Below are 55,306 nucleotides of genomic sequence, written 5' to 3' on the forward strand. Positions count from 1 at the left end.
CGGATCTCCGGCGGTGTCGTCGTCGGCGACGGCTCCGACGTCGGTGGCGGCGCCTCGATCATGGGCACGCTCTCGGGTGGCGGCAAGGCCGTCATCTCCATCGGCCAGCGCTGCCTGCTCGGTGCCAACTCCGGCCTCGGCATCTCCCTGGGCGACGACGCCGTCGTCGAGGCCGGGTGCTACGTGACGTACGGAACCAAGGTCACGCTCCCCGACGGCACCGTGACGAAGGCCGGCGAGCTCTCCGGCGCCTCCAACATCCTCTTCCGCCGCAACTCGGTCAGCGGCGCCATCGAGGCAGTTCCGTGGAAGGGCGAGGGCATCGAGCTCAACGCCGCCCTCCACGCCAACTGACTCTCACCGAAGAGCAGAGTGCCGAGTTGAAGAAGCTTCTCACCGCCCTGGTGGTGCTCAGCGTGATCGCCGGCGGCATCTACTGGGTCGTCCAGGCCGCGACGGACAAGCTGGACTCGATCCTGCCCGACCTGCAGCAGTGCACGGCGGTCGCGGGTGAGTACGAGGCGCGCTTCGACCCCGAGCAGATGGGCAACGCCGCCGTGATCACGGCGCTCGGGCTCAAGCGCGGTCTGCCCGCGCGGGCGGCCACGATCGCGATCGCGACCGCGATCCAGGAGTCGAAGCTCTACAACATCAGCCACGGTGACCGGGACTCGCTCGGCCTCTTCCAGCAGCGCCCGTCGATGGGCTGGGGCACCGAGGAGCAGGTCCAGGACCCGGTCTACGCCACCAACAAGTTCTACGACGCGCTGGTGAAGATCGAGGGCTACGAGGACATGGTGGTCACCGAGGCGGCGCAGGAGGTGCAGCGCTCGGCCTACCCCGAGGCGTACGCCGACCACGAGGGCGAGGGCCGCGCGATCGCCTCCGCGATCAGCGGCTACTCCCCCGCCGCGCTGACCTGCCGGATCGACGAGCCCGAGGCCGGATCCGGCAAGCCCCAGGCGACCAAGACCGAGGTCAACCAGCTGCTCGGCCAGATGGTCGGCCGCGCCCGCGTCGACGGCACCACCGTGGTGATCCCCGTCGACGCCGGCGAGACCGGCCAGCGCAACGGCTGGGCCGTCGCCCACTACGTACTCGCCCGGGCCAGCGAGTTCGGCGCCACCTCCATCGCCTACGACGGCCGCACCTGGTCCGCCGGCAAGGACGAGGAGTGGGCCGACACCCCCGAGGTCAACGGCGACCGGATCGTCGTCACCCTCGCCTGACCCCGCCAGCCGAGGCGTCACCCCGGTCGGCCGAGATGGCACTCGGGTGCCAACTCGGCCCGCACGAGCGACCTCTCGGCCGACGTAAGTGACGCCTCGGCTTCAGTCGGCTACGTCGACGTGCACGTGGTCGCGGTGCTCGAGGATGGCCTGGTCGCCGCCGCGGGGCGGGACCTCGTAGTCGCGCCAGCCGGCGCCGGAGCGGAACTTGGTCCAGATGCGGTCGTCGTAGATGACGGTCTCGATGTCGAGACGGTCGGCGTTGGCGACGAGATACTGCGCCAGGGACCAGCCCCTGATGTTGTTGCGGGCGTTGATGGGGCGGAAGAAGTAGTCGACCGCGCGGCCCTCGTAGTGGGCCGAGCCGACCATGTGTCCGGTGGTCACGCCGCCGGGCTGGAAGCCGCCTTCGGGGAGGGCGCCGTAGACATTGCGTACGTCCTCGCGAAGCGCCTCCGCACGCGAGGTGAGTCCGGCGCCGCTGAGCCTGTCCGGGACCTCCTCGGCGCCGCCCTTGACGACGCAGGAGAACGCCTCAGGCGTGTTGCCGGTCAGTGCCGAGGCCAAGGCCCGCGCCTCGGGCTCGGCGTCGCGGTAGCCGTCACGCGAGCCGTCGCTGATCTGCTGGGCGACGCCCGGGACGGACTGCTGGCGGTAGTCGGCGACTCCGGAGAGCCGGTCGTAGAGGCCGGCCGCCTTCGCCGGATCCCGCTCGAGCGAGTGATCGGCGAGCTCGACCGCCAGCACGACGGAGGCCGCGCGGGCGGGGAGGCCGCGGCGTACGGCCTGGGCGGCGATCGCCGAGGCACGTTCGGCCTGCTCGGAGGAGAGGTCGTAGGTCTCGCCCTCGGAGGTGACGGTGCACGCCTCGCGGGCGAGGACCGGGATGCCTCCGACCCCGACGCCGAGGAGCCGCAGGCCCGCGAAGACCAGGGCGACGGCGATCACGACGCCGAGGACGATGAGGTGCTTGCGCACCGGCCGCAGCTGCTTGCGGGCTTCCCGCGCCGACTTCCGCAGGGCCTCGCGCGCCGGCTCGGGGAGTCTCGGCCCGTGAGGGCCCGGCGCAGGAGGGCGCGGACCCGGGGGCGGGATGGTCGGCGGGCCCGTCGGGGTCCCCGGCTGTGCGCTCACTCCACCAATCTTCACGTATGGGGCAAACCCCGCCCGGCTACGCCGAGAGGCGGGCGACGGCCGCGTCGACGCGCTCGTCGGTGGCGGTGAAGGCGATGCGTACGTGCTGGCTGCCGGCGCGGCCGTAGAAGGTGCCGGGTGCGGCGAGGATGCCGCGCTCGGCGAGCCATTCGACGGTGGCCCAGCAGTCCTCGTCACGGGTCGACCACAGGTAGAGGGATGCCTCGGAGTGGTCGATGCGGAAGCCGGCCGACTCCAGCGCCGTCTTGAGCTTGGCGCGCCGGGCGGCGTAGCGGGCGTGCTGCTCCTTGGCGTGCTGGTCATCGCCCAGCGCGGTCACCATGGCGACCTGCTGCGGGCCGGGCATCTGCAGGCCGAGGTTCTTGCGGACCGCGAGGACCTCACCGAGGACCGAGGCGTCACCGGCGACGAAGGCGCAGCGGTAGCCCGCGAGGTTGGAGCGCTTGGAGAGCGAGTGGACGGCGAGGATGCCCTCGTAGGAGCCGCCACAGACGTCCGGGTGGAGCACCGAGATCGGCTCGGCGTCCCAGGCGCACTCGATGTAGCACTCGTCGGAGATCAGCAGCGTGCCGCGCTCGCGCGCCCATTCGACCGTCTTGCGCAGGTGCTCGACGGGAAGCACCCGGCCGCTCGGGTTGGAGGGCGAGTTGATCCACAGGATCTTCGGCGCCTTCGGGCCCAACGCGACCAGCGAGTCGGTGGCCACGGTGTCGGCGCCGACGAGAGCCGCGGAGACCTCGTAGGTCGGGTAGGCGAGCTCCGGGTAGGCGACCAGGTCACCCTGCCCGACGCCGAGATGCAGCGGCAGCGATCCGATCAGCTCCTTGGAGCCGATCACCGGCAGCACGTTGTCCAGCCCGAGGCCGTCGACCCCGTGGTTGCGCGCAAGCCAGTCGATGGCAGCCTGACGCACCGCGGGCGTGCCGATCGTGGTCGGGTAGCCCGGGGAGTCGGCGGCCGCACGGAGCGCGTTCTGCACCACCGCCGGGGTCGAGTCGACCGGGGTCCCGACCGAGAGGTCGACCAGCCCGTCAGGGTGCGCGGACGCCTTCTCCTTGAAGGGAGCGAGCTTGTCCCACGGGAAGTCAGGCAGCCGCTGCGAGACTGGGATCGAGGCCGGCATCAGTCCTGGTTCTGCGGAGGCAGCGCGGCGACGAACGGGTGGTCCTTGTCGATCTCACCCATGCGAGCAGCGCCACCGGGCGAACCGAGGTCGTCGAAGAACTTGACGTTGGCGTCGTAGTACTCCTTCCACTCCTCCGGGGTGTCGTCCTCGTAGAAGATCGCCTCGGGCGGGCACACCGGCTCGCAGGCGCCGCAGTCGACACACTCGTCGGGGTGGATGTAGAGCATCCGCTTGCCTTCGTAGATGCAGTCCACCGGACATTCGTCGACGCAAGCCTTGTCCTTCACGTCAACACAGGGCTGGGCGATGACGTACGTCATTCGGGGCTCCTCCAAGCGGGGTATCACGAAAGTCAGAGGGGCACGACTGGCCCTTCAGGGAACAGCCTAGTATCCCCACGTGCCTGCTCATCTCCTGGGACCACATGTCGTCGGCAAGCGGATCGTCATCCGCCGCCTCGTGCCCGGCGAGACCGGCCCCACCGGCGGCCCCGCGTTCACCGACATCCTCGGAGTCTGTACGTCCTGGGCCGACGGCATCGCGGTCATCGAGCGCGAGTCCGGGGAGCAGGTGAGCGTGCCCGTCGCCGAGATCGTCTCCGGCAAACCGGTGCCGCCGCGGCCGAACGTACGCCTGCGGATCGGGGTGCGCGAGGCCGAGCTGCTCAGCGCCGCGATCTTCCCCGGCACCACCTCCGAGCCGTTGGGCGAGTGGGTACTCTTCGACCACGAGGTCTCGGTCCGCCGGCGGCCCAACTCGGCGCTGGCGATCGGCGACCCCGGCATCGGGCTGGATGAGGCCATCGACCGGGTCGAGAGCTACTACCGGAGTCGCCACAAGCGCCCGCGGGTGAAGATCGAGGTCGGCTCGGCGGCCGAGGAGGCCGTGGTCGCGCGCGGCTGGGTCGAGGACGTGACCGTCGGCTTCCAGCTCGCCGGGCTCGCCGCCACCCGCCGCCTCCTGCCTCCGCCCGTCGAGGACGCCCGCGTCGAGGTCCAGGCGAACGACGCGCAGGTGCTGATCACCCTCGGCGACACCGCCCGGATCATGGGCACGATGGAACGCGACTGGCTGGCCATCCACGACCTCGAGGTCGCCGAGCCGCACCGTCGCCAGGGCCTCGCCACGAAGGCCCTCGCCACCCTGCTCGAGTGGGGCGCCGAACGCGGCGCCCGCGCCGCCTGGCTACACGTGGAGACCAACAACGATCCCGGCCTAGCGCTCTACGAGGGCCTCGGCTTCACCGAGCACCACCGCTGCCGCTACTACGCCTCGCCCACTCCGTAGAGAATCAGCCCGCCAGCAGGTCCCACAGGTTGCCGAAGGGGTCCCGGAAGACCTGAAGGGTGCCGTAGGGCTCCTCGCGCACCGGCCCGACCAACTCGATCCCGGCGGCGACCAGCTTCTCGTACGCGATCCTGAAGTCGTCCACCCGCAGGAAGAACGTCACCCGGCCGCCGGTCTGGTCACCGACCCTCTCGGTCTGTGCCGAGCCGTCGGCCCGGGCGAGCAGGAAGCCGGTGCCGCCGCCAGGCGGGCGTACGACCACCCACCGCTTCGGGCGGCCGTCGTTCGTGGTCGACGGGGCGTCCTCGGTGACCTCGAAGCCGAGGACGCCGCGAAAGAACTCCATCGCCACGTCGTAGTCGGGAACGACGAACGTCACCAGATCCAGATGCATCTGTCCTCCTCAGCGGGTCGCGCCTGGGTTGACCAACCTGGTTGACCAACCTACCGTGGATGTATGGATGCAGCACATGTCGTGAAGGTGCAGGAGGCGAAGACACACCTGTCGAGCCTGCTCACCGAGGTCGAGGCGGGCGGCCAGGTCATCATCGCCCGAGGCGACCATGCCGTTGCGCGCCTGGTGCCGATCGAACGGCCGACCAGGCGGATACTCGGCGGCCTACGCGTGAGCGTCCCCGATGAGTTCTTCGAACCGCTCCCCGACGACGAGATCGCCGCCTGGGAGGGGTCTCTCGATGAGGACCTATGAGCGGGTGCTTCTCGACACCCATGCATACATCTGGCTGGTGAGTGACCCCGACCGGCTCAGCACCACTGCCTACGAAGCCGTCATCGACATCGACACCGAGGTGTTCGTCTCGGCGGCGAGCCTCTGGGAGATCTCGACCAAGGCTCGACTCAGCAAACTCCCCGGCGGAGGGACCCTGGCAGCCACCTTCGAGGACCGCACACGCCTTCATGTCCTCGAGCGGCTGCCGATGGACTTCAACCACTCACGCCTCGCCGGAGAGCTCGACTGGCACCACCGCGACCCGTTCGACCGAATGCTCGCAGCCCAGAGCATGCTCGAGAACCTTCCCCTGGTGACCAAGGACAGCAGACTGCAGGCATACGACTCCATTCACACCATCTGGTGACCACGTCGCCCGGGACGTGGTCCCCCGACGACGGTCAGCAGGTCTTCAGGTTCGGCGAAGCGGGGCCTTCGTGGGTGAGCGCGTCGAGGGTGAGGGCGATGGCGGAGGTGCTCATCGGGATGAGCAGGTGGTCGGAGAGGTCGAGGGCGCAGGCGTCCTGGATGCGTACGTTGGTGGTGTTCGGGCCCTCGGCGAGGAAGCCGGAGGTGTGGGGCACGACCACCTCGTCGGTGGCGGTGACGACCTGGGTGTAGGAGATGTCGCCCGGGGTCTCGTCGCCGGCGTTCAGGTCGGCGAGGAACTGCGAGCCGGCGGCCTGCTGGGCACAGGACTGGCACAGACCGGTGGCTCCGATCGCGCTGCCGTCCATGACGATGGTCGTGCCGTGGTTGGAGGGGGCGAGGCCGACGAGGTCCTCGACGTGGGCGGCGCCACCGAGGTTCTTGATGTAGTAGCGCGGCATCATGCCGCCCTGGGAGTGACCGACGAGGGACACCTTGTCGGCGTCGGTGACCTCGCGTACGCGCTCGATGAACTCACCCAGGTGAGCGGCCGAGTCCCGGACGTCGCCGGTCGCGCGGTTGCCGTAGTCGAACGAGTAGACGCAGAACCCGGCGCGCTTCATGGCCAGCGAGATCGGGTCCAGCAGCGAGCGGCGGTCGCCGAAGGTGCCGTGCACCAGGATCACCGGCGTCGGGCGCGCTGCCGACGGCGCGCACGCCCAGTCGTTGGACCCGGCGGGGTCGCCGTAGGGCGATCCCGGAAGCGGGATCCCGGTCCGGCTCGACCCCGCCGCAGCGGGGGCAGAGACCGGTGCCAGGACGAGTGCGACAGCAGCGAGAAGACTCAGCAGAAACGGGCGCATGACCGCTTCAACGAGCAGTTGTGATCCGCGTCACGGTCAACAACGCCGAGTCGGCGCGTCATGACGCGCCGACTCGGCGATGGTTTTGGTCAGAACCGGCCGACTCGGGTCAGTTGGGGTCGGCGGGCGGCGGCGGCTTCTCCGACTCGTCGGTGCACTCGACCTCGTCCTGCGGGATGTAGGTGGTCTTGAAGGTCTGGGTGTCGACCTTCGTGCCCGATCCGGCGTTGTAGAAGTCGCGCCAGACGTTGATCGAGAAGCCCTGGGCGCCGACGGTGTTCTCGCAGTTGCCGTCGGTGATCTTCTGCTTGCCGGGCGGCTTGAAGTCGTAGCGCTCGCCGGTGCGGGTCTTGATGTCCCAGATCTTGGTGGACCACATCTCGACGGTCACCGAACCCTGGCCGCTGGCGCTGGCCGGGTTGACCCAGGAGCGGATGAGGACGCCGTACTTGGTGTTGTTCTTGAACTTCAGGTCCAGCGAGGGCCAGGCGACGGTCGCCTCACGGCCGATCGGGTAGCGGTCGATGTAGAGCGAGTGCGCCTTGTGCTCGACGTCCTGGAGACCGGCGAAGAACATCGCGTTGAACGTGGTCGTCGCCATCTGCGAGACACCGCCGCCGTAGTCCTCGCGGAAGATCCCGTTCTGGATCATCCAGCCCTTGGTGAAGCCGTTGGCGGCCGTACGCTCCCCGACGATGCCGTTGAGGGAGAAGGTGTCCCCCGGCGCGAGCACGGTGCCGTTGACCAGCTCGGCCGCGCGGCCGATGTTGACGTTGCGGTATTCGGCGTAGGGGAAGTTGGTGGTGAAGGTCGAGACCTTCTCCTTCACGCCCCAGGCCTTGGCCTCTTCGGTGGTGACCTTCGGCTTGGCGACCTTCGACTTCACCTCGACGGTGCGCTCGCCCTTGGGCGCGGTGACGACGTCGAGGAAGACCGCCTCCAGGTCCTTCTGGTTGAAGGTGACACCCGGCTTGGCAGGGATGACCTTCGGAGCGCCGTTGACCATCTTGATGGTCGCGTCGACCGGCTTGGCGGCGTCGTCGGCGAGGGCCTTCTTGAGCACCTTCTTGAGCTTGCTGGGCGCGACCGACGCCTGCAGCTCGCCGTCCTTTGGGTCGAACCGGATCGCGTCGCCGAACTCCTTCGGCGACAGCTCCACCGGGGTCTTCTCGAACTTCAGCGTGATCGGGCCGGAGACCGCCGGCGTGGCGACCTTGTCGACCGCCTCCTGGACGTCGGCCTCGTCGACGTCGGGGGTGAGCTCCGCGAGAGGTACGTCGGCCTTGCGGTCGCCCTCGACGAGGAGCTGACCAGAGAGCGCGGTCCGGAGGGCCTCGTCGCTGACGCCCTCGCCGGCGACCGGCTGGGTGGTCTTGACCTTGCCCTTCTTGATGACGACGTCGCCGTCCTTGAAGGGGGTGCCGGCGCGCTTGTTCACCTTGGCCGCGACCTTAGTTATCAGCTTGTCGTCGGCCTTGATGACGGGCTCGATCGCGCCACCGCCGGTGAAGTGCTTCCACAGCTTGACCGGGCTCCAGCTGCGTGCGGCGTTGGCCTTCGCGATCGTCGCCTCGGCGTCGAAGCTCAGGCCCGCGTCGGCCGGGTTGACCTCGGTCGTGCTGTCGCCGGCGGTCACGTTGATCGGCTGGCTGTGGGCCGGGGCGAACTTCTGGTCCAGCAGCGGCATCGCCTCGTTGGCCGTCATGCCGCCGATGTCCACGCCCGCGACGGTGGCGCCCTCGGGGATCTTCTCCCCGGCGACGGCGTACGCAGCGGTCCAGCCGGCGAAGGCCAGGATGGCGATGCCGCCCGCGATCGCGGCGGCGACCTTGGTGCCGGTGCCGAGCGGCTTGCTCTCGGCCGCGACCGGCTGCGCGTAGTCGGGCTGCTCGAAGGCGGAGTGGTCGTAGCCGGACTGGTCGAAGCCGGAGTGGTCGGCGGGGACCGGCTCGTGCACGACGAACGGCCCGACGCCCATGACGGTCTCCTCGAGCGGCTCGTCGTCGAAGTCGGGGGCGTTCTGCGCCTGGTTGTCGAGCGCGATCTCGGTGGCCGCGTCGCTGGCCAGGTCGGGGGCGGCGTCGACCGCGTCCGGCTCCGGGGCGAACTTCCGGTTCTTCGAGACGAACAGGAAGTTTTCTTCCTCCGGCAGCTCGGCACGCTTCGGCAGCTCCGAGCGCAGCATCGTGCTGCGCAGCAGGGTCTCCTCGGCCGGATCCTCGTCGAAGTCGCCGGCGGGGACCACTCGGGTCGCGCCGTCGGGCTCGTCATCGGCGTCGTTCGGAACCGGCTTGGCACCCGTGGACTCAGCCACACGGGCGTCGATCTCGATCTGAGGGATCATGATCGTCTCGATGGCAGCATCGTCCGCGCCAGCTTGGCTGGCGTTGGACCCGGCCGCGTCAGTTTGCTTCGCGGGCTCGGGGGCCTTGGAGGCCTCGGGCTCATTGGACATGCGGGAGAGCCTAGGACCTATACCCCCCTAGGCCGAACCCGTAGCCCATCTTGGGACGTTCGTCACTTCCCGGGGAGGCCCTGATCCGCCCGGGAAGCAACCCTCGACACGGTCGCGGTGGCCACCACGATCATCAGCACGGCCCAGAAGATCATCAGGTATCCCGCCACGTCGCCCGCGACGGCGTACCCGCCCGTCGGCCTCGGCGTCGCGGCCAGCGCGACCACGATCGCCCAGGCCGCGGCGTACGCGATCCTCGAGGCCCCGCGCGGCAGCACGAGCAGCATCGCCGAGGACGCGGCCACAGCGAGCAGCAGACCCCACCACCAGGGGTGGACGGCGACCGCCGCGACCCCGACGAGGAGACCGAGGACAAGACCGGCGAGTATGCCGCCGAGCAGCCTCACAACCCGGCGAAGAGGTCGGTCAGGGTGCTGCCGTCGACGGTCTCGTCGACGTGTCCCTTGGCGATCCGGAAGTGCTCATGGGACCACGCTGTCGTGCCGAGGCTGTTGGTCATCGCGAACATGCCCTGCTCCATGTCCATCTGGGTGGGGTAGGCGCGCATCGCGGCGACCTTCTGGTCGGCGAAGGCGGTGCCGTCGATCGCGGCGGCGATGTCGACGTCGGGGGTGGCCATCGGCAGCGGCCCCTCGGGGTCCATCCCGCCGAGCGCGTCCTCGTCGCCGGCCGCGCGGGCCGCCCGCAGCCCCTCGCGGATCCAGCTCTCCGCGATCGCGGTCCAGAAGATCCGGTCGATCTCGTGGGCCTCGCCGAGCTCCTTCTTGTAGGTCGGCACGGCGGCGAGATGGGCGGCGTACGTCGCGACCCGGTGGGCCTGGATGTGGTCGGGGTGGCCGTAGTTGCCGAACTCGTCGTAGGTGACCAGCACCTGCGGACGCATCTCGCGGATGATCGTGACGAGGTGGTCGGCGGCCTCGTTGAGGTCGGCGTACCAGAAGGCGTTCTCGCGGGCGTCGGGGTCGGGGAGCGCGTGGGTGCGGTCCTCGCTCCAGGTCATCCCGGAGTCGCGGTAGTTGCCGAATCCGCCCAGCCAGCGGTGGTCGACCTGGCTGCCGTCGGGCGCCTTCAGGGCCGCCATCGCGTCCTCGATCTCGCCCCGGCGGTGTTCGCCCAGGCCGTCGTCCTGGTCGGCGGCGAGGTGGGACAGCTCGGGCACCAGGATCTCGCCCATCTCCCCTGCCGTGCAGGTCACCAGGGTGACGCGGGCGCCCTCGGCGAGGTATCTCGCCATAGTCGCGCCCGTCGCGATCGTCTCGTCGTCGGGGTGGGCGTGCACGAGCAGCAGGCTCTTCTGAGAATTCACGAACTCGATCCTAGGTCGGGGCGCTTTATCCGCTTGGGGTTGTCGGGGAGCTCGACGGGTTCGGGGGCGATCGAGTCGTCCGGTGCGTCCTCGGGGATGTCGAGCCAGCCGTCGTACTCGTCCACCAGCAGCTCCAGAACCATCTCCGGGGCGTCCGTCTCCAGGGACCAGGGGTGGTCCTCGTCGTCGTCCTCGCCCTGGTGGCGCTCCCGGCTGACCCGGGCCGTCCAGCCTTCGCGCTCCAGCGTCGAGGCTGCCGAGCGGGCGTCCTCCTCCTCGAAGAAGATTCCGCGCAGAGTGGGCCCTTCGGCCACGCCGAGTACGTGGCGGAGCGCATCGAGGAACGGACGGTCGGGCTCGAGCCAGTCGACCGAGTCGAGGTCCTCGGCCGCCAGCCAGAGGACCTGGTCGTGCTCGCGCGGCCTCGGCTCACCCGCGACCACCCGGGCGGTCGCGGCGATCAACCGGCCGCCGGCCCCGCCGAGAGGCGATTCCCCCTGCATCCAGTCGAGCACCTCGATCAGGCAGCCGAGCTCCTCGCCGATCTCCCGGACGAGGGCCGCCTCGGGCGTCTCCCCCTCCTCGACCTTGCCGCCGGGGAGCTCCCAGCGTCCGGCGGCCTCGGGCGGGGACGTACGCCTCGCGGCCAGCACCTGCTTGCCGTCGGCGCTGAGGATCGCCGCGGCTACTACCGTCTTGGGGCTGTTCACGTGTGAGATTGTTCCCTAGACACCCGGAAAGTGGTGTCTCTTGGGTACGCTCCAACGCCGTGCCCCGCCGTCTTCTGCTCATCGCCTGCCTGCCCCCGTCCGGGGCCCGATCATGAGCGATCAGCAGTGGCCCCCGCGGCGCCCCGGCGAGCCTCGCCCGCCCTACCGGGGGCAGCAGCCCTTCCCCGGCCCGCGGCAGCCCCAACGACCACCGGCGCAGCCGGGACGGCCGCAGCAGCCGCACCCGGGTCAGCAGCGGCCTCATCCGGGGCAGCACCAGCCCTACCCGGGCGGGCAGCGCTACCCGGACCAGCGGCCGTACCCGCCTCAGCAGCAGCCCTATCCGCCGGCACAGCAGCCTTATCCGCCTGAGCAGGATCCCTACGGCCAGCAGCCCTATCCGGATCAGCCCTACCCCGAGCAGCCCTACGGGCAGCAGCCGCCCCCGGGATACCCGCAGGGTTTCGGTCCCGGCCGGTTCGGGTCCGAGCCGCCGAAGAAGCGGCGGTGGCCGAAGGTTGTCGTGAGCCTGCTGGTGCTCGCGCTGGTCGGTGTCGGCGGCTACGGGGCGTACGACTTCTACGACCAGATGCAGAAGTGGGAGCAGACGACGACCGACGACCTGAACGGCGTCGGCAGCGACCTGTCGGTGGCCGTGGCGTCGCTGCGCAGCGTCGGCTGGGAGGTCACCGCCGCGGACATCGGCACCTGGCTGGAGCAGCCGGGCGCCTACGGCGACGGCCTGAGGCTGCGTACGTTGCAGGCGGACCCTGACGGCACAGACGGCAACAGCTTCGAGGTGGCGGGCTACCGGACCTGGCAGGACACCTACGCCAAGCGCGACCACACCACGGTCGTGTGCGCGAACATCACCCTCGCGACCGGGACCCAGAAGCCGCTGAGCGAGTCGATCACGACCTGCCCCGAGGACGTCCCGAAGACGGCACCGGACGCCGGCCAGACCGACGCCGACACGAATGCGGGCGGGGTCACCGGCCACCTCGCCGAGCTGGCCGTACAGGCTTCCGAACAGCGCGCCGCCGGCGCCACCGAGGGCAAGCTCCTCGAGGTCGCGGCGCCGACGAGGCCGGTCGGCAACGTACGCGCCGACTCGACCGGGCTCGTGTGCTCGCCGGGGACGAAGGACCTCGGCGAGGGCGAGGGGTATGACGAGGGCAGGCTGATCCCGGTGCGGCTCTGCGCGGTCGAGGGGCTGCCCAACACGGGCACCGAGAGCACCAAGGGCGACCCCTACTACATCGACGGCTCCGACGGCCTGACCGTCGTCAACGCACGCATCTCCGGGGCCGCGGCGGCGCTGGTCAAGAAGGCCTCGAAGCAGGGGGTCGACCTGGTCGCGGGCAGCTCGTTCCGGACGATGAAGAAGCAGAAGGCGCTGTGCCAGGAGGACGTCACCGGCGGCTGCCCGGCCGGCGACTACACGCTCACGGCGCAGCCCGGCCACTCGTCCCACCAGCTCGGCATCGCCATCGACTTCGAGCAGCCCAGCGCGACCGGCGGCAAGACCTGCGCGACACGGGCCTCGGAGCCGGCCAGCGCGGTGTGGCGGTTCCTGAACAAGAACGCTCTGAACTTCGGGCTGAAGCAGTACTCGGCCGAGGCCTGGCACTGGGACGCGTACGGCGGGAAGGACCGCTGCGCCCCGATGTGACCGCCCCGCTCTGACCCGTCAGGCCCGCGGCAGCCGAGCCAGCTGACGCGCCTGCGCGACCAGCTTGCCCTCGGAGTCCCAGACCTCGCAGTCCTCCTCGAACATGCCGCCCGAGAGGTTGCGTGAGAAGTGGGTGACCTTGAGCCAGCCCGGCGCCGGCTTGTGGCGGATGTGGCAGGTGAGCTCGAGGGTCGGCGCCCAGCCCGGCAGCTCGAGCCCGAAGGTGACCGGCGGGAGCGCGTCGAGCACCTGCAGCAGCGAGAGCGGGTCGGGCTCGCGGCCGGGGTGACGGAACCAGCCGGTGAAGACCGCCTCGCCGGTCGGCGCGGCGCCGCCCCAGACGAACTGCTCCTTCGGGACGCAGAGCTCGTAGCGGTCCAGCATCGGTACGAACTTCTTCATCTCCTCGGGCGCCGTGGTCGAGGAGAGGCACTCGTCGAGCGGCGGCAACTCCGGCTCGGTCGCGGTGACCCGCTCGAAGCCGCTGCTCTTGGCATGGAGGCCGTCGAGGTCCGCGTACGTCGCCGTGGTAGTGATCCGCAGCTCCTCGCCCTGCCACAGCTCGGCGGTCGCGATGGCCAGCGAGCCCTTGTCGCGCTTGGTCTCGATGCGGACCTCGGCCGGCCCGGGGGTGCTGGCGCCGGCATAGAACGCGCTCAGCACGATCGGGTCCGGGTGGTTCGGCAGGTGAGCCCGCAGCGCGTTGGCGATCACCGCGAGCAGGTAGCCGCCGTTGATCCCGCCGCCGACCACCCAGCCGGGGGCGAGGTCGGCTGCGTACGTCTTCTCATCGGTCCTACGGACCGCGATGTCACGGTCGAACTCGGCCGGTTCGCGATTACCCATGGGTAATAATCTAGATCGGGACCCGATGTGGTGGACGATGGGGGCATGACCGAGACGCCATCGAAGGAGGACCCGCGGCACCCGCACTGGGTCTACCACCACGGCTCCGAGCCGGACCCGCGGTTCACGCTGGCCAACGAGCGCACCTTCCTGGCGTGGGCACGCACCGTCCTCGGCCTGCTCGCCGGTGCGGTCGCGCTGCACTCGTTCCAGGTGCCCACCGCGGAGGGCGTACGCATCGGGGTGGTCGCCCTGCTGGTGCTCACCGCGATCCTGTGCACGGTCCTCGCGATGGTCCGTTGGGCGCGGGTCGAGCGCGCGATGCGGGAGCGGCGCCCGCTGCCCGCCTTCTCCACCGGGTTCATCCTCGCGGGGGCGCTGCTGCTCATCGCGGTGCTCCTGGGCGTCGCGCTCGTCTTCTGAACGACCGGCTGATCCGCTCGTCACGAGCGTGAAACATCCGTTCCATACGGTTTCGGCCATGACCGCCCCCACCGTGACGGCACTGCAGCCGGGATCCGGACCGATCAGCTCCTCGACCTACCTTCCAGCCGAGGTCGACAACGTGCTGTGGGGGCGGCTGCCGTGCGCGACGGACTCCCCCGTGCTGAGCGTCGCGCCAGGCACCTCGGTGACCGTGGACACGATCTCCCACGAGGGCATCCTCGAGGACCAGGGGCGGGACCCGGAGAGGTTCTTCTCGGCCCACGGCGTCTCGGAGGTCCTCTCCGACGCGGTCGCTCTCGCCGCGTCGGGCTATGAGCGGACCTTCGGCGTCGACGGTCCGCACGTGGTCTCGCGGCCGATCGAGGTCGAGGGTGCCGAGGTCGGTGACCTGCTCGCCATCACGGTGCTGGAGACGCTGCCGCGGGTGCCCTACGGCGTGGTGTCGAACCGGCACGGGCGCGGCGCGCTGCCGGGCGAGTTCCCGCGAGGCGACTCGCCGGTGCACAGCGTCTTCACGCCCGTCGTCGACGGGCGCGGGGTGATCGGGCCGGCGTCGTTCGCCCTCGACCCGTTCCTCGGGATCATGGGGGTCGCCGTGCCGGGGTCTGAGCGGCCGCACTCGGTCCCGCCAGGGTCGCACGGCGGCAACATCGACATCCGGCTGCTCACGGCCGGGGCGACCCTCTACCTGCCCGTCCAGGTCGCCGGGGCGCTGGCCTACGTCGGCGACCCGCACTTCGCGCAGGGCGACGGCGAGGTCTCGCTGACCGCCCTGGAGGCCTCGCTCCGGGCGACGCTCCGCTTCGACCTGGTCGCTCGCGAGGAGGCCGCCGCGCGGTTCGGCGAGCTCGCCGGCCCGCTGGCGGAGACCTCGGAATTTCTGATTCCCACCGGGCTCGACGAGTCCCTCGACGTGGCCACACAGAACTGCGTCCGGGCCGCGATCGCCCTGCTCAGCGCACGCTTCGGGATGGAGCCGGAGACTGCGTACGCCTATCTCTCGGCAGCCACCGACTTCCGGATCTCTCAGGTCGTCGACGTCGTCAAAGGCGTACACGCCACGATCCGCAAGGCAGACTTCGCCCTATGACCCCTCGACATGCCGGCGCCCAGCTCAAACCGGTCCCGCACGGGCTGCTGCAGGCCTTCCGGGCGTACGAGAGCGCGCTGATGTCCGACGACGTCGCCGCTCTGGACGCGCTCTTCGCCGACTCACCGACCACCCTGCGCGGTGATGCCGCCGGGCTGCTCGTCGGGCACGAGCAGATCTCCGCCTTTCGTGGGTCGCGCGGCGGCGCGCCGAAGCGGCGCATCGTGCAGACCCATGTGCAGGTGATCGACGACGACCACGCACTGATCGTGGCCGTCACCGAGCTCGACCGCGGCGGGCGCGGTCTGCAGACGCAGCTGTGGGCGCGGGACCCGGTGCGGATCGAGTACGGCGGCTGGCAGGTCACCGCGGCCCATGTCTCGGCGCCCGCGCCGGCCTTCGACACCCGGATCTGGCGGGTCGTCGGGGACCCGCTGGTCTCCTCGCACACCGCCGACGGCGCCCTCTCGGGAGAGACGGTCGCGGTCAAGGACCTCTTCGCGGTCGCCGGTTTCGCGGTGGGCGCCGGGAGCCCGGCCTGGCTGGAGCAGGCGCCGACGGAACCGTCGCATGCCGCTGCCGTCGCCGCGCTGCTCGACGCCGGGGCGTCGGTGCGCGGGATCGCGCGCACCGAGGAGTTCGCCTACTCGCTGTCGGGGCTCAACGCCCACTACGGGGCGCCGCCGAACCCGAAGGCTCCCGGGCGGATCCCCGGCGGCTCGTCATCTGGCTCGGCGACCGCGGTCGCCCTCGGCCAGGCGTCGATCGGCCTCGGCACCGACACCGGCGGCTCGATCCGGGTCCCGTCCGCCTACCAGGGCCTCTACGGGATCCGTACGTCGCACGGGGCCGTCTCGCGCGAGGGCCTGCTCCCGCTCGCCAAGGCCTTCGACACCGTCGGGTGGATGACGCGTTCGGCGTTCCTGCTGCAGGCGGTGGGGGACGTACTGCTGCCGGAGGCTCCGGCGTCGTCCGTCTCGGTGGACGAGGTCCACCTGGTGCCGGCGCTGGTCGGACTCGCCGCGGAGGATGTCGCCACCGCCGTGAGCGACGCCCTGCCCGAAGCCAAGCCGCTGGTCTGGGAGGCGGCAAGGCTGGACGAGTGGCGCCAGGCCTTCGTCATCGGACAGGCCTACCAGGCGTGGCAGGCCCACGGGGCGTGGCTCGAGACCCGGCTCGACACGCTCGGCGAGGCGGTGCGCGGTCGGTTCGAGATGGCCCGGTCGGTGACCCGGGAGCAGGCGGCCGAGGCGCGCACCGTGCTCGCGCAGGCGCGTACGGAGATCCTCGACGTCGTCGGCGACCGCATCCTCGCCTACCCGAGCGCCTCCTCGGTGGCACCGACAGCGGCCGACGCTGCCGGGGTGCGCGACGACACCATGCGCCTCACCTGCATCGCCGGTATCGCCGGCCTCCCCGCCGTCTCGATCCCGGTCCGCACGCCCACCAACCTCCCGGCAGGGCTCTGTCTGGTCGCCGCACCCGGCCGCGACCGCGACCTCCTCGCCCTGGCCCAGAGCTTCGCGGGGTAGCCGCCCGGGCGTTACACAAAGGCAACCTGCGTTGCGGACGCCGAAACGCTCGTTTCATAGGCTGCCCTGGTGACCATGACGCTCGCCGAGTTCGATGCCCTGCCCGCCGACGAGGCGGAGAGCGTCGTCGCACCCTGTGTCGCGATCCCCTCGTGGGCGGCCGGGCTGGTCGCGGGGCGGCCCTATACGGACATACCGGACCTGCTCGCCGCCGCGAGGCAGCTGGCCGCGGCCTGGACCGACGAAGAGGTCGAGGCGGCCCTGGCCGACCACCCCCGGATCGGGGAACGGCACTCCGGGGGCGGAGAGAGCGCGGCACTCTCCGCCCGCGAGCAGGCCGGGGTCGACCCGGCCGACGCCGAGGTGCAGGCGCGGCTGAGGGCGGGGAACGCGGCCTACGAGGAGCGGTTCGGGCGGATCTACCTGGTGCGGGCGGCAGGACGCAGCGCCGAGGAGATGCTCGCGCTCCTCGAGGATCGGCTGGAGAACGACCCGGCTACCGAAATCACGGTGACCAAGGGCCAGCTCGCCGAGATCGCGTTGCTCCGGCTGCGAGGCTTGGTGGTATGACCACCGTCTCCACGCACGTCCTCGACGCCGCCCTCGGCCGGCCAGCCGCCGGGCTCGCGCTCTACCTCACCCTTCCCGACGACAGCGCGCGCACCGCGACCACCGACGCCGACGGGCGGGTGCGGTTCGACGGCGAGGTGCCGCCCGGGCCACACATGCTGACCTTCGCGACCGGGCCCTGGTTCGCCGAGCAGGATCGCGAGACCTTCTTTCCCGAGGTGACCATCGGGTTCACCGTCACCGCCGGCGAGCACCACCACGTCGCCCTCCTGCTCAGTCCGTTCTCCTACACGACCTATCGAGGAAGCTGATGTCGATCACTCTTGGCCCCAACCAGCACGGCAAGGCGGAGGTACGCCTGGTCAAGGTCGACCGGGAGGGCGGGCGACACACCATCCACGACCTGAACGTGTCCACCCAGCTCAGGGGCGACTTCGCGACGGCCTTCACCGAGGGTGACAACGTGCACGTGCACGCCACCGACACCCAGAAGAACGTGGTCTACGCGAAGGCCAAGGAGGTCGGCATCACCTCGCCGGAGGCGTTCCTGCTCGACCTCACCGCCTACTGGGCCGAGCAGTCGTGGGTGACCGGGTCGGTGATGAAGGCGGAGTCCTACTCCTGGGACCGCATCCCGGCGAACGAATTTTCGTTCGCCCGGCGCGGTCAGGAGACGCGTACGGCAGTGGTCAACAGCTATGGCGAACGAAAATTCGTTCTGTCGGGCCTGACCGACCTGGTGGTGCTCAAGTCGACCGGTTCGGAGTTCCACGGCTTCCCGCGGGACCGCTACACCACCCTCGCCGAGACGACCGACCGGATCCTGGCGACCGAGGTCACCGCGTGGTGGCGGTGGGAGAGCCACCCGGAGGACTGGAACGAGGCCTACGACCGGATCCGCGCGATCATGCTCGACACCTTCGCAGAGGTGCACTCGCTCGCGCTGCAGCAGACCATCTACGAGATGGGCAGGGCCGTGATGGAGGCGTTCGAGGGGATCGCGGAGTTCAAGATCTCCTGTCCCAACAAGCACCACTTCCTCGTCGACCTCTCCCCCTTCGATCTGGAAAACCAGAACGAGGTCTTCTTCGCCGCCGACCGCCCCTACGGGCTCATCGAGGCGACCCTGCAGCGTGACGGATCGACCGAGCCGGACGCCTGGGCCTCAGTACCTGGGTTCGCGTGACCGGCATGACCACGACTCGGGTGGACCAGCGGATCGACCGGCGGATCGCCGTGCACTACCAGGAGCTCTCCCCGCAGGAGCGCAAGGCGGCCGACACGCTGCTGGAGCATCTCGACGACCTGGCGACCTACCGAGCGGCCGAGCTGGCCTCGCTCGCGGAGGTGTCCAAGGCGACGATGAGCCGGCTCTTCCGCTCGCTGGGATTCGACGGCTTCGACGAGGTACGCGACCACCTGCGGGGGCTGCGTACGGCCGGCGAGCCGCGACGTGTCGAGGGCGCCCCGGACCTGAGCGCCCACGCCGAGGGTGAGGCGGCCGCGATCGCGAGGGTCGTGGAGCAGGCCGGCATCACCGAGGCGATCGAGGCGATCGCCGGGGCGAGCGACGTGATGGTCGCGGGCTGGCGCAACTCCTACCCGGTCGCGCTCCATCTGCGCCAGCAGCTCACCCAGACCCGCGAGCGGGTCACGCTCGCGCCCGCTCCCGGCCAGGTCATCGGCGAGGAGCTGGCCGAGCTCGGCGAGGGATCGGTGGTGATCGCGGTCGGGCTGCGGCGCCGGCCGCCGGGCTTCGGCGAGTTCGTCGACGCCGCCGCGGCCTCCGACAGCACGGTGATCGTGATCGCCGACCCGACCGGAACGGTCCACCTCGGCCGCGCCGACATCGCGCTGGAGTGCCCGGTCCAAGGCGCTCTCGCCTTCGACTCCCTGGCCGCGCCGATGTCGCTGGCGAGCGTGCTCGCCGACGGCGTACTCCACGAGCGGGGACGGGCCGGACGCGACCGCGTCTCGACCATCAGCGCCACCTACGACCGGCTCCACGAGGTCGAGTGATGCCTGGGAGCAGAATGGCAGCAGGAACATCGATCCGGGGGGATCTTATGAGCGACACCATGTGGTTGGAGCAGGCGATCGCACTTGCCGTGCGCAACGTCGACAACGGCGGTGGCCCGTTCGGGGCCATCATCCTCCGCGAGGGCATCCTGCTCGGCACCGGCCAGAACCGGGTCACCCGCGACCTGGACCCGAGCGCCCACGCAGAGATCGTCGCGATCCGTGCCGCCTGCAAGGAGGCCGACAGCTTCTCGCTGGCCGGCTGCACCCTCTACACCTCGTGCGAGCCCTGCCCGATGTGTCTGGCGACCGCGCTGTGGGCGCGCCTGGACCGCGTCGTCTACGCGGCCGACCGTGACGACGCGGCCAAGGGCGGGTTCGACGACCGCGCCTTCTACGACCTGTTCGGGACCGGCCGCGCCAACGAGCACCACGACTGGCCGACCAAGGTCGACGAGCTGCGGATCCCGCAGGCGTACGACCCGTTCGACGCCTGGCTCGCGAAGCAGGACCGCACGGACTACTGACCGGCTACTGCGAGGCGCCCATCCCCATCCGCTCCAGCGCGACCGACTCCAGGAGCTGGACGAGGTTGTAGAGCACCAGCGTGACCACGGTGATGATCGCGACGGCTGCCCACAGGTCGTCGAAGCGGGCGGCGGCGGGGAACTTCTGGATGTTGCCGCCGATGCCCTTGCCGGTCGAGAGCCACTCGGCCAGCAGCGCGCCGGTCACGGCGCCGGGCACCGAGACCCGGGCGGCGGCGAAGATCGACGGGAGCGCGCCGGGCAGCGACACCTTCCGGATCGCGGTGAGCCGCGAGCCGCCGTAGACGGCCACCAGGTCCAGCGACTGCGGCGAGGCCTGCGTGAGCCCGAACAGGACCGCGGCCAGCGCCGGGAACAGCACCACGATGATCCCGAGCACCACGACCGAGGCGGTCGACGCACGGCCGGTGATCAGCATGACCACCGGAGCGATCGCGACCAGCGGGATCGAGCGCAGCAGCAGCGCCAGCGGCATCACGCCGGCCTCGACCGTACGCGACAGGTTGAAGAGCACCGCCGCCACCACGGCGATCGCCATCCCGGCGAGGAAGCCGAGCGCGGCGTCCCTCAGGGTCACCCACGTCAGCGGGAACAGCTCCGCCCGATGGGCGGCCGCGTCCGGCCCGGTGAAGAGGTGGTCGACGACGTCCAGCGGCCCCTTCGCGACGAACTCAGAGACGCTGGAGAACGACACGAACGCCTGCCAGAGCACGACCACGATCGCCAGCGCGGCGACGGTGTGCAGCACCGGCCCCAGGACCGCCCGCGACAGACCCTTGGCACCCGACCTCATCCGGACCTCCCAGCGACCCATGGCGTCACCAGACGCGAAACCAGCCCCAGCAGCAGATAGCCGGCCAGGGCGACCAGGGCACAGACCAGGAAGACGGCCCAGAGCCGCTCCGGGTCGGGCTTGCCCTGCAGGACGATCAGCGTGCGCCCGACGCCACGGTCGGTGGAGCCGAGGTACTCGCCGAGCACGGCCCCGAGGATCGCGGTCGGCACCGCGATCTGCAGCGCGTTGAGGATCGCCGGCACGGCCGCGACGAGGCGTACCTTCACCAGCTGCGTCCACACCGACCCGCCGTAGACCCGCACCACGTCGAGCGAGGCGCGATCGGCCGACTTGAACCCGAGCACGGCCCCGACGACGGTGGTGAAGAAGACCATCAGCGCGGCCAGGAAGATCGACGTCTTCGACGGGTCACCGGGCTGCTCGGCGCCGCCGAGGACAACGATCGAGATGCCGCCCACGGCGACCACGGGCAGACAGTACGTCGTCACGGCGATCTGCATGATCATCGGCTCCAGCCACGGCACCAGCAGCACCAGGGAGGCCAGCAGCAGGGCGATCAGGTTACCCCAGAGGAACCCGATCGACGCCTCCATCAGCGTCTCCCGGAGCACGCCGTCCCAGAACGCCGACGGACCCGCGGCCGCCATCTCCGAGAGGACCGTCCACGGCGGCGGCACCGGCGTGAACCCGGTGCCCGGATCGGGCGGGAACCCGGCCACGGCCACGACCGCCCACAGCACGAAGAGGGAGACCACGCCGATCAGACCGGCCACCCAGCCAGCCAGCTGTTGACTCAGTCGCATCAAGACTCCGCCTCGGCGCGCCCGTCGTCACCGAAGAGCAGCTCGGAGGCCCGGTCGGCCAGCGCGTGGAACTCCGGCGTACGCATCATGTCGGGCGTACGCGGCCGAGGAAGGTCGACCTCGATGATCTCCTTGATCCGGCCCGGTCGCGGCGACATCACCGCGACCCGGTCGGAGAGGAAGATCGCCTCGTTCACACCGTGGGTGACCAGCAGCGTGGTCGCCGGCTTCTCGGTCCAGATCCGCAGCAGCTCCAGGTTGAGGTTCTGCCGGGTCATGTCGTCCAACGCGCCGAACGGCTCGTCGAGCAGGAGCACCGACGGCTTCAGCGCGAGCGCCCGGGCGATCGAGACCCGCTGCCGCATCCCGCCGGAGAGCTGCGCGGGGCGGGCCTTCTCGAAGCCCTCCAGCCCCACGAGCTTGATCAGCTCGTGGATGTAGGACATGTCGGGACGCCGCCCGGCGACCTCGAAGACGAGCTTGATGTTGCCGACCACCGAGCGCCACGGCAGCAGCGCATGGTCCTGGAACGCGATCCCCAGCTCGGAGTCACGCCGCAGCTCGGCGGGAGCCTTGCCGTCGACGTACGCCTCTCCGCTCGTCGGCGTCTCCAGGCCCGCGAGGATCCGCAGGATCGTCGACTTGCCGCAGCCGGAGGGCCCCAGCAGGGCCAGGAACGAGCCCTGGTCGGTGTGGAGCTCGGTGTCCTTGAGCGCGGTGACGGCCTTCGACCCGGAGCCGAAGACCTTGCTGATTCCGGAGATGTGGATGCCGGTGCCGCCACCGGTCTCCGCAGCGGGAGCACCGGCATCCATGAGCTTGTTCTCGGCCATGACTACTTCTGGTAGTCCTTGAGCTCGGGGTTCTCCTCGTAGATCTCGTCGATGATCGAGGTGTCGAACAGGTCCTCGACCGAGACCTCCCAGCCGGCGGCGGCGAGCGAGTCGACGGTCTGCTGCTGGAGCTCCTCGGAGATGGTGAAGAGGCCGTTCTTCTCGGTCTCCGGCGTGGAGATGAGCTTCTGCGACTCCTCGAGACCACGCTTGGTCTTGACCGGGTCGAGCTCGCCGAAGCTGGCCTCGAGACCGTCGGAGTCGCTGGCCGCCTGGTTGTAGTGGGTGGTGACGACCTTGACCACCTCGTCGGTGGGGTTCTTGAAGGTCTCGGTCCAGCCCTTGATCTCGGCGGTCAGCAGCGCCTTGAGTAGGTCGCGGTTCTCGGCGAGGTACTGGTCGGTGACGGTGTAGGTCTCGGCGACGTACGGCACGCCGTTCTCGGCGTAGGGCAGGTTGGTGATCTCGTGGCCGGCCATCTCGACGGTGATGGCCTCGTTGGTCAGGTAGGCCATGAAGCCGTCGACCTGGCCCTTCATCAGCGGCGTCGGGTCGAACTCGACCGGGGCGACGGTGATGTCGTCCTTCTTCTCCTCCAGGCCGTTGGCCGCGAGGATCGCCTTGAAGACGTTGACGTTGGAGTCCTGGACGCCGATCTTCTTGCCCTTGAGGTCGGCCGGCGTCGCGATGTTGCCGCCGTCCTTGAGGGAGAGGATGGTGAACGGGTTCTTCTGGAAGGTGGCGCCGATGATCTTCAGCGGCGCCTCCTGCTCGGCGATCGCGGAGCCGACCGAGGCGGCGTCGTTGATGGCGACCTGGACCTTGCCGGAGAGCAGCTTGGCCACGCCGGTGTCGGGGCCGGAGATGCCGTTGACAGCGTCGAAGCCGGCTTCCTCGTAGTAGCCCTTGTCCTCGGCGTAGAACTCGCCGGCGAACTCCTCGTTCTTGATCCAGGAGTACTGCATCGAGATGGTGCCGAAGCCCTCCTCGCTGCTGCCTTCTTCGGAGTCGGAGCCGCAGGCGGCCAGGGTGGTGGCGGCGACCAGGGTCAGGAGGGCCGCGGCGGCCCGGCGTTGTACTGACTTACGTCGCGAGGTCCGAGAGGCGGGGGTAGACATCGAAACGAGTTCCCTTCGAGGAGTGTCACGCATAGGTTTCGGGGACCGTAGCGAGCGGAGGTTTCAGGGGCTGGCACTGGCGTTTCGGCGTTGTAACGACCCTTTCAAGACGAACCTCTCGAACAGGGCGTACGGTCCCGAGACACGGCGTCCGCTGGACAACAATGCCGTGGTTGTTGTCTAGTTACCCAACGCGCGTAGGCCGCGTCGCATGTGCCGTCCACCACACCGGATTCGCCGTTATCGGTTCGTGATCAGCCCGAGACCTTTCGGTGACCAAACCGTCAGGTCGTACGCCGCAGCAGCGGCGGGTGCAGGTGCTCGGCGGAGCCCCGGCGGAAGAGCTGAGCCGGCCGGCCACCGTCCCGGGTCGTCGTGGTGCCCGTGGGCTCGAGGAAGGCCTCGGTCTTGGTGACCTTGCGATGGAAGTTGCGGGGGTCGAGGCGCTCGCCCCAGACGATCTCGTAGACCCGGCGCAGCTCGGCGACGGTGAACTCCTCGGCACAGAACGCCGCGCCCAGCGGTGAGTACTCCAGCTTGGAGCGAGCACGCTCGACGCCGTCACGCAGGATCGCGGCGTGATCGAAGGCGAGGCCGCCGCCGGCCAGGAGCGAGTCGACCGGCCACCACTGCGCGTCCGCCGCGTCCGACCCCGCCGCGGGCACCGGCAGGTCGGGCGCCAGCGCGAGATAGGCGACGGTCACGACCCGCGTCCGCGGGTCTCGCCCAGGAGAGCCGTACGTCGCCAGCTGCTCGACATGCACGCTGCCCGGCCGCATGCCGGTCTCCTCGGCGAGCTCGCGCGCCGCCGCTTCCTCGAGGCCCTCGTCGTCGAGGACGAACCCGCCCGGAAGCGCCCAGGCGCCGACGAACGGCTCGATGCCGCGGCGTACGACCAGGGCGCAGAGCGCCTCGTCACGAACGGTGAGCACGACGAGATCGACGCTGACCGCGAACTTGGGGCACTCCACGTGGCAGACCCTAGATGATCGAGCGGTGCACCCGGGCGTGCCAGGCGCCGAGGACGGTGGCGAGCCCGATCAGGATGCCGGCGAGCAGCAGGCCGCCGCCGGTGTGCCACAGCAGCATCCCGGCGCCGGCGGAGGCACCGAGCAGGATCAGCAGGATGGTGATCACGCGCCGCGCGGTGCCGCCGCCACGGAAGGACGCCTTGCCGGATCCGATCGGTGAGTCGGCCGCGAGACCCGTGATCGTGCTGGTGACGACGACGGTGGTCACGTCCTTGACCGCGATGTGGCGAGCGGCGGCCGCCTGGGTCCCCATGGCGACCGCGGCGAGCGTGGTGGTCGTGATCATCACCGCGCTCGACGGCTCGTCACCGGTCACGAAGAGGAGCCCGGCCAGCGCCAGCATCACCACTGCGACCAGCGAGAACAGCGCGGTCGTACGCGCACTCCAGGCCTGCTTGTCGGCCTTCAGCACCCGCCCGCCGAGCGCAGCGCCGCCCATGAACCCGACCAGCGCCAGCGCCGGCCCGAGGACCGGCAGGTCGGTGTCGCCGACCAGCGCCATACCGAGGATGACCACGTTGCCGGTCATGTTGCCGGTGAACACCTTGTCCAGACCGAGGTAGCCGACGGCGTCGTTGATGCCGGTGGTGAAGGTGAGCACGAGCATCAGCCACAGGTGCATACGGTCGGCGGGGATGTTCTTCAGCAGCGAGGTCACCCGCGCATTGTGCCGGACCCTCGATCAGCCCTCGGCGATCGCTCCCGCGGCAGCGGCGAGATCGGCCACACCGGCGGCGAGCTCGTCCGGCCGGTCGGTGGCCAGGTCCAGGTGGAAGCCGAACAGCGACGAGTCGACGAGCGTGACGATCCGGCCGGCGCGCTCGGGCGGCGCGCCACAGGCGGTGAGATAGTCACGGAGCGCGGCGTACCACAGCTCGTTGGTCTCCCGGACGACCGAGCGGTAGGGCTCCATCCCGATCAGCCCGGTCGCGGCCGCCTGCAGGTAGATCTGCAGGCAGCTGTGCAGCGGCTCGGTGCGGTAGGCCCGCCACAGGGTCTCCACGCCAGCACGTACGTCATCGGCGGGCTCCAGCGCCGCGACCGCTGCGACGGAGAGCTCGTTGGTGCGCGCCACGACCGCGGCGACGAGCTCGTCGCGACCGCCGAAGTGGTAGATCAGCATCCGGTCGCTGGTGCCGATCGCCGCCGCCAGCGGACGCAGGGTCAGCCCGATCAGCCCGTGCTCCAGCACGTGGTCGACCACCTGCCCGAGGAGCTCCTCCTTGCGGTCCATGAAAAGCATTATGCCCAACATGTAGCGACTGCTACATTTGGCGTGATGTAGCAGTCGCTACATGCGCCTCAGGAGGACCCGAAGATGTACGCCGCCATTCTGCTCGTCGCCGCGATCGCGATCGAGGTCGTCAGCACCGCGCTGCTTCCCCGCACCGAGGGCTTCCGTAACCTCGGCTGGTCGGTCGCCGTCCTGGCCGGCTACGGCGCCTCGATCTGGCTGCTCTCGGTGGTCGTGGAGCGGATGCCGGTCTCGGTGGCGTACGCCATCTGGTCAGGCCTCGGCACCGCACTGGTCGCCGGCATCGGCGTGATGTTCCTCGGCGAGCACCTCACCGCCGCCAAGGCCGGCTTCCTGGCGATGATCGTCGTCGGCGTGGTCGGGCTGAACCTCTCCGGCGCCCACTGAGCCGACCTGATCAGATCGCGGCGGCCGCGGCCCTGCCCGCCGTGCGGCCTGAGAACAGGCAGCCACCGAGGAACGTGCCCTCGAGCGCGTTGTAGCCCATCATCCCGCCGCCGCCGAAGCCCGCGACCTCGCCGGCCGCGTAGAGCCCCGGAAGCGGGGTGCCAGCGGCGGTCAGGCAGCGGCCGGACAGGTCCGTCTCGAGCCCGCCGAGGGTCTTGCGGGAGAGGATGTGCAGCTTGACCGCGATCAGCGGGCCGGCCTCGGGGTCGAGGATCCGGTGGGGCTTGGCGGTGCGCTGCAGCTTGTCGCCGCGGTAGTGGCGGGCGGCGTACAGCGCGGTGATCTGGGCGTCCTTGGTGAAGTTGTTGGCGATCTCGCGGTCGCGGGCCTCGATGATCCGGCGCAGCTCGCTCTCGTTGATCTGGGGGCCGGTCGGGTCCTTCTCGGCGAGGCCGTTCATGCCGTGGACCAGCGCGGTGAGGTTCTCGGCGACCACGAAGTCCTCGCCGTGCTCCATGAAGCTCTTCACCGGGCCGGGGCCCTTGCGCGCCCGCTCGGCGAGCAGCTTGATGTCCTTGCCGGTCAGGTCGGGGTTCTGCTCCGAGCCGGAGAGCGCGAACTCCTTCTTGATGATCTTCTCGGTCAGCACGAACCAGGAGTAGTCGTAGCCGGTCTGACGCAGGTGCTTGAGCGTGCCGAGGGTGTCGAAGCCGGGGAAGAACGGCGCCGGGAGACGCTTGCCGGTCGCGTCCAGCCACAGCGAGGAGGGGCCGGGCAGGATCCGGATGCCGTGGTTGGCCCAGATCGAGTCCCAGTTGCGGATGCCCTCGACGTAGTGCCACATCCGGTCGTCGTTGATGATCTTGGCGCCGGTCGCTCCGGTGATGGCGAGCATCCGGCCGTCCACGTGCGCCGGGACGCCGGAGACCATCGACTTCGGCGGGGTGCCGAGGCGGGCGGGCCAGTGCTTGCGGACGAGGTCGTGGTCACCGCCGATGCCGCCGGAGGTGACGATCACGGCTTGGCCGCTGAGCTCGAAGTCCTCGACCTCCGTGCGCGAGGAGGCATGCCCGCGCTCGATGTCGCTGGGTTCGAGCACCTTGCCGCGTACGCCGACGACGGCCCCGTCCTCGACCACGAGATGGTCGACGCGGTGCCGGAAGGCGAAGGTGATCCGGCCGCTGTCGGCGTGGGCGCGCACCCGCCGCTCGAACGGCTCGACCACACCCGGTCCGGTCCCCCAGGTGATGTGGAAGCGCGGCACGGAGTTGCCGTGGCCGTCGGCGCGGCCGTCGCCACGCTCGGCCCAGCCGACGACCGGGAAGATCCGGTGGCCCATCTGGCGCAGCCAGGACCGCTTCTCACCCGCCGCGAAGTCGAGGTACGCCTCGGCCCAGCGTCGCGGCCACAGGTCCTCGTCACGGTCGAACTGGGCGGATCCCATCCAGTCCTGGAGCGCCAGCTCGGGTGAGTCCTTGATCCCCATCCGGCGCTGCTCGGGGCTGTCGACGAGGAAGAGCCCACCGAGGCTCCAGAAGGCCTGACCGCCCAGCGACTGCTCCGGCTCCTGGTCGACCAGGAGAACGCTCTTTCCCGCGTCCGCGACCTCGGCCGCTGCTGCCAGGCCGGCAAGGCCGGCTCCTACCACGATCACGTCGGCGTGCTTCGTCATGTCGGCAGATCCTGCCACCATATCTACCCGCGAGTACATGGAACCTGTCGCCCGACCGTTCCGTCAGGTGGACAGTTGTCGGACTCGCGCCCCGAAGCGACCGCCGATCGGTGTCCGAGCGGATAGATTTTTTGATCGTGATCGACCCCAAGGTGACCGCCAAGAGGCAGCAGAAGTGGGTCCAACGCGGCATCGACCGCACCGAGACCTGGCTGGGCCGTAGTGGCAGCAGACTCGGTCCGCTGATCCCGCACATCGCCACCGCCGGGGTGCTCACCGGGGACGAGGACCACGGCTGGATCCCTCAGGGCTTGGCCTACTCCCCCGAGGCCGAGCTGCTCCTGCAGGGCTACTACGGCGACAAGCTCGGCTCCGCGCTCGCTCTGATCGACAGGCCGTCGGGTGAGCTCATCAACGCCGTCTACCTGGGCGGGCCGAAGGGCAGCGTCAGCGGCCCGGTCAACGCCGGCGGCGTCGCGGTCATCGGCGACGAGGTCTTCGTCTGCCGCGAGGGCAACCCGCCCCGCCTCTACCGCTACTCACTGACCCAGATCGTCCACGCCGAACCGCTCTCGACCGTCTCGACCGTCTCCCCACTGGTCGCGGTCGCCGCCGGCTCCTACCTCGCCGCGGCGAAGGACCTGCTCTACGTGGGGTCGCACGCGAACAACCGCCTCTACAAGTACATCCGCAAGGACGACAGCTGGCAGATCAAGACCCCGATCGGCGTACGCACCCCCGTCGGCACCCAGGGCGTCGTCGTCCGGGAGGAGGAGTACGTCTTCAGCGTCAACCGCGGCCCCGCCCGACGCAGCCAGCTGATCGTGCAGGACCGGGTCACGATCCGCCCCCGCGCTCTGCAGTGGCTCCCCAACCTGGCCGAGGGCGTCGCCGAGGTCGGGGACGAGTTCTTCGTGACCTACCAGTCGGGCGCCAGGCCCTACTCCCGCGGCTCCTCCCGGGGCCAGACCTGGCCCTCGGCCCACATGACCTGCACTCCCCTGGCCAAGCTCGGTCTGGAGCCGCGGAAGTCGGCAGACTCCCTCTGATCTCTCGTGATCAGGCGGGCCAGTCGGTGATGTCGGCGTACTCCTCGCCGTGCCGCTTCAGCCACCCCGCGACGTACGGGCAATGCGGGATGATCCTCTTCCCCTTCGCCTTCACATCGGCCAGCGCGAACGCCACCAGCTTCGAGGCGAGTCCCTGCCCGTTGTAGGCCTCCTTGACCTCGGTGTGCAGGAAGTCCACATGCTCGTCGTCGGGCAGCCGGTAAGCCGCCAGCCCCGCAACGGTCTCGCCGTCGCGGATCTCGTAGCGGTGCCTGGCCGGGTTGTCTGCGTACTCGATCTCGCTCACTCACCCATTCTCACCCACCCGCCCAGGGAGTACGCGGGGTCTCACTGTCGCTTGCGTGCCCTGGGCCGGTCAGTCCCTGGGTCGAGGCCTCCTCGTGCCTTTACAAGACGATGACACCTTGTGAATGCTTCACAAGCAGACCGCACGAGTGAGTGATCGTACGGAGCATGCTCAGGTACGCCGGATGAACCGGATCCGGCCGCTCGGGAGTCGCTCATAGCCGTAGTTGGGGTCATGGATCCGGCGATGATCACTCGAACACAACAAGACCATGTTCGCCAGATCGGTTCGGCCACCTTCGGACCACGGTTTCAAGTGATGGGCCTCGGTCCAGGCGGCGGGCGCATCGCAGTCTTCGGCCTGGCAACACTTGTCCCGTAGGCGCAACGCCCGGTGTTGGATCGGATGCGCCAACCGGGCGGTGCGTCCGAAGTCGAGGATCTCGGAGCCGGTGCCCAGCACGACCGGGACGAGGTCTGCGTTGCAGGCCATTCGTCGGGCTTCGGCGGCGGTGATCTGCTCGCCGTTGAAACCCAGTGCGGCGGTGCCGAGGTCCTTGCGGAGGTCCTCGACGCTCATGGTGATGAACACCGTGGTGCCGTGGCCACCGTGCCGGGGCAGTTGGTCCACGTCGTAGGTCTCGACCACTCGGGCAAAGGCCTGGCCGAGCAGCCGGTCATAGGGCGCCTTGCGGCCCTTGTTCTCGGCCGAGAGCTTCCTGGGCTGAGCCAGCGAATCCAACAGGGTCCGCAGCCGCATCCCGACCGCACGGGAAACCCGGGCGTGGATGTCCACAGTCCCGTCCCCGTTGTCGCGGGACTGGAAGAAGGTACGCCGTTGGGCGTGCTCTTCTTCGCGCTGCAGAGCCTTCGCCTCAGCCTGCTCGAACCGATCCGGGTCGATCTCGGTCAGGATCCGTCGCCCGACGATCTTCAACTCGTTCGCCGTCAGGCCGGTCGCGTAGTCGACCAGCAGCTTCTCGGCCAGGACCAGGTCCTCGGCACTGGCGGCCGGGTCGGTCTCGATGGCATCGAGGGCCTGGGTGATCACCTTCGCCTTGTCCTGCGACACCACACCCCCAGCCAGGCCAGTGGCCACGAGGTCGTACTTGCTCACCGCAGCCGCGAGTTTCACCTGCGCACGCCCGACCGACTTGTCCACGAGGAGCTCGGTTCGCATCCACCCGGAGGCGTCCTTGGCACCGGTCTCTTCGGCGATGTCGCCGGCCGTGGCGAGCACTCGAAGTTTCAGCGCTGCTTGTTGGGCCTGGAGCTTCTCCAACCGCTCGAGCAGGTCCTTCTTCTGCCCGGTGCGCCAATACGCGGGATCGGTGGAGAGGAGTTCTTGGAGGGCGGTCTCGATGGCGTTCAAGGCAGCGTCGATCGCGTCGCCGGGGTTGGTGCCCCAGTGGTCGATCGAGCGGCCGAGACTCATCGCCATCCTCCCCTTCAAAGAGGTGTTGTGATGGGTCTGATTCTACTATTTCCAACCCCCGGCGGATACCTATTTTCCCTGATCAAGTGCCATTTTCGCGGTGAGCGAACGACCTGACACCTGTGGATGGTAAGTGGCCCGAAGGGCCACCCTTCCGCCCCATCAACCTCACCCTTCCCAAGCAAGAATCCGCTGCGCCACACCCGGGCCGCCGCCCCGATAGCCAGCCAAATCTTTTCTCGACGGGACCCTCAGAAAACGGGTCGGCGGCCCACCCCAACCCCGAAGAAAGATCAGCCAACAAAGATGCAGAAAATATGCCCGTCAGGATCGGCATAAGCACGCAGAGGCTCATCAGGATCGTCAGACCGATCAAGCCGGAGAGAAGCCCCCAACCCGAGCACACGAACATGCTCAGCATCGAGCTCCGAGACAGAACCGACGACCGTGTCGAGATGCATGTGCTTGACCGCCCCAGGAGCAGGCCAGTCAGAAGGTGCCATCTCAGACTCGTCGACCCGGTTGAACGCAAGAGCACGACGCCCGTCGGGCCAGGTGAGAACGAGCCAGTCGTCGTCATCCCCAGGCTCCTCGTCCCCCGGCCGGTAGACGAGGCCGAGGAGCTGGCGGTAGAACTCGGCGAGGCGACGTACGTCGGTGGTATCGATGACCGTGTGGAGGAGATCAGCCACGCGGGACACCCCGGACCGGGCCGAGCCAGCGGGGCGTGGCGCTCCGGTAGGCGTCGTACGCGTCGCCGAAGCTCCACGACAGGGCACGCTCCTCCGCGGGAATCTGGGTGCGGTCGATGACGGCGACGAAGGCCGCGACGGGGACGAGCGGAAGCCAGCCACCGCGGAGAACGGCGTGGGCGGTGAGGAGACCAGCCATGCCGACGTACATCGGGTTGCGGGTGTAGCGGAACGGTCCGTCGGTGACGACCGCGGTCGCACCCTCGGGCTCGAGCGGGTTGAACGTGGTGTCCTTGTGCTTGAACGCCCGGGCGGCTCCGCCCGCGACATAGACCGAGCCGGCCGCGAGGAGACCGGCCGCGACGGACCGCACGACGGTCGGCCGGCGGCCCCGAGCGAGCAGATGCTGGGCGGCCAGGCCCACGGCGACGTAGACGGGCGGCGGCACCTTCGGCATGCCTCACACCGTAGCCCGGCCGCGGAGGTCCGTACCCCTCTTTCTTGGGTAAAGAGAAGTTCAGTGCAAGAGCGCGCGGACCAGGCGCTCGGCGACGTCCGGAGCGGGTTCGGTGCGCTCGAGGGAGTGGAGCACGAACCCGCCGACCAGGGCGCGTACGAACTCCTTGACCGGCAGGTCGGCGGGCAGTTGGCCGGCCTCGACGGCTGCCTCGATACGGGTGGAGACGGTGGCGGTGATGCCGAGCGCGTCGTTGAGGCGGGTGCCGATGTCGGGGTTCTCGCAGGCGGCCGCGACGAGCGAGCGGACGAGGCCGTCGTTGCCGGGCTGGGCGACGAGGTCGATGAGGCTCTGCATCCAGGCGATCAGGTCGGCACGGATGTCCCCGGTGTCCGGTACGACCGGGTGGTCCGGCAGCAGCAGGTCCTCGATCAGGGCGTCGGCGACGACCGCGCTCTTCGAGGACCACCAGCGGTAGATCGTCTGCTTGGAGACACCGGCCTCGGCTGCGATGCCCTCGATGGTGAGGTGGTCATAGCCCTGGGTGGCGAAGAGCCGCCCGGTCGCGTCGAGGACCGCCATGCGAGCCTCCTCGCTGCGTACGGCACCCCTTCGGCGCACTCCTGCTGACGCTGGCATGAACGGCATCCTAAGAGCCCGTGCCATCTCCTGGCCACGGCACAGGTGTGACACATCACTCCCTCAGCAGCCCTTGTCCATCGGCGTACAGGTGATTAACTGGACGCACCGTTGCGTATTACCGGAGGGATGCCGTCATGGCGGAGCTGTTGTACCGATTGGGCAAGTCGGCCGCGCGCCGCGCCTGGCTTGTGATCCTTGCCTGGGTGCTGGCGCTGTCCGGCGCCGCCGGGGCGTACGTCGCCTGGTCCGGCGAGCTCACCACCAGCTTCGACATCCCGGGGCTGCCCTCGTCCGAGGTGGTCGACGAGCTCCAGGAGGGACTGCCCGACCTGGCCGGCGGCTCCGGCACGATCGCCTTCCAGACCGAGGACGGCACCCCGCTCAGCTCGACCCAGAAGCAGGAGATCCGGGCGCTGATCACCAGCGCCGAGGACCTCCCCGACGTCGCCGCGGTCACCGACCCGTTCCAGACCGAGGCCCAGCGCAAGGCGCAGGCCGAGAAGGTCACCGAGGGCCAGGCCAGGCTCGAGGCCGGCCGCACCCAGCTCGACAGCGCCCAGGCCAGGCTCGACAAGGCGCAGGCCGACATCGACAAGGCCCGCGCCCAGCTGCAGGCCGCCGGCATGCCGACGACGCACATCGATGCCCAGCAGGCCGCCCTCGACAAGCAGCAGTCCAAGCTCGACGACAGCGCCGCCGACCTCGAGGCCAACACCGCCAAGGCCGAGAACGGCGCCGAGCTGCTCGAGCTCTCCGAGGAGATCCGGATGGTCTCCGCGGACGGTTCGGCCGCCCTGGTCAACGTCGCCTACTCCGTCGGCCGTCTGGAGATGTCCGAGGAGACCAAGAAGGCCACGGTCGACCACTTCACCGACAACCCGATCGACGGCGTCGAGATCGGCGTCTCCTCCGACATCTCCCAGGAGGCGCCCAACCCGATGGGTCCCGGTGAGATCGTCGGCGTCGGCGTCGCCGCGATCGTCCTCCTGGTCATGCTCGGCACGATCATCGGCGCCGGCGTCCCGCTGGTCACCGCGCTGACCGGAGTCGGCATCGGCGCTCTCGGCGCGCTCTCCCTCTCCGGCGTCGTGCAGATGGCCTCGATGACCCCGATCCTGGGCCTGATGCTCGGCCTGGCGGTCGGCATCGACTACTCGCTCTTCATCCTCAACCGGCACCGCAAGCAGCTGCTCCACGGCTCCGACGTGAGGGAGTCGATCGCGCTCGCCAACGGCACCGCCGGCACGGCGGTCGTCTTCGCCGGCTCCACCGTGATCGTCGCGCTGGTCGCCCTCAACATGACCGGGATCCCGTTCCTCGGCCTGATGGGCTCGGTCGGCGCGGCCTGCGTCGCGATCGCCGTCCTGGTCGCGATCACTCTGACCCCGGCGATCCTCGGCCTCGTCGGTGGCCGCATCGTCTCCAAGCGCGCCCGGAAGAAGGTCGCCGAGCAGGACGCCGCCGAGGCCCACGCCAAGCCGATGCCCACCTGGCGCGCGCTGGTCACGGTCGTCGCCTCCGTAGTCGCCCTGCTCGCTCTCGCGGTCCCCGCCCTCGACATGCGCCTCGGCCTGCCCGACGGTGGCTCCGAGCCCGAGGGCTCGCTGGCCAAGACCGCCTACACGATCACCGAGGACAGCTTCGGCGCCGGCGCCAACGGCCCGCTGCTGGTCGCCGCCGAGCTGCCCGACGGCCTCAACGAGGCCGGCATCCAGCGATCCCAGCTGACGGTCGCCAAGGCGCTGGCGGACCTCGATGACGTACGCGCCGTGGCCCCGGCCGCGGTCTCCGAGGACGGTCGCACGGCGGCCTTCCAGGTCGTCCCCGAGGAAGGCCCCAACAGCGTCTCCACCAACGAGCTGGTCAACGCGATCCGGGAGATGCCGGCGGTCAACGGCGACATCACGCTCGGCGTCGCCGGCGCCACCGCGGTCGCGATCGACGTGTCGCAGGGCCTCAACGACGTACTCCTCCCCTACCTCGCCGTCGTCGTCGGCCTCTCGCTGCTGATCCTGATCCTGGTCTTCCGCTCGATCCTGGTCCCGCTCATCGCGACCGGCGGCTTCGTGCTCTCGCTGCTGGCGACGTACGGCGTCGTGGTCGCGGTCTTCCAGAAGGGCATCGGCGCGGAGTGGATCGGCCTGGACAGCACAGGCCCCATCCTGAGCTTCCTGCCGATCCTGCTGGTCGGGATCCTCTTCGGCCTGGCGATGGACTACCAGCTGTTCCTGGCCTCCGGCATGCGTGAGGCGTACGTCCACGGCGCCCCGGCCCGAATCGCCGTCGCCCAGGGCTTCCGTGCCGGGCGTTCGGTCGTGATCGCGGCCGGCCTGATCATGGTCTCCGTCTTCGGCGGGTTCATCTTCGCCGAGTCGGTGATGATCCGCTCGATGGGCTTCGGGCTCGCGCTCGGGGTGCTGCTGGACGCGTTCATCGTCCGGATGCTGCTGATGCCGGCGCTGATGCACCTGCTCGGCCGCTCCGCGTGGTGGCTGCCGAAGTGGCTCGACCGCATCCTGCCGAACGTGGACGTCGAGGGCGCCGGGCTCGAGCGCGCCCACGGCCCCGCCGCCGTCAACGAGGGCACGGTCAAGCGGGACAAGGTCTCGGTCTGAGGAGGTCGTGACCGTCGGTGCCGGCCGATAGGGTCACACCCGTGAGTGAGACGAACCGAGCGAGGCCGAGCGGCGAGCTTGCTCGTCCGCTCGTGCCGAGCGAGGAAGTGACCGCGCGAAGCGCGGAGCTGACCCCGGAGCTGGATGTACTGCGCCGCGTCTTCGGCTACGACGAGTTCCGCGGCGAACAGGCGGAGATCATCGCGCACGTCGCCGGCGGCGGCGATGCGCTCGTCCTGATGCCGACCGGTGGCGGGAAGTCGCTGTGCTACCAGATCCCGTCCCTGGTGAGGGCCGGGACCGGGGTGGTCATCTCGCCGCTGATCGCGCTGATGCAGGACCAGGTCGATGCACTCTCCGCGCTCGGCGTGCGCGCCGGCTTCCTCAACTCCACCCAGATGCCCCACGAGCGGCAGCAGGTGGAGAAGGCGCTCCTCGCCGGTGAGCTCGACATGCTCTATCTGGCCCCGGAGCGGCTGCGGGTGCCCGAGACCGGACGGCTCCTCGACCAGGCCAAGATCTCGCTGTTCGCGATCGACGAGGCCCACTGTGTCTCCCAGTGGGGTCACGACTTCCGCCCCGACTACCTGCAGCTCTCCCACCTGCACGAGCGCTGGCCGGAGGTGCCGCGGATCGCGCTGACCGCGACCGCCACCGCCGAGACCCGGCGCGAGATCGCCTCCCGGCTCAACCTCGAGGACGCCCGCCACTTCGTGGCCTCCTTCGACCGGCCCAACATCCAGTACCGGATCGCCCCGAAGGACAAGCCGGCCAAGCAGCTCCTCGACCTGATCCGCACCGAGCACCCGGGCGAGGCCGGCATCGTCTACTGCCTCTCGCGCAACTCGGTCGAGCGCACCGCCGCGACCCTGGTCGGCGCCGGGATCCCCGCGCTCCCCTACCACGCGGGTCTCGACGCCAGGACCCGCGCGCAGAACCAGTCCCGCTTCCTGCGCGAGGACGGCATCGTCATGGTCGCCACGATCGCCTTCGGGATGGGGATCGACAAGCCGGACGTACGCTTCGTGGCCCATCTCGACCTGCCCAAGTCGGTCGAGGGCTACTACCAGGAGACCGGCCGCGCCGGACGTGATGGGCAGCCGTCGACCGCGTGGCTGGCCTACGGGCTCGCCGATGTCGTCCAGCAGCGGCAGATGATCGAGACCTCCGAGGGCGACCGCGCCCACAAGCACCGGCTCGGCCAGCACCTCAACGCGATGCTGGCACTGTGCGAGACCGTCGACTGCCGGCGGGTGCAGCTGCTGCGCTACTTCGGCCAAGCGGCCGAGCCGTGCGGCAACTGCGACACCTGCCTGGCCACACCGGAGTCCTGGGACGGCACCGTGCCCGCCCAGAAGGTGCTCTCCACCGTCATCCGGCTCGACCGCGAGCGCAACGGACAGCGCTTCGGGGCCGGGCAGATCGTCGACATCCTGCGGGGCAAGGAGACCGAGAAGGTCCGCCAGTTCCGCCACCACGAGCTCTCCGTCTTCGGGATCGGCACCGACATCGCCGAGAGCGACTGGCACTCCGTGATCCGGCAGCTGCTTGCTCGGGAGATGCTCGCCGTCGACACCCGCTACGGCGTCTTCTCGGTGGCCGAGGCCGCCGGACCGGTGCTCCGCTCGGAGCAGCAGCTGATGCTCCGCAAGGAGCCGCCGCGGCAGGCTCGTCGCAGCGGCTCCGGGGAGCGGAAGCCGAAGGTGGCCGCCGCCGACCTCTCGCCCGAGGCCGCCGAGGTCTTCGAGCGGCTGCGGGCATGGCGCGGCGAGGTCGCCAAGGAGCAGGGCGTACCTGCCTACGTCGTCTTCCACGACGCCACGCTCCGCGAGATCGCCACCCGGCTGCCGGCCAGTCGCGACGAGCTCGGGACGATCAGCGGGATCGGCGAGGCGAAGCTGGAGAAGTACGCCGACGGCGTGCTCGCCGCTCTTTAGGCCGCGAGCTTCTCGGTCCGCTCGTAGCTGGCCGGCACGAGCGGTCGTTCCGCGGCCAGCTCCTGATCCTCACGTTCCCGGGCGGCGGCCTCGGTGTCCCACCAGACCAGCAGCCGCAGCAGCAGACCACCGGTGAGCAGGCCGGCGAAGAGGTCGCTGGCCCAGTGCCAGCCGAGGGTGTAGGAGACCGCGACCGCGTTCAGCGCGATCAGTCCGACGCCGGCCGCGAGGAACCGCACCGTGGTCCGCGAGGCAGCGGTGTAGCGCGCGATCAGGTAGACGGCGGTGCCGTAGACGAGGACCGCCTCGGCAGCATGCCCGGACGGATAGCTGATCCCGTGCCAGCCGTCCTTCAGGATCCCGCCGGCGAAGAACTCCGCGTCCTGCTCGGTGGGTGCCGGGCGCGCGAGCAGCACCTTGGAGCCGCCGACGCCCACGTAGAACGCCGCCTCCGCGGCCATCGCGCAGATGATCGGCCGCCAGCTGCGGCGCCGGTGGGCGACCACGACCGCGACGGTGGCGAGCACCGGCAGACAGACCGCTTGGCCCGCGATCGGATCGAGGATGTGCTGGAGGACGTACTGCACCTCCGGCGGCAGCATCCGACTCCAATACTCATGGCCGTGGGTGTCGAGATGCTGCAGCGGGCCAGCGGCGAGGATGGTCAGGATCACCAGCGTTCCGCCCAGCACTGATATCGATATGAGCCTCCGAGATCGGTTCACAGTCATCCGACGCTAACGCGTCGAAGCCGGGTTCGCTGCGGGTGGCCTTCGTCACCTCGCTAGGCTGCGCCGCGATGAGTTCTGAGGTCTGGTACGTCAGCTATGGATCCAACATGTGCCGCGACCGTCTCGGCGCCTACCTGCTCGGTGGTCAACCGGAGGGCGCGCGGCGGTCGTACGTCGGCGCACGTACGCCGGAGATGCCGGTCGACGACGTCGCGGTCGACCTCCCCGGACGGCTCTACTTCGCGGGTGAGTCGAGGACGTGGACCGGTGGGGTGGCGTTCTACGACCACGACGCGGCCGGGTCGTGGACCGCTGCCCGGGCTTTCCGGATGACTGCCGAGCAGTTCGCCGACATCGCCGCCCAGGAGATGGACCGGCTGCCCACCCCCGGCGACCCGATCGAGAAGGTCGTCATCGACGGGCTCGAGAAAGGCCGCCACGAGGCCGGCCCGGGGCACTACGAGACCCTGATCGAGGTCGGTCGCCGCGACGGCCTCCCGATGCTCACCTTCACCGCACCGCACGGCTTCGACGCCGTTCCGCACACCCAGCCGTCGGCTGCGTACGTCTCGATGCTCGTTCGCGGGCTCGACGAGTCACGCGGCTGGGATCGCCGTCAGGCCGAGGCGTACGTCCTGGAGCGCTGCTGACCGCCGGGATCCGCCCGTCTGGGGCCGGCCGCTAGCCTGCCCGCATGAAGATCGGACAGGCGGACGAGCGCGCGCTTCTCGAAGGAATGGTCGACACCCAGCGGGACGAGATCAATGCCATCCTCGAGGACCTCGACGACGAGGAGGCGCGAAGGAGGCTGGTCCCGTCGCTGACCACGCCGTTGGCGCTGGTCAAGCATGCGACCTTCGTGGAGAAGGTGTGGTTCCACGCCAGGGTCGCGGGCGTGCCGCGCAAGGAGATCGGGCTGCCCGACACGGTCGACGAGAGCTTCATGCTGGACCCCGAGGACACGGTCGAGTCCGTCCGGGCGGCCCACCGCGCGGCCTGCGAGCGCTCCCGCGAGATCGCCGCCGGACACGAGCTGGACGATGAGTTCGAATGGCACGGAAACCCGGTGTCGCTGCGGTTCATCTACGCGCACATGATCCAGGAGCTCGCCCGCCACGCCGGGCACGGCGACATCCTCGTCGAGCAGATCCGGGCAGGGCGCTGACCCAAGGACCGCCCCCACCGGCGTCGCCTCAGATGTCGATGACGAGGTCGCCGAGCGGTTTCGAACAGCAGGGCAGGAACTTTCCGGCGGCCACCTCGCGCGGCCGGATCCCACCGGCATGGTTCATGTCGACCTCGCCGGAGACGAGGGTCGACTTGCACGTGCCGCACATGCCCTGCACGCACGATGACGGCAGGCGTACGCCGGCCGCCTTCACGGCGTCCAGGACGGTCTCGTCCGGGGCACACTCGAGGTCGCGGCCGCTGCGCTGCAGCCGGATCCGGTACGCAGCCCCGGCCGCAGTGGCGGTCGCCTCGGCGTCAGGCGGGTCGCTGAGGACGAAGCTCTCCTCGTGCCAGCGCGCGGACTCTCCGCCCAGCGCCTCGAAGGCGGTCCGCGCCGCACCCATGTAGCCGGACGGACCGCAGCAGAAGACCTCACGTCCACGCAGGTCAGGGACCAGCTCGGCGAGCTGTTCGGCGCTCATCATCCCGGTCGGCCCGGTCCAGGAGGCATCGGGCTGGTCGACGACCCAGACGATGCGTACTCCGTCATGGGCGGCAGCCAGGGCCTCGAGCTCGGGGCGTTCGATCAGGTCGGCCGGCGTACGCGCGTGGTGGACGACGACCACGTCGGTGGTCTCGGCGAGGTCGGCGAGCGTGCGCAGCGTCGCGAGGGTCGGGGTGATCCCGCTGCCGCCGGAGAGGAGCAGGTAGGACGAGGAGGGATGCTCCCGCACCGAGAACCCGCCCATCGGCCCGCTCGCCCACAGCCGGTCGCCGACGGCCAGCCGATCGTGGAGCCAGCCGGACATCGGCCCGTCGGGCACCCGCTTGACGGTGATGGTGATCAGGTGCGGGCGGGTCGGCGGCGAGGAGATCGTGTAGCACCGCTCGACCGGCTGACCGTCGATCGACGCCCGAAGGGTCAGGTACTGCCCGGGGGCGAAGGCGAAGCTCTCCCCTCCGGTCGGCTCGAGGGTCACCTCGACCACGTCGTGGGTCACCCGGCGCACCCGCCGGCACCGCAGCTCACCCTCGAACGGCCTCTCCTCGGGCAGGATCCCGGCCCCCAGCGGCGACGGGACCGCGTAGAGCTGCGCCGGCACCGGCAGCGGCGCCACCTCGACGGGCCATGGCTCAGTCATCGGCTCCACCTCTCTGCGCTTCCGATCGGATCTGGGCGTCGTACCAGCGCACGAAGTCGTCGACCTGCCGCTCCGCCTCGTTGTAGGGGCCCGGGATGTAGGCCGGGTCGGAGACCCCGAGCTGGGTGTTGCGTACGAACTCGGCGTCCTGCTCGTTGGTGGCCCGCCACACCGCGGTCAGGGCTTCGACGTCGTAGTCGACCCCCTCCACCGCGTCTTCGTGGACGAGCCAGGTGGAGCGGACCAGGGTGCGGTCGGGCGAGAGCGGTGTGACCGAGAAGGTCACCACATGGTCGGCGAGCAGGTGGATCCAGGCGTTGGGCTGGGTGTGGAGGGTGCAGCGCCCGAGCTGCGGATCGTCGAGGTCGCCCAGCAGCCGGCCCACGAGCCGGGACCCGTCGATGCTGAAGGACTCCCCCGCCCCGTCGAGCGGCTCGCGCTGGATCCGGAAGCCGAACGGGCGATCGGCGAGCTCCTCGATCAGGGCGTACGGCATCCCGAGCGCGTCGCAGCGCCGCGCCAGATCGGCCTCGGCGAAGAGATAGCGGTCGTGGTCTGCCCGGAGCCGGTCGGGGATCTGGTCCTCGCGCAAGCCCCAGGTCGGGAAGAAGGTGCAGATCAGCTCGGGGTGACCGCCCTCGCAGTGGTAGCACTCCCGGTTGTTCTCCATGACCAGCTTCCAGTTCCCCTCCTCGACCAGGTCGACCTGTGCGGCGACCTTGGCCCGGTCGAGACGGTGCGGAGTGAGGTAGTCACGGACCTGCTCGGCGACCACGTCCAGATCGCCGTCGGGCTCGGCGGCAAGCGAGCAGTAGAGCAGCCCGCCGACCTCGCGCAGCGCGACCGGGCGCAGGCCGAGACAGGCGGTGTCGATGGCCGGCGAGAGCTGGGGCGCATAGCGGAGAGAGCCGTCGGTGGCGTACGTCCAGCTGTGGTAGCCGCACACCAGGTTGCCGACGCTGCCGTGTCCCGGCGCGACCAGCCGGGAGCCGCGGTGGCGGCAGACGTTGTGGAAGGCGCGTACCTGCTCGTCGTCGTCACGGATCACCAGGACCGAGGAGCCGGCGACATCGAACGAGAAGTAGTCACCGGGCTCGGGCACCTCGGCGACGGTGCCGACGAAGAGCGAGCGGCGTCGCCAGAGCAGGTCGACCTCGCTCGCGAAGACGTCGGGGTCGGTGTAGAGAGCACCCGGCAGCGAGTGGCCGGGGGTCCTGCGGTCGAGGTGGTCGAGGATTCTGGTACGTCGGCCGGCGAATGGTTCGCCGACGAGTTGGTCTGTCATCCATCGCTCCCAGGCAGATTCAGAAAGGTTCAGTGGGGGGTCAGATCGTCAGGCACAGCCGCAGCGCGTCGTAGACCGCGGCATGGACGTTCCGGCTGGCGACCGCGTCGCCGATCCGGAACAGCTGGTAGCTGCCCGCCGCATTGCGGGACACCGTCTGCGGCGCGCCGGTCAGCAGCGCCGCCTGGTCGACCTCACCGAGGTTGATCGAGCCGAGGACGAGGTCGTGGTAGAGCTCGTCGTTGGGGGTGGTCCCGTGCTCGACCACGACATGGTCGACGTGTCTCTCGGCCTCGGCACCTGCTGCGTATTCGCTGGTCAGAGTGGCGATCAGCCGGTGCTCGGAGCCGGCCGGAGCCCGGCGCACCGCGACCAGCTTCCGGGCCACGGTCAGGGTCACGTCGTGCGCGGCGAAGACCCCGAGATAGGCCGGGCTGTTCATCGAGCCGACGGAGATGCCGACCGTACGCTCCGGGGTGACCAGCTCGACCTGAGCACCCAGCGTTGCCAGGTGCTCGGCGGCGTCGAGCGCGGGCTCGGCGCCGTTGTCGTCGTAGACGAGGACGGTGCCCTTGCCGGGGGTCAGGGTCCCGTCGAGCACGTCCCAGGTGTCGTTGACCAGCTCCCCGCCCACCGGGACGCACGAGCGGTCGGGCACCCCGCCGGTGGCGACGACCACGACATCCGGGTCGAGGCTCCGGACGAGGTCGGCGTCGGCGTAGGTGCCGAGCCGGAAGTCGACGCCGCTGTGCTTCGCCTCGGCGACGCGCCAGTCGACGATGCCGATCAGGTCGCGGCGGTGGCTGGTCGAGGAGGCCAGCAGGAGCTGACCACCGGGCCGGTCCGCGGCCTCCAGGACGGTCACGGCGTGACCGCGCTCGCCCAGGACGCGAGCGGCCTCGAGACCGGCGGGGCCGGCGCCGACGACCACGGCCCGGCGGCTTCGAGGGGCCGGCGGCGTGAGGTGGGGCAGCGACTGCTCACGCCCGGTCGCCGGGTTGTGGATGCACTTGGCGTCCCCGGACTCGTAGATCGCGTCCAGGCAGTAGCTCGCCCCCACGCACGGCCGGATCCGGTCCTCCTCGCCGCGCGCGACCTTGGCGACCAAGTGCGGGTCGGCGAGCTGGGGACGGGTCATCCCGACCAGGTCGAGCAGCCCTTCGCGGAGCGCATAGCGCGCGGTGGCGACGTCGCTGATCCGGGCGGCGTGCATGACCGGGACATCCACCCGGCGGCGTACCTCGCCGACGAAGTCGAGGAACGGGGCCGAGGGCGTGCCCATCGACGGGATCACCGTGGCGAGGCGGGCGTCGGTGTCGAGACCTCCCTTGATGACGGAGAGGAAGTCGACGCCGGCGCCGACGTAGCGGCGCATCACCTGCTCGGTGTCGTCCAGGCCCAGGCCGGAAGGCAGGTCCTCGTCCATCGCCATCCTGACCCCGACGATGAAGTCGGGTCCGACGGCGGCCCGGATCGCGCCGAGCACCCGCAGAGGAAAGGCGAGCCGGGCCTCCGGGTCGCCCCCGAACTCGTCGTCGCGGAGGTTGGTGGCGGGCGAGACCCAGGCGTCGAAGAGATGGCCGTAGGACTCGATCTCGATCCCGTCCAGGCCCGCCGCCTGGCAGCGCGAAGCCGCCTCGGCGTAGTGCCGCACGATCCGGTCGACGTCCCACGCCTCGGCGACCTTCGGGAACGACCGGTGCTGCGGCTCGCGCAGCCGGGAGGGGTAGACGAGCGGCAGCCAGTCACCGGCGAAGTTGCTGGTGCGGCGGCCGAGGTGGGTGATCTGGCACATCACCGCGGCGCCTTCTTCGTGGACATCGTCGGCGAGCCGCCGCAGCCAGGGCACGACCTCGTCGCGGTAGAGCAGCATGTTGCCGAAGGCCGGCGGGCTGTCGGGCGAGACCACCGCGGAGCCGCCGATCATGGTGAGCCCGGCCCCGCCGCGCGCCTTCTCCAGGTGGTAGAACCGGTAGCGGTCCTTCGGCATCCCGTCCTCGGTGTAGGCGGGCTCGTGGGAGGTGCTCACCACGCGGTTGCGCAGCGTGAGGCTCCGGAGCTGGAAGCTCGCCAGGAGGGGATCGGCGCTGGGGGACACAGGACCAGCGTGGCGCTTCGGCACTGTTCAAGAAAAGCACACGTTTCCGCTATTTACCGTGCGATTCCATTGCACAATCGAAGCATGATCGACCAGCGGCTCCACGTGCTGAGGGTGCTCGCCGAGCGCGGCACCGTCTCGGCCGCCGCAGCCGATCTCGGCTATACCCCCTCGGCCATCTCCCACCAGCTGCGCACGCTGGCCCGCGACGTGGGCGCTGAGCTGCTGGTGCCGGAGGGTCGCGGCGTACGCCTCACCGGTGCTGCGCTCACCCTGCTCGAGCGCAGCCACGACCTGTTCACGCAGTGGGAGGAGATCCGCGCCGACGTACAGCAGGCCTCTGGCACCTCCCGTGGCTACCTACGGATGGCCGGCTTCTCCACCGCCGCCTCGGCGCTCCTGCCGCCCGCCGCGGTGGCGGTCGCCCGGGAGTTCCCGCAGTCCACGATCAAGATCATCGAGGCCGATCCTGAGGTCTGCTTCGACATGCTGCTGGCCGACCAGGTCGACGTCGCCGTGGTGGTCAACATGTCGGAGCTGCCGCCGACCGCCGACCCGCGGTTCGAGCAAGAGCGGCTGATGGAGGACGCGCTCGACCTGCTGGTCAACGCCGACAGCCCGCTCGCCTCCCGGTCCCGGGTCAGGCTCGCCGACGCCGCCGAGGAGCACTGGATCATGGAGCATCCCGGCCGCCCGTACCACCAGCTGGTGACCTCCGCCTGCGCCGCGGCCGGGTTCACCCCCGAGCACGCCCACGAGGTCGTCGAGTGGGACACCGGCGCCGCCCTGGTCAGCGCCGGCTTCGGTGTCGCCCTGGTCCCCCGCCTCGCCCGGATCCCGAACGCCGCCGGCCTGGTCCGGATCCCGCTGCGCGGTGAGGCGAGCCCCGTGCGGCACGTCCGGACCAGCGTACGCAGCGGCACCTCGCGCCAGCCCGAGATCGCCTGTGCCCTCGCTGAGCTCAGAAAGGTCGCCACCTCCCTGGCCGAGATCGATGCCGGTTAGGGCAGATCCCCGCCGCGTCTCGCCCAGCAGAAATCATTCGTACGCCACCACGACCCTGCCGCAGAATGATCGACGTGCCCACCCTGAGCCAGTTCGCCGCCTTCGCGCTCGCGTCCGTCATCTTCATCCTGATCCCCGGCCCGAGCGTGCTCTTCGCCCTCGGCCGGGCCCTGACCGCGGGCCGCCGCGAGGCGGTGCTCGCCGTCGGCGGCAACGCGCTGGGTCAGTTCGGCCAGGTCCTGGCGGTCGCCGTCGGCCTCGGCGCGCTGGTGGCTGCCTCCGCGACGGCTTTCACCGTCGTGAAGCTGGTCGGTGCTGCGTACGTCGTCTATCTCGGCATCCAGGCGATCCGCCACCGTGCCGACGCCCGGGCCGCCCTCCACGGCGAGGACGTCGCCCGGACGACCGCGTGGGGCGCGATCCGCACCGGGATGATCGTCGGGGCGACCAACCCGAAGACGATCGTCTTCCACCTGGCCTTCCTGCCCCAGTTCATCAACACCTCCGCCCCGGCGGTGCCCCAGATCCTCCTGCTCGGCGCGATCTTCTCGGCGATGGCGTTCACCTGCGACTCCGGATGGGTCCTCGCGGCCAGCCGGGCCAAGGCCTGGTTCGCCCGCAAGCCCAAGCGTCTCGACAGTCTCGGCGCCGGTGGCGGCGTCCTCATGATCGGCCTCGGCGCCACCATGGCGACCGCCTCCCACGGCGCCTGACCGGCCCGACGCGAACGCCGGCAACCGGCCGCCAGCCGCCGAATTCCGAAGACAGGAGCGCCTCGGTCACCGAGACTGGGACGCATGCGGACTCCACTCTCGGGCCTCATCGCGGCCGCGCTCGCCTCACTCGCCATCACCTCGGGGGCCTTGGCGACTCCCGCCCACGCCACGGAGGCTGCCCACGCTGAGGAGGGGCGTCCGGACCCGCTCCTGGCCTTCAACCACGCCTGGGCGATGGTCGACCGGGAGACGGCCGACGCGATCGAGCACTCCGACTACCTCGGCGAGTTCGCCGACCGCCGGATCAACACCGGCAACGACGGGACCTCGACCTGGACGGGTCGCTACCTGCTCGGCAAGGAGACCTACCTGGAGTTCTTCGGGCCCGGCGACGCCCCCGACGCGGTCGCCGGTGACACCGGGCTCGCCGTATCGGCGGACAAGGACGGCGACCTTGCTACCGCAACGGACAACCTGCGCGACCTCGTCGCCGACCCGGTCGAGTTCACCCAGGTGACCGACCTGGGTGACGGCAACCCGATCCCGTGGTTCGACGTCACCTACACGACCTCGACCTACGACACCTTCTTCTCCTGGGCGATGGAGTATCGCGACGAGTTCCTCGACGACCCCCGGCTCTCCTTCCCGCCCGCCGCCTACGAGGGCGACGTCAGCCGCGACCGCTACAACCGTGACCGCTATCTCGACCACCAGCTGCGCGACGTCATCGGCATCCAGATCGCCACGACCGCCGCCGACATCGAGAAGATGGTGCCGCTGTGGCGCGCCGCCGGGATCACCATCCGGGTCCTCAAGGACGGCGGCGTCCTCGCCTTCGACGGCATGACCACGATCCGCCTGCTCCCGGTCCCGGCCGAGGAGGCAGGCGTACGCCACATCATCCTCGCCCTCAACGAGGCGGCCGAGGAGCCGCACACCGAGACGATCGGCAACTCGACGCTGCACGTCGGCCCGGGGGCGTACGCGCTGTGGACCTTCGACCCGATCGAGGCCTCCGCGTCCACCCGGTCCAAGGGGTCCGGCAAGCCGCTCCACCCCGCGTTCGGCGGCTGAGGTAGTAATCTCCGCAGCAATGGCAGGGAACACCCGACAGACTGGCACGAGCGTGACCAGCCGGGCACTTGCGATCCTGAGCGCTTTCGACGAGCAGCACCGGTCGTTGTCGCTCAGCGACATCGCTGCCCGCGCGGACCTTCCCCTCGCCACGACCCATCGGCTCCTGGGCGAGCTCTTCCGGTGGGGTGCGCTGGAGCGTCTGCCTTCCGGCGACTACGTCATCGGCCGGAAGATCTGGGACATCGGCCACCTGGCCCCTGCCGAGACCGGGTTGCGTCAGGTCGCCGAACCGTTCCTGCACGACCTCTACGGCGCCACCCTGGCCACCGTGCATCTCGCCGTACGTGAGGGATTCGAGGTGGTCTACCTCGACCGGCTGCGCGGCAACCAGTCCGTCCCCGTCGTGAGCAAGGTCGGCGGACGCCTGCCGCTGCACACCACCGGGGTCGGCAAGGTCCTCCTCGCCCATGCTCCGGACGAGGTCCAGGACACGGTGCTGGGCGCTCTCACCCGGGTCACCCCCTACACGATCACCCAGCCGGGCGTCCTCCGCAGACAGCTGCGGCAGGTGCTCGACAAGGGCTACGCCACCACCCGCGAGGAGATGAGCCTCGGCGCCTGCTCGATCGCCGTCCCGATCCACTGCCGCGACGAGGTGATCGCCTCCCTGGGCCTGGTAGTGCCCACACTCAAGGGCAGCGAACAGAGGTTGTACGGCGCACTCCGCGTCGCCGCTCAGTCGATCGGGCGGCGGCTCTGAAGAACTTCGGCTCTGAAAAAATTTGGCGAGACTTCCGCTGAATGGAAGCTGTGTCGATGCTCACAGGGGTGACTGCTCTTAAGTTCGTCCCATGAATGTGTCCGCAACCACATCGTCCACCGTCAGTGGCGATACCCGGAGCCTCTGGCCGGTCGTCCTCTGCTGGCTCGCTGTCGCCCTCGATGGCTATGACCTCGTCGTTCTTGGAGCGGTCATCCCCACCCTGGCGGGGACCGGCGCGCTCGGGTTCACCGGAGCGTCACTGACCACGGCCGCCACCGTCGGCCTGATCGGGGTCGGCATCGGTGCCGTCGCCATCGGCCCGCTCGCCGACCGGTTCGGCCGTCGCCGGACCCTGATCAGCAGCATCGCGCTGTTCTCGCTGCTCACCCTGGCCGTCGCCTTCGCTCCGAACGCCACGGTGTTCATCGTGCTGCGCTTCCTCGCAGGTCTGGGCCTCGGCGCCTGCCTGCCGACGGCCCTGGCGTTCATGAGCGAACACGCCCGCCAGGGACGTTCGGGCACGGCCATGACGCGGATGATGACCGGCTACCACGTGGGAGCCGTACTCACCGCTCTGCTGGCCCTGTGGGTGATCCCGAACCTGGGCTGGGAGGCGATGTTCGTGATCGGCGGCATCGCGGGCCTGCTGACGGTCCCGGTGATGTGGGCGAAGCTCCCGGAGTCGCAGGCCTACCTGGAGACCGTCGAGGCCGAGAAGGTACGTCCCTCCGAGGTCGTTCGCGGCCGCCTGCTGTGGGTCAGCCTGGGCCTGTGGGCGGCGTCGTTCTGTGGACTGCTGCTGGTCTACGGCCTCAACACCTGGCTGCCGACGATCATGGGCGAGGCGGGCTACTCTCTCGACGCCGGGCTCGGCCTGCTCCTCACCCTGAACGTCGGCGCAGTGATCGGACTCGTCCTGGCGGGCCTGATCTCCGACGCCAAGGGGAACAAGCCGACGGTGGTGACCTGGTTCGGCGTTGCCGCTCTGATGCTGGCCCTGCTGTCGATCAAGATGGAGAGCAGCTTCTTGGTCTACGCAGCGGTGCTGGCCGCCGGCATCTTCGTCTTCAGCGCGCAGGTGCTGGTCTACGCGTTCGTCAGCCACCTCTACCCCGCCCGGATCCGCGGCACGGCGCTCGGCATGTCGGCCGGCATCGGCCGGGTCGGCGCCATCGTCGGGCCGTTCCTCGGCGGCGCACTCCTCACCGCCGGCATCGCCTATCCGTGGGGCTTCTACGCCTTCGCCGGCGCGGCGGTGATCGCCATGCTGGCTCTGCTGACCGTGCCTGCGCATCCCAACAACTAGCCACCCGACATCCAGGAGCACACCATGTCCGTTCTCGACTCCGTCGACTGGTCCGGAAACATCCTCAAGGCCGGCGCCTGGCAACCCGGGCGAGGCGGCGACTACGCGGTCGTCGAACCCGCGACCGGCGCCGAGCTGGGCAGGATGGGTCTGGCCACCGCGTCCGACGTGGCGGATGCCGCCGCAGCGGCCGCCGACGCCCAGCTCAAGTGGGCCGCGCTTCCGCACCCGGAACGCGCCGCCGTCCTGCGTCGTGCCGGCGACCTGTGGCAGCGGCATGCCGAGGAGATCACCGGGTGGAACGTCCGTGAGGTCGGCGCCGTGCCCGGTATGGCCGGGTTCGCACTCCACGTCGCGGCCGAGGAGTGCTACGAGGCTGCCAGCCTCCCGAGCCGTCCGATCGGCGAGGTCATCCCGTCCGAACAGCCGCGTCTGTCGATGGCACGCCGCATGCCCGCCGGGGTGGTCACCGTCATCGCCCCCTTCAACGTGCCGATCATCCTCGGCATCCGCTCGGTCGCCCCTGCCCTCGCCCTCGGCAACGCCGTCATCCTCAAGCCGGACCCGCGCACCGCCGTGACCGGCGGCACGCTGATGGCCCGCATCTTCGAGGAGGCGGGCCTGCCCCCGGGGGTGCTCCAGATGCTGCCCGGCGGCGCTGACGTAGGCGAAGCCCTGGTCACGGATCCCCACGTCCGAGTCATCTCGTTCACCGGCTCCACCGCGGTCGGCCGCCGCATCGGTGAGCTGGCCGGCCGGCACCTCAAGCGTGCCCACCTCGAACTCGGCGGCAACTCCGCGCTGCTGGTCCTCGACGACGCCGACGTCGAGGACGCCGTCAACCTGGCAGCGTGGGGCTCGTTCTTCCACCAGGGCCAGATCTGCATGACGACCGGCCGACACCTGGTCGCTGCCAGCATCTACGACGACTTCGTCGAGGCCCTCGCCGAGAAGGCCAGCCAGCTATCGGTCGGCGATCCCGCCACAGACGAAGTCGCTCTCGGCCCCGTCATCGACGCCGGCCAGCGCGACAAGATCCACGGCCTGGTCACTGCGTCGGCGGATGCCGGCGCCATCATCGCCGCCGGCGGCACGTACGAGGATCTCTTCTACCGGCCCACCGTCCTGGCGGACGTCCCACTCACCGCGCCGGCCTACGCGGAAGAGGTCTTCGGCCCCGTCGCATCGGTGGCCAAGGTCGGGTCCGTCGAGGACGCGATCGAGCTCGCGGGGGCCAGTGAATACGGCCTGTCCCTGGGCATCGTCACCAAGGACGTCATGCGCGGCCTCGCGGTCGCGGAGCAGATCCCGACCGGCATCGTCCACATCAACGACCAGACCGTCAACGACGAGGCCAACGCTCCGTTCGGTGGCGTCCGCGCGTCCGGCACCGGGTCCCGTTTCGGCGGCGCCCTGGCGAACGTCGAGGCATTCACCGAGACCCGGTGGATCACCATGCGGGGTGAGCCGGCGCGCTACCCGTTCTGAGCCGGGCAAGGTCGTTCCTCGTCCCGAGGGTGCCGGCACGTCCGGAGTGGTCAGCCGAGTGCCGGGTGGAGGTGCTCGGTCTCGATGGCGACCCGGGCCTGCTCGGCGGCGGCGCGGAGCGCGCCTTCGACCGGTTCCGTACGCAGCCTCGCGGCCAGGAAGCCGGCCATGAACGCGTCCCCGGCGCCGTTCGTGTCGACGACGTTGGCCGGCACCGCGGCGACCTCGTGGCGGGTCCCGTCGGCCTCGAGCGCGATCGCGCCCTTGGCTCCGAGGGTGCACACCGCGAGGCGGGGACCGCGGTCGAGGCACGAGGCCATCAGCTTCCAGGGGTCATCGGTGCCGTCGTCGTTCATGAACACGCCTTCGGCGGCGCGCAGGAAGGGCTCGTGGAACGCCGAGGCGCCGTCGTAGTCGTGCAGGTCCATCCACAGCGGCGCCCGTCGGGCGGGCATCGCCTCGAGCACCAGCCGGCCGAGCTCGCTCAGGTCGATCACCGCGAGGTCCGCGGCGGCAACCGCGCTCACCGCCGCCTCGACCGCGTCGGCGGACGGGGTCGAGGGGGTCGAGACGTACAACGAGACCCGGCCGCCGCCCTCGGCCATCAGGTTGACGTGCCGTTCGGTCTGCTCGCTCGCGATCGCCTCCACGACGACGCCCGCCCGCTCGAGCCGCGCCCGCAGCCGCGCACCGTCCTCGTCGTCGCCGACAGCCGCCCACAGACGTACGTCGATGCCGAGCCCGGCCAGATGCAGCGCCTTGCCGGCGGAGGTGCCGCCGACCGTGTGCCACGCGCGCCGCGCGAACTGCATGTGCGGCACCGGCTCGGGCAGCCGGTCGAGCTCGATCAGATGGTTCCAGGACGCGGGGCCGCAGACGATGACCCGGGGAGCAGACGACATCGCCCTATTCCAGCACCATCGCGGTCAGTCGGTGGTGACGTCGAGCGACACCGACGACGTATCCCGCAGCGGCGCGATGCTCTCCGCCTCTGAAACGAGGGCCTCCCGATGACGCCTGCTCAGAGCCTCGAACGCCTCGAGCTCGACGCGCAGCTTCCGCCCGCTCTTGCGTGCGCGCCAGGTGCCGACGATCTCGCCGTCGGCGAGCATCGTCCCGGGGTCGCCGACGGTCCTCCAGATGTCCCGGTGATGGGCCTTGTCCACGATGGTCTCTCGATCGCGCAGCTGGGTGTAGGCATCCCGGGGCGGAAGCAGCCGCACGCCGGTGGGCATCGTTGCCGTTCGAAGTGCGTCGAGGTCTCCAGCGAGGGCCCAGGCCCGGCCACCGAAGTCCACCTCGACGAGCTCATCCTCGAGATTGCTCCACCACGGATCGACATCACCGGCCCGCACACCGAGCCACGTCGCGAAATCGCTTCGGGTCGACGGGCCGTAGCAGCGTAGGTAGCGCCGGAGCAGCTCACGGCGGCACGCCACGGGATCCGCCTCCGCGACGGGACGCCCGAGCCATTCCTCGGTCAGGACGAACGGGGCCCTGTTCCCGGTGCGCGGCGCGAAGCAGACGGTCCGCTGCAGTGCGAGCAGGCGGACGCAGAAGTGCACCACCGCCTCGCCGATGGGCTGGCCTGCGGCGTAGGGCCCCTCCTCGATCCAGACCCGGCGCTGCTGGGCCGTCAGCTCGAGCGCGATGCGTACGGCCACCTCGGCTCCGAGCTCGTCGATCGCGAGCTGCCGTCCCGGCAGGACGTCGCACGTGGCCGCCGTGACCATCTCGACCATCTCCGTGAGATTCAGCCCGAGCCGGTCGACGGCCTGCTCGACGCCCAGTACGAAGTGCCTCCGCGCCTCCTCGGTCTCCGGAAGCACCCCTGTCGTGTAGACCTCGGCCTCGGCGGTGGGGACGTAGTACGGGGCACCCCGCATGCTCCACGTCAGCAGCATGCTCCTGTCCTCCACCACCCCGGCGACCCCGGCGGCCGAGACGCCCTCGACCCGAGCGTGGAACGCCAGCAGCGCCGACCCTGGTGGAGTGTTCTGGATGCCGCACTGCCCGGCGGCCGTCAGCAGATCCCTCTCGCCGACCCGGACGTCGAGATGGTGCGACGCCAGCCGGAACGCGACCACGTTCTCCCGCTCGATACGCTCGGCCACCCGTCCAGCGTACGGCCCGGGCTCACCCCGCGACCGAGGCTCACGGTGACGTACGGGCGAAGGCGATCGCGGCGAGGGCGGCTGCCTGATCTCCGAGCAGGGCGTCGTCGAAGACCACGCGCGGGGAGTGGTTCCACTCCACGGTGGCGAGATCGGTGTCGGCGGGCGAGGTGAGCATGCCGACGAAGGTGCCGGGGACCTCGTCGAGGACGAAGGAGAAGTCCTCCGAGCCCATCATCGGCGTCGGCATGATCATGACGCGCTGCTCGCCGAAGACGCTGCGGAGCACGTCGACCGTGTCGGCGGTCTCGGCATCCGCGTTGACGGTGACGGGATACATCACGTCGAACTGCACCTCGGCCGTCAGCCCGTGAGCAGAGGCGACCCCCTCGACCACCCGCGGCAGACCCTCCTGGAGGATCGCGAGCGAGGCGGGTGACATGTTGCGTACGGTCGCGGCGAACTCGACCGTCTCGGGGATGACGTTGATCGCGCCGTCGCCCGTGGACAGGCGGGTCACCGAGAGCACGACCGGGTCGAACGCGTCGAAACGCCTGGTCACGAAGCTCTGCAGAGCGAGCACCATCTCGGCGGCGGCGGGCACCGGATCGAGGGTCTGGTGCGGCTGAGAACCGTGGCCGCCACGGCCCTTGACGGTGACGGAGAGGTGGTTCGAGCCGGCCGCCATCGCGCCGGGCCGGGTGGCGAAGAGTCCGCGCGGACCGGGGCCGACGTGGATCGCGTACGCAGCGACCGGCCGCTCCCCCGCGACATCGAGCAGGCCCTCCTCGAGCATGACCTTGGCCCCGCCGTGGCCCTCCTCGCCGGGCTGGAACATGAAGATCACCGAGCCGTGCAGCTCGTCACGGCGGGCCGAGAGGAGCTTGGCCGCGCCGACGAGGCCGGCGGTGTGCAGGTCGTGGCCGCACGCGTGCATCGTGCCGTTGCTCGAGGCGAAGTCGAGCCCGGTCGCCTCCTCGATGGGCAGCGCGTCCATGTCACCACGCAGCAGCACCGTGGGTCCGGGAAGCCCCCCACGCAGCACCGCCACGACCGAGGTCGTCGCGGTGCCCGTGGTGATCTCGAGCGGCAGGTCCGCCAGGGCGGCGAGCACCTTCTGCTGCGTACGCGGCACGTCGAGGCCCAGTTCCGGGTCGGCGTGGATCGCCCGGCGGAGGGCGACGAGGTCGGGCAGGAGGGCTTCGGCGTCGGCGACGAAGTCGGGGATGGTCATGGATCAGCCTTCCGGGGTGACGGTGGTGGGAGCTGGGGTGATGACAGGATCGGCAGCGGCAGCGCTCTCGCGCGGCATCCGCATGAAGGCGAGCGCGAGGGCGGAGAGGACGAAGGCGGCGGCGCAGACGCTCCAGACCGAGACGTACCCGCCGATCGAGGAGCTCAGTGAGCCCGATGCGGTGAAGGCGGCGAGCACGACGGCGAACACGGCCCCGGCGGCCGATCCGCCGAGCGTGCGCAGCGAGTTGTAGACGCCGGCCGCGATGCCCGTCTGGTCGCTGGGCGCGAGCTCGGCGACCAGGGCGGGAAGGGCTCCGAGGAGCAGCCCCATCCCGATGCCGTTGACCGCGGAGACGAGGAAGATCTGCCACAGCTCGGAGTGGAACGCGATCTGAACGAGGAACCCGCAGGCCGGCAGGACAGCCCCGGTGACCAGGACCGCGCGGATGCCGACCCGGCGGGCGATCGGCGCGAAGACGGCGGCGCCGACAGTGGCCAGGATCGTCACCACGGCCGTGACCGCGGATGCCGTGCCCGCCGTGGCGGCGAACCCGTAGCCGGTCTCGGCCGGGTCGGCGGTCAGGAACGTCGTCGACGGCGACTGCGCACCGAACATGACCATGCCGAAGAGGAACGCGGTGAGGTAGACCGGCCCCATCCGCCCGGAGACGATGAGGCGTACGTCGATCGCCGGTGCCTCCGCGCGCAGCTCCCATACGACCCAGAGCGCGAAGATCACCAGGGCGACGGCGAGAGTGCCGATGGTCGTGACGGAGGCGAACCCCTCGCTGGAGGCCAGTCGCAGCCCGAAGAGCAGCACGACCATCGCGAGGCCGATGCCGACGAACCCGAGCACGTCGATCCTGGTCCGGGTGCGGGTCGTGGACTCGGGCACCTTGACGAAGACCGCGTACACGCTGACCAGCACGAACAGCACCGGCACCAGCAGCGTCATGGTCAGGCTCGGCAGCAGCGCGGAGAAGACGCCGGCCGAGATCGTGCCCAGGATCGCGCCGCCGGTGAGGCAGGAGACGAGCAGGCCGATCGAGGTGCGCGCGGTGTCGCCCTTGATCCGGTTGTGCACCAGCGCGATCTCCAGCGGCAGCCACACAGCGAGCGGCCCGACGAGGATGCGCGCGGCGAGCACGAGCGGATAGCCGGGCAGGAACGCCGTGACGACCGTGCCGACGAGCACGGAGACGACGCCGATGCGCAGCATCCGGCGATGCCCGAAGATGTCGCCGAGCTTCGAGAGCAGAGGTACGCAGACGGCGGCGGCGAGCGTCTGCACGGTGAGGAACCAGGTGATGTCCGAGTCCGAGACCCGGAGATGGTCGGCGATCTCGCCGAGCAGCGGGGCGTAGAAACCTTGGACGAAGCCGCTGGCGAGCTCGCAGAAGACGAGGAAGCCGACGATGGCGCGAGCGCTGATCTTCGGCGTGGACTGGGTGGTGGGGGCGTCAGAGGACATGGTTGGCCTGTTCGTCGGCACCGGCTAGCGGCGCGGCGGTCGGGTGACGAGGGCGTCGATGATGTCGACGTAGTGGCGCTCGTCGATGTGGATGCGCTTGACCGACTGCCGATAGAGGGTGAGTCCGGCGATCGTGTCGAGAATGATGTCGTGGTGGACATCGGCAGGGAGCTCACCTCGGGCGATGGCCCGGTCGATGATCTCGATCCCCTGCTCGCGGCGGTGCTTGAAGAACCCCTCCCACAGGGCGGGGAAGACATCGGGCTCGAACATCGCCCGCATGCCGTGCACCCGTTCGGGAGAGAGCTCCTGGTTTCGCTGGTTCTGACGAGCGTGCTCGAGAAGGTCGGCGCGTACGTCGCCACTGTCGGGTGTCGCCCCGAGCTCCACCCGTGACCGAAGCACAGCAGCGACCAACGCACCCTTGTCGGCATAGCGCCGGTAGATCGCGGTCTTGCCGCAACCGACGGCCTTGGCGACCTTCTCCACGCTCAGCCCGGCGTAGCCATTCTCGCCGAGCAGACGTCCCGCCGCCTCCAGGATGCGACGCGTGAGGTCCTCATCCGTGGGCCGGCCGAGCTTCTCGTCAGATGCCATGCCCAAAACAATACGATACGACCTGTTTCGTATGTGTAAAAAAGCGTGTAGATCCCAAACCCTGTTCCTGGAACAGAGTCAAGGACGACGCCGTCCGCGCTATT

At 70.0% G+C, this 55,306-nt stretch carries 59 protein-coding genes (2 of these 59 cut by a window edge); 26 read left to right on the top strand and 33 right to left on the bottom strand.

Annotation, left to right across the window (positions count from 1 at the left end):
- Both dapD and OH802_RS26555 read left to right on the top strand, forming a co-directional pair.
- On the top strand, positions 1 to 354 hold the final stretch of the coding sequence (gene dapD, locus OH802_RS26550) for a 2,3,4,5-tetrahydropyridine-2,6-dicarboxylate N-succinyltransferase (protein WP_406023376.1). The gene continues 591 nt to the left of window position 1, outside the view; 354 of the gene's 945 nt are visible here — the last part of the coding sequence; its start codon lies off the left edge, out of view; the stop codon is at positions 352 to 354.
- A gap of 26 nt (positions 355 to 380) precedes the next feature.
- On the top strand, positions 381 to 1,229 hold the full coding sequence (locus OH802_RS26555) for a hypothetical protein (protein ID WP_406023377.1): 849 nt from the start codon (positions 381 to 383) through the stop codon (positions 1,227 to 1,229).
- A gap of 102 nt (positions 1,230 to 1,331) precedes the next feature.
- On the opposite strand, the gene OH802_RS26560 is transcribed toward OH802_RS26555, so the two are convergent.
- Genes OH802_RS26560 through fdxA form a run of 3 tightly spaced genes read right to left on the bottom strand, consistent with a single transcriptional unit; the run spans position 1,332 to position 3,830 of the window.
- A complete protein-coding gene (locus OH802_RS26560; protein ID WP_406023378.1) occupies positions 1,332 to 2,363 on the bottom strand; it encodes a hypothetical protein in 1,032 nt (343 codons plus the stop codon).
- Between the two features lie 37 nt (positions 2,364 to 2,400).
- Positions 2,401 to 3,507, bottom strand: coding sequence for a succinyldiaminopimelate transaminase (gene dapC / locus OH802_RS26565; protein ID WP_406023379.1), 1,107 nt, complete (start codon positions 3,505 to 3,507; stop codon positions 2,401 to 2,403).
- On the bottom strand, positions 3,507 to 3,830 hold the full coding sequence (gene fdxA / locus OH802_RS26570; protein WP_008358813.1) for a ferredoxin: 324 nt from the start codon (positions 3,828 to 3,830) through the stop codon (positions 3,507 to 3,509). The genes dapC and fdxA overlap by 1 nt, the downstream gene beginning before the upstream one ends.
- A 79-nt stretch (positions 3,831 to 3,909) precedes the next feature.
- Between fdxA and OH802_RS26575 the strand changes: the two genes are divergently transcribed.
- Complete coding sequence (locus tag OH802_RS26575; protein ID WP_406023380.1) at positions 3,910 to 4,797, top strand: GNAT family N-acetyltransferase; 888 nt, start codon at positions 3,910 to 3,912, stop codon at positions 4,795 to 4,797.
- A gap of 4 nt (positions 4,798 to 4,801) precedes the next feature.
- Here OH802_RS26575 and OH802_RS26580 read toward each other — a convergent pair whose 3' ends face one another.
- Positions 4,802 to 5,191, bottom strand: a complete 390-nt coding sequence (locus tag OH802_RS26580; protein ID WP_406023381.1) for a VOC family protein — start codon at positions 5,189 to 5,191, stop codon at positions 4,802 to 4,804.
- Between the two features lie 63 nt (positions 5,192 to 5,254).
- Between OH802_RS26580 and OH802_RS26585 the strand changes: the two genes are divergently transcribed.
- Positions 5,255 to 5,506 carry a type II toxin-antitoxin system Phd/YefM family antitoxin gene (locus OH802_RS26585; RefSeq protein WP_350664292.1) on the top strand — a complete coding sequence of 84 codons (252 nt, stop codon included), beginning with the start codon at positions 5,255 to 5,257 and terminating at the stop codon, positions 5,504 to 5,506.
- Complete coding sequence (locus OH802_RS26590) at positions 5,493 to 5,894, top strand: type II toxin-antitoxin system VapC family toxin (RefSeq protein ID WP_406023382.1); 402 nt, start codon at positions 5,493 to 5,495, stop codon at positions 5,892 to 5,894. The genes OH802_RS26585 and OH802_RS26590 overlap by 14 nt, the downstream gene beginning before the upstream one ends.
- A gap of 34 nt (positions 5,895 to 5,928) precedes the next feature.
- On the opposite strand, the gene OH802_RS26595 is transcribed toward OH802_RS26590, so the two are convergent.
- The 5 genes from OH802_RS26595 to OH802_RS26615 form a co-directional block, all read right to left on the bottom strand.
- Positions 5,929 to 6,759, bottom strand: a complete 831-nt coding sequence (locus OH802_RS26595; RefSeq protein WP_406023383.1) for an esterase/lipase family protein — start codon at positions 6,757 to 6,759, stop codon at positions 5,929 to 5,931.
- 109 nt (positions 6,760 to 6,868) lie between these two features.
- Positions 6,869 to 9,214, bottom strand: a complete 2,346-nt coding sequence (locus tag OH802_RS26600) for a VanW family protein (RefSeq protein WP_406023384.1) — start codon at positions 9,212 to 9,214, stop codon at positions 6,869 to 6,871.
- A gap of 62 nt (positions 9,215 to 9,276) precedes the next feature.
- Positions 9,277 to 9,621, bottom strand: a complete 345-nt coding sequence (locus OH802_RS26605; RefSeq protein WP_406023385.1) for a hypothetical protein — start codon at positions 9,619 to 9,621, stop codon at positions 9,277 to 9,279.
- The gene (gene mshB / locus OH802_RS26610; protein ID WP_406023386.1) at positions 9,618 to 10,541 is read right to left on the bottom strand and encodes an N-acetyl-1-D-myo-inositol-2-amino-2-deoxy-alpha-D-glucopyranoside deacetylase; all 924 of its coding nucleotides are present in this window, start codon (positions 10,539 to 10,541) and stop codon (positions 9,618 to 9,620) included. Before mshB ends, OH802_RS26605 begins: the two co-directional genes overlap by 4 nt.
- Positions 10,538 to 11,251 carry a (deoxy)nucleoside triphosphate pyrophosphohydrolase gene (locus tag OH802_RS26615; protein WP_406023387.1) on the bottom strand — a complete coding sequence of 238 codons (714 nt, stop codon included), beginning with the start codon at positions 11,249 to 11,251 and terminating at the stop codon, positions 10,538 to 10,540. Before OH802_RS26615 ends, mshB begins: the two co-directional genes overlap by 4 nt.
- Positions 11,252 to 11,363: 112 nt before the next feature.
- Between OH802_RS26615 and OH802_RS26620 the strand changes: the two genes are divergently transcribed.
- Positions 11,364 to 12,923, top strand: coding sequence for a D-alanyl-D-alanine carboxypeptidase family protein (locus OH802_RS26620; RefSeq protein ID WP_406023388.1), 1,560 nt, complete (start codon positions 11,364 to 11,366; stop codon positions 12,921 to 12,923).
- A gap of 18 nt (positions 12,924 to 12,941) precedes the next feature.
- Here OH802_RS26620 and OH802_RS26625 read toward each other — a convergent pair whose 3' ends face one another.
- Positions 12,942 to 13,769 carry a thioesterase family protein gene (locus tag OH802_RS26625; RefSeq protein ID WP_406023389.1) on the bottom strand — a complete coding sequence of 276 codons (828 nt, stop codon included), beginning with the start codon at positions 13,767 to 13,769 and terminating at the stop codon, positions 12,942 to 12,944.
- Positions 13,770 to 13,814: 45 nt separating this feature from the next.
- On the opposite strand from OH802_RS26625, the gene OH802_RS26630 reads away from it, so the two are divergent.
- The 8 genes from OH802_RS26630 (at position 13,815) to OH802_RS26665 (ending at position 19,954) form a co-directional block, all read left to right on the top strand.
- Entirely contained in the window at positions 13,815 to 14,192 is a 378-nt protein-coding gene (locus OH802_RS26630) for a DUF202 domain-containing protein (RefSeq protein ID WP_355225857.1), read from the top strand.
- Positions 14,193 to 14,250: 58 nt separating this feature from the next.
- On the top strand, positions 14,251 to 15,306 hold the full coding sequence (locus OH802_RS26635; protein ID WP_406023390.1) for an acetamidase/formamidase family protein: 1,056 nt from the start codon (positions 14,251 to 14,253) through the stop codon (positions 15,304 to 15,306).
- Complete coding sequence (locus OH802_RS26640) at positions 15,303 to 16,838, top strand: AtzH-like domain-containing protein (RefSeq protein WP_406023391.1); 1,536 nt, start codon at positions 15,303 to 15,305, stop codon at positions 16,836 to 16,838. Before OH802_RS26635 ends, OH802_RS26640 begins: the two co-directional genes overlap by 4 nt.
- 75 nt (positions 16,839 to 16,913) lie before the next feature.
- The gene (gene uraD / locus OH802_RS26645) at positions 16,914 to 17,408 is read left to right on the top strand and encodes a 2-oxo-4-hydroxy-4-carboxy-5-ureidoimidazoline decarboxylase (protein WP_406029416.1); all 495 of its coding nucleotides are present in this window, start codon (positions 16,914 to 16,916) and stop codon (positions 17,406 to 17,408) included.
- On the top strand, positions 17,405 to 17,719 hold the full coding sequence (gene uraH, locus OH802_RS26650; RefSeq protein WP_355225851.1) for a hydroxyisourate hydrolase: 315 nt from the start codon (positions 17,405 to 17,407) through the stop codon (positions 17,717 to 17,719). The genes uraD and uraH overlap by 4 nt, the downstream gene beginning before the upstream one ends.
- Entirely contained in the window at positions 17,719 to 18,594 is an 876-nt protein-coding gene (gene pucL, locus OH802_RS26655) for a factor-independent urate hydroxylase (protein WP_406023392.1), read from the top strand. The genes uraH and pucL overlap by 1 nt, the downstream gene beginning before the upstream one ends.
- A 5-nt stretch (positions 18,595 to 18,599) precedes the next feature.
- Positions 18,600 to 19,427: a MurR/RpiR family transcriptional regulator gene (locus OH802_RS26660; protein WP_406023393.1), complete on the top strand. Its 828-nt coding sequence runs from the start codon at positions 18,600 to 18,602 to the stop codon at positions 19,425 to 19,427.
- A gap of 47 nt (positions 19,428 to 19,474) precedes the next feature.
- Positions 19,475 to 19,954 (top strand): nucleoside deaminase, encoded by a 480-nt coding sequence (locus tag OH802_RS26665; protein WP_378835528.1) that lies wholly within the window; start codon positions 19,475 to 19,477, stop codon positions 19,952 to 19,954.
- Positions 19,955 to 19,958: 4 nt separating this feature from the next.
- On the opposite strand, the gene OH802_RS26670 is transcribed toward OH802_RS26665, so the two are convergent.
- The 7 genes from OH802_RS26670 to OH802_RS26700 all read right to left on the bottom strand — a co-directional run bounded on the left by OH802_RS26670 (position 19,959) and on the right by OH802_RS26700 (position 25,790).
- Complete coding sequence (locus tag OH802_RS26670) at positions 19,959 to 20,789, bottom strand: ABC transporter permease (protein WP_406023394.1); 831 nt, start codon at positions 20,787 to 20,789, stop codon at positions 19,959 to 19,961.
- Entirely contained in the window at positions 20,765 to 21,574 is an 810-nt protein-coding gene (locus OH802_RS26675; protein ID WP_406023395.1) for an ABC transporter permease, read from the bottom strand. Before OH802_RS26675 ends, OH802_RS26670 begins: the two co-directional genes overlap by 25 nt.
- Positions 21,574 to 22,407: an ABC transporter ATP-binding protein gene (locus OH802_RS26680; RefSeq protein ID WP_350720500.1), complete on the bottom strand. Its 834-nt coding sequence runs from the start codon at positions 22,405 to 22,407 to the stop codon at positions 21,574 to 21,576. Before OH802_RS26680 ends, OH802_RS26675 begins: the two co-directional genes overlap by 1 nt.
- A 2-nt stretch (positions 22,408 to 22,409) precedes the next feature.
- A complete protein-coding gene (locus OH802_RS26685) occupies positions 22,410 to 23,525 on the bottom strand; it encodes an ABC transporter substrate-binding protein (RefSeq protein WP_406023396.1) in 1,116 nt (371 codons plus the stop codon).
- A gap of 284 nt (positions 23,526 to 23,809) precedes the next feature.
- On the bottom strand, positions 23,810 to 24,496 hold the full coding sequence (locus OH802_RS26690) for an NUDIX hydrolase (protein ID WP_406023397.1): 687 nt from the start codon (positions 24,494 to 24,496) through the stop codon (positions 23,810 to 23,812).
- A 10-nt stretch (positions 24,497 to 24,506) separates the two neighbouring features.
- On the bottom strand, positions 24,507 to 25,214 hold the full coding sequence (locus OH802_RS26695; RefSeq protein WP_406023398.1) for a YoaK family protein: 708 nt from the start codon (positions 25,212 to 25,214) through the stop codon (positions 24,507 to 24,509).
- A gap of 24 nt (positions 25,215 to 25,238) precedes the next feature.
- Positions 25,239 to 25,790 (bottom strand): TetR/AcrR family transcriptional regulator, encoded by a 552-nt coding sequence (locus OH802_RS26700; RefSeq protein WP_406023399.1) that lies wholly within the window; start codon positions 25,788 to 25,790, stop codon positions 25,239 to 25,241.
- 84 nt (positions 25,791 to 25,874) lie between these two features.
- On the opposite strand from OH802_RS26700, the gene OH802_RS26705 reads away from it, so the two are divergent.
- Positions 25,875 to 26,198: a multidrug efflux SMR transporter gene (locus OH802_RS26705; RefSeq protein WP_160024812.1), complete on the top strand. Its 324-nt coding sequence runs from the start codon at positions 25,875 to 25,877 to the stop codon at positions 26,196 to 26,198.
- Between the two features lie 10 nt (positions 26,199 to 26,208).
- Here OH802_RS26705 and OH802_RS26710 read toward each other — a convergent pair whose 3' ends face one another.
- Complete coding sequence (locus tag OH802_RS26710; protein ID WP_406023400.1) at positions 26,209 to 27,870, bottom strand: FAD-binding dehydrogenase; 1,662 nt, start codon at positions 27,868 to 27,870, stop codon at positions 26,209 to 26,211.
- Between the two features lie 137 nt (positions 27,871 to 28,007).
- Here OH802_RS26710 and OH802_RS26715 point away from each other — a divergent pair, with 137 nt between their 5' ends.
- Positions 28,008 to 28,919, top strand: coding sequence for a hypothetical protein (locus tag OH802_RS26715; RefSeq protein ID WP_406023401.1), 912 nt, complete (start codon positions 28,008 to 28,010; stop codon positions 28,917 to 28,919).
- 10 nt (positions 28,920 to 28,929) lie between these two features.
- Here the strand turns inward: OH802_RS26715 and OH802_RS26720 are convergent, their stop codons facing one another.
- The 5 genes from OH802_RS26720 to OH802_RS26740 form a co-directional block, all read right to left on the bottom strand.
- Complete coding sequence (locus OH802_RS26720) at positions 28,930 to 29,226, bottom strand: GNAT family N-acetyltransferase (RefSeq protein WP_406023402.1); 297 nt, start codon at positions 29,224 to 29,226, stop codon at positions 28,930 to 28,932.
- 171 nt (positions 29,227 to 29,397) lie between these two features.
- Entirely contained in the window at positions 29,398 to 30,660 is a 1,263-nt protein-coding gene (locus tag OH802_RS26725; RefSeq protein ID WP_406023403.1) for a DUF222 domain-containing protein, read from the bottom strand.
- A 293-nt stretch (positions 30,661 to 30,953) separates the two neighbouring features.
- Positions 30,954 to 31,352, bottom strand: coding sequence for a VOC family protein (locus OH802_RS26730; protein ID WP_406023404.1), 399 nt, complete (start codon positions 31,350 to 31,352; stop codon positions 30,954 to 30,956).
- The gene (locus tag OH802_RS26735; protein ID WP_406023405.1) at positions 31,345 to 31,809 is read right to left on the bottom strand and encodes a methyltransferase family protein; all 465 of its coding nucleotides are present in this window, start codon (positions 31,807 to 31,809) and stop codon (positions 31,345 to 31,347) included. The genes OH802_RS26730 and OH802_RS26735 overlap by 8 nt, the downstream gene beginning before the upstream one ends.
- Before the next feature lie 60 nt (positions 31,810 to 31,869).
- Positions 31,870 to 32,448 (bottom strand): TetR/AcrR family transcriptional regulator, encoded by a 579-nt coding sequence (locus tag OH802_RS26740; protein WP_406023406.1) that lies wholly within the window; start codon positions 32,446 to 32,448, stop codon positions 31,870 to 31,872.
- 137 nt (positions 32,449 to 32,585) lie between these two features.
- Here OH802_RS26740 and OH802_RS26745 point away from each other — a divergent pair, with 137 nt between their 5' ends.
- Both OH802_RS26745 and recQ read left to right on the top strand, forming a co-directional pair.
- A complete protein-coding gene (locus tag OH802_RS26745) occupies positions 32,586 to 35,066 on the top strand; it encodes an MMPL family transporter (RefSeq protein ID WP_406023407.1) in 2,481 nt (826 codons plus the stop codon).
- Between the two features lie 107 nt (positions 35,067 to 35,173).
- Positions 35,174 to 37,003 (top strand): DNA helicase RecQ, encoded by a 1,830-nt coding sequence (gene recQ, locus OH802_RS26750; RefSeq protein ID WP_406029418.1) that lies wholly within the window; start codon positions 35,174 to 35,176, stop codon positions 37,001 to 37,003.
- Here the strand turns inward: recQ and OH802_RS26755 are convergent.
- Positions 37,000 to 37,677 (bottom strand): phosphatase PAP2 family protein, encoded by a 678-nt coding sequence (locus OH802_RS26755; protein ID WP_406023408.1) that lies wholly within the window; start codon positions 37,675 to 37,677, stop codon positions 37,000 to 37,002. The genes recQ and OH802_RS26755 overlap by 4 nt on opposite strands.
- Before the next feature lie 125 nt (positions 37,678 to 37,802).
- On the opposite strand from OH802_RS26755, the gene OH802_RS26760 reads away from it, so the two are divergent.
- Entirely contained in the window at positions 37,803 to 38,384 is a 582-nt protein-coding gene (locus OH802_RS26760; protein ID WP_406023409.1) for a histone deacetylase, read from the top strand.
- A gap of 44 nt (positions 38,385 to 38,428) precedes the next feature.
- A complete protein-coding gene (locus OH802_RS26765; protein ID WP_406023410.1) occupies positions 38,429 to 38,899 on the top strand; it encodes a DinB family protein in 471 nt (156 codons plus the stop codon).
- Positions 38,900 to 38,927: 28 nt separating this feature from the next.
- Here the strand turns inward: OH802_RS26765 and OH802_RS26770 are convergent, their stop codons facing one another.
- Genes OH802_RS26770 through OH802_RS26780 form a run of 3 tightly spaced genes read right to left on the bottom strand, consistent with a single transcriptional unit; the run spans position 38,928 to position 43,429 of the window.
- Positions 38,928 to 40,046, bottom strand: coding sequence for a 2Fe-2S iron-sulfur cluster-binding protein (locus tag OH802_RS26770; protein ID WP_406023411.1), 1,119 nt, complete (start codon positions 40,044 to 40,046; stop codon positions 38,928 to 38,930).
- Positions 40,039 to 41,331, bottom strand: coding sequence for an aromatic ring-hydroxylating dioxygenase subunit alpha (locus OH802_RS26775; RefSeq protein WP_406023412.1), 1,293 nt, complete (start codon positions 41,329 to 41,331; stop codon positions 40,039 to 40,041). Before OH802_RS26775 ends, OH802_RS26770 begins: the two co-directional genes overlap by 8 nt.
- A gap of 40 nt (positions 41,332 to 41,371) precedes the next feature.
- On the bottom strand, positions 41,372 to 43,429 hold the full coding sequence (locus OH802_RS26780; RefSeq protein ID WP_406023413.1) for an FAD-dependent oxidoreductase: 2,058 nt from the start codon (positions 43,427 to 43,429) through the stop codon (positions 41,372 to 41,374).
- Positions 43,430 to 43,513: 84 nt separating this feature from the next.
- Between OH802_RS26780 and OH802_RS26785 the strand changes: the two genes are divergently transcribed.
- The 6 genes from OH802_RS26785 to OH802_RS26810 all read left to right on the top strand — a co-directional run bounded on the left by OH802_RS26785 (position 43,514) and on the right by OH802_RS26810 (position 49,784).
- Positions 43,514 to 44,434, top strand: coding sequence for a LysR family transcriptional regulator (locus OH802_RS26785; protein ID WP_406023414.1), 921 nt, complete (start codon positions 43,514 to 43,516; stop codon positions 44,432 to 44,434).
- 65 nt (positions 44,435 to 44,499) lie between these two features.
- The gene (locus OH802_RS26790) at positions 44,500 to 45,147 is read left to right on the top strand and encodes a LysE family translocator (protein WP_406023415.1); all 648 of its coding nucleotides are present in this window, start codon (positions 44,500 to 44,502) and stop codon (positions 45,145 to 45,147) included.
- A gap of 84 nt (positions 45,148 to 45,231) precedes the next feature.
- Complete coding sequence (locus tag OH802_RS26795) at positions 45,232 to 46,224, top strand: DUF5829 family protein (protein ID WP_406023416.1); 993 nt, start codon at positions 45,232 to 45,234, stop codon at positions 46,222 to 46,224.
- Between the two features lie 52 nt (positions 46,225 to 46,276).
- A complete protein-coding gene (locus tag OH802_RS26800; protein ID WP_406023417.1) occupies positions 46,277 to 46,987 on the top strand; it encodes an IclR family transcriptional regulator in 711 nt (236 codons plus the stop codon).
- A 91-nt stretch (positions 46,988 to 47,078) separates the two neighbouring features.
- Positions 47,079 to 48,296, top strand: coding sequence for an MFS transporter (locus OH802_RS26805; protein WP_406023418.1), 1,218 nt, complete (start codon positions 47,079 to 47,081; stop codon positions 48,294 to 48,296).
- Between the two features lie 24 nt (positions 48,297 to 48,320).
- A complete protein-coding gene (locus OH802_RS26810) occupies positions 48,321 to 49,784 on the top strand; it encodes an aldehyde dehydrogenase family protein (protein WP_406023419.1) in 1,464 nt (487 codons plus the stop codon).
- A gap of 50 nt (positions 49,785 to 49,834) precedes the next feature.
- Here OH802_RS26810 and OH802_RS26815 read toward each other — a convergent pair whose 3' ends face one another.
- The 6 genes from OH802_RS26815 to OH802_RS26840 form a co-directional block, all read right to left on the bottom strand.
- Entirely contained in the window at positions 49,835 to 50,686 is an 852-nt protein-coding gene (locus OH802_RS26815) for a carbohydrate kinase family protein (RefSeq protein ID WP_406023420.1), read from the bottom strand.
- 24 nt (positions 50,687 to 50,710) lie between these two features.
- Positions 50,711 to 51,898 carry a winged helix DNA-binding domain-containing protein gene (locus tag OH802_RS26820; RefSeq protein ID WP_406023421.1) on the bottom strand — a complete coding sequence of 396 codons (1,188 nt, stop codon included), beginning with the start codon at positions 51,896 to 51,898 and terminating at the stop codon, positions 50,711 to 50,713.
- A 40-nt stretch (positions 51,899 to 51,938) separates the two neighbouring features.
- A complete protein-coding gene (locus OH802_RS26825; protein ID WP_406023422.1) occupies positions 51,939 to 53,132 on the bottom strand; it encodes a M20 family metallopeptidase in 1,194 nt (397 codons plus the stop codon).
- A 3-nt stretch (positions 53,133 to 53,135) separates the two neighbouring features.
- Complete coding sequence (locus tag OH802_RS26830) at positions 53,136 to 54,605, bottom strand: MFS transporter (RefSeq protein ID WP_406023423.1); 1,470 nt, start codon at positions 54,603 to 54,605, stop codon at positions 53,136 to 53,138.
- Positions 54,606 to 54,629: 24 nt separating this feature from the next.
- Positions 54,630 to 55,202, bottom strand: coding sequence for a TetR/AcrR family transcriptional regulator (locus tag OH802_RS26835; protein WP_406023424.1), 573 nt, complete (start codon positions 55,200 to 55,202; stop codon positions 54,630 to 54,632).
- A gap of 99 nt (positions 55,203 to 55,301) precedes the next feature.
- Positions 55,302 to 55,306, bottom strand: partial view of a YkvA family protein gene (locus OH802_RS26840; RefSeq protein WP_406023425.1) — the end only. The gene runs 412 nt beyond the window's last position; only the last 5 of its 417 coding nucleotides appear in the window; its start codon lies beyond the right edge, outside the window — the gene reads right to left on this strand; it ends in the stop codon at positions 55,302 to 55,304.

It is taken from the genome of Nocardioides sp. NBC_00850 (assembly GCF_045207335.1).
Taxonomy (GTDB): Bacteria; Actinomycetota; Actinomycetes; order Propionibacteriales; family Nocardioidaceae; genus Nocardioides.

Coding starts and splice junctions, on each gene's coding strand:
- uraD (WP_406029416.1), top strand. CDS start 16,914: ATGACGCTCGCCGAGTTCGATGCCCTGCCCGCCGACGAGGCGGAGAGC.
- OH802_RS26585 (WP_350664292.1), top strand. CDS start 5,255: ATGGATGCAGCACATGTCGTGAAGGTGCAGGAGGCGAAGACACACCTG.
- OH802_RS26680 (WP_350720500.1), bottom strand. CDS start 22,407: ATGGCCGAGAACAAGCTCATGGATGCCGGTGCTCCCGCTGCGGAGACC.
- OH802_RS26675 (WP_406023395.1), bottom strand. CDS start 21,574: ATGCGACTGAGTCAACAGCTGGCTGGCTGGGTGGCCGGTCTGATCGGC.
- OH802_RS26740 (WP_406023406.1), bottom strand. CDS start 32,448: ATGCCAGCGTCAGCAGGAGTGCGCCGAAGGGGTGCCGTACGCAGCGAG.
- uraH (WP_355225851.1), top strand. CDS start 17,405: ATGACCACCGTCTCCACGCACGTCCTCGACGCCGCCCTCGGCCGGCCA.
- OH802_RS26700 (WP_406023399.1), bottom strand. CDS start 25,790: ATGGACCGCAAGGAGGAGCTCCTCGGGCAGGTGGTCGACCACGTGCTG.
- OH802_RS26775 (WP_406023412.1), bottom strand. CDS start 41,331: ATGACAGACCAACTCGTCGGCGAACCATTCGCCGGCCGACGTACCAGA.
- OH802_RS26810 (WP_406023419.1), top strand. CDS start 48,321: ATGTCCGTTCTCGACTCCGTCGACTGGTCCGGAAACATCCTCAAGGCC.
- OH802_RS26795 (WP_406023416.1), top strand. CDS start 45,232: ATGCGGACTCCACTCTCGGGCCTCATCGCGGCCGCGCTCGCCTCACTC.
- OH802_RS26640 (WP_406023391.1), top strand. CDS start 15,303: ATGACCCCTCGACATGCCGGCGCCCAGCTCAAACCGGTCCCGCACGGG.
- fdxA (WP_008358813.1), bottom strand. CDS start 3,830: ATGACGTACGTCATCGCCCAGCCCTGTGTTGACGTGAAGGACAAGGCT.
- OH802_RS26735 (WP_406023405.1), bottom strand. CDS start 31,809: ATGCCGAAGGTGCCGCCGCCCGTCTACGTCGCCGTGGGCCTGGCCGCC.
- OH802_RS26670 (WP_406023394.1), bottom strand. CDS start 20,789: ATGGGTCGCTGGGAGGTCCGGATGAGGTCGGGTGCCAAGGGTCTGTCG.
- OH802_RS26745 (WP_406023407.1), top strand. CDS start 32,586: ATGGCGGAGCTGTTGTACCGATTGGGCAAGTCGGCCGCGCGCCGCGCC.
- OH802_RS26590 (WP_406023382.1), top strand. CDS start 5,493: ATGAGGACCTATGAGCGGGTGCTTCTCGACACCCATGCATACATCTGG.
- OH802_RS26620 (WP_406023388.1), top strand. CDS start 11,364: ATGAGCGATCAGCAGTGGCCCCCGCGGCGCCCCGGCGAGCCTCGCCCG.
- OH802_RS26635 (WP_406023390.1), top strand. CDS start 14,251: ATGACCGCCCCCACCGTGACGGCACTGCAGCCGGGATCCGGACCGATC.
- OH802_RS26600 (WP_406023384.1), bottom strand. CDS start 9,214: ATGTCCAATGAGCCCGAGGCCTCCAAGGCCCCCGAGCCCGCGAAGCAA.
- OH802_RS26660 (WP_406023393.1), top strand. CDS start 18,600: ATGACCACGACTCGGGTGGACCAGCGGATCGACCGGCGGATCGCCGTG.
- OH802_RS26625 (WP_406023389.1), bottom strand. CDS start 13,769: ATGGGTAATCGCGAACCGGCCGAGTTCGACCGTGACATCGCGGTCCGT.
- OH802_RS26705 (WP_160024812.1), top strand. CDS start 25,875: ATGTACGCCGCCATTCTGCTCGTCGCCGCGATCGCGATCGAGGTCGTC.
- OH802_RS26725 (WP_406023403.1), bottom strand. CDS start 30,660: ATGAGTCTCGGCCGCTCGATCGACCACTGGGGCACCAACCCCGGCGAC.
- OH802_RS26805 (WP_406023418.1), top strand. CDS start 47,079: ATGAATGTGTCCGCAACCACATCGTCCACCGTCAGTGGCGATACCCGG.
- OH802_RS26830 (WP_406023423.1), bottom strand. CDS start 54,605: ATGTCCTCTGACGCCCCCACCACCCAGTCCACGCCGAAGATCAGCGCT.
- OH802_RS26630 (WP_355225857.1), top strand. CDS start 13,815: ATGACCGAGACGCCATCGAAGGAGGACCCGCGGCACCCGCACTGGGTC.
- OH802_RS26760 (WP_406023409.1), top strand. CDS start 37,803: ATGAGTTCTGAGGTCTGGTACGTCAGCTATGGATCCAACATGTGCCGC.
- OH802_RS26595 (WP_406023383.1), bottom strand. CDS start 6,759: ATGCGCCCGTTTCTGCTGAGTCTTCTCGCTGCTGTCGCACTCGTCCTG.
- OH802_RS26770 (WP_406023411.1), bottom strand. CDS start 40,046: ATGACTGAGCCATGGCCCGTCGAGGTGGCGCCGCTGCCGGTGCCGGCG.
- dapC (WP_406023379.1), bottom strand. CDS start 3,507: ATGCCGGCCTCGATCCCAGTCTCGCAGCGGCTGCCTGACTTCCCGTGG.
- OH802_RS26685 (WP_406023396.1), bottom strand. CDS start 23,525: ATGTCTACCCCCGCCTCTCGGACCTCGCGACGTAAGTCAGTACAACGC.
- OH802_RS26765 (WP_406023410.1), top strand. CDS start 38,429: ATGAAGATCGGACAGGCGGACGAGCGCGCGCTTCTCGAAGGAATGGTC.
- OH802_RS26580 (WP_406023381.1), bottom strand. CDS start 5,191: ATGCATCTGGATCTGGTGACGTTCGTCGTTCCCGACTACGACGTGGCG.
- OH802_RS26825 (WP_406023422.1), bottom strand. CDS start 53,132: ATGACCATCCCCGACTTCGTCGCCGACGCCGAAGCCCTCCTGCCCGAC.
- OH802_RS26665 (WP_378835528.1), top strand. CDS start 19,475: ATGAGCGACACCATGTGGTTGGAGCAGGCGATCGCACTTGCCGTGCGC.
- OH802_RS26790 (WP_406023415.1), top strand. CDS start 44,500: ATGATCGACGTGCCCACCCTGAGCCAGTTCGCCGCCTTCGCGCTCGCG.
- OH802_RS26835 (WP_406023424.1), bottom strand. CDS start 55,202: ATGGCATCTGACGAGAAGCTCGGCCGGCCCACGGATGAGGACCTCACG.
- OH802_RS26785 (WP_406023414.1), top strand. CDS start 43,514: ATGATCGACCAGCGGCTCCACGTGCTGAGGGTGCTCGCCGAGCGCGGC.
- OH802_RS26815 (WP_406023420.1), bottom strand. CDS start 50,686: ATGTCGTCTGCTCCCCGGGTCATCGTCTGCGGCCCCGCGTCCTGGAAC.
- OH802_RS26710 (WP_406023400.1), bottom strand. CDS start 27,870: ATGACGAAGCACGCCGACGTGATCGTGGTAGGAGCCGGCCTTGCCGGC.
- pucL (WP_406023392.1), top strand. CDS start 17,719: ATGTCGATCACTCTTGGCCCCAACCAGCACGGCAAGGCGGAGGTACGC.